54 protein-coding genes and 1 riboswitch (1 of these 55 cut by a window edge) are annotated in these 57,365 nt (G+C 73.0%); of the genes, 27 read left to right on the top strand and 27 right to left on the bottom strand.

Annotated elements, in window-relative coordinates:
• A protein-coding gene (locus tag OG559_RS25100; protein WP_405107814.1) for a PHB depolymerase family esterase crosses the window boundary here: on the top strand, positions 1-142 show its end. The gene continues 1,154 nt to the left of window position 1, outside the view; only the last 142 of its 1,296 coding nucleotides appear in the window; its start codon lies beyond the left edge, outside the window; the stop codon is at positions 140-142.
• A gap of 142 nt (positions 143-284) precedes the next feature.
• Positions 285-1,454: a M20/M25/M40 family metallo-hydrolase gene (locus tag OG559_RS25095; protein WP_405107812.1), complete on the top strand. Its 1,170-nt coding sequence runs from the start codon at positions 285-287 to the stop codon at positions 1,452-1,454.
• Positions 1,455-1,582: 128 nt separating this feature from the next.
• Here the strand turns inward: OG559_RS25095 and OG559_RS25090 are convergent, their stop codons facing one another.
• On the bottom strand, positions 1,583-2,185 hold the full coding sequence (locus OG559_RS25090) for a CGNR zinc finger domain-containing protein (RefSeq protein WP_405107809.1): 603 nt from the start codon (positions 2,183-2,185) through the stop codon (positions 1,583-1,585).
• An 84-nt stretch (positions 2,186-2,269) separates the two neighbouring features.
• On the opposite strand from OG559_RS25090, the gene OG559_RS25085 reads away from it, so the two are divergent.
• The 3 genes from OG559_RS25085 (at position 2,270) to OG559_RS25075 (ending at position 5,716) form a co-directional block, all read left to right on the top strand.
• The gene (locus tag OG559_RS25085) at positions 2,270-2,824 is read left to right on the top strand and encodes a hypothetical protein (protein WP_405107807.1); all 555 of its coding nucleotides are present in this window, start codon (positions 2,270-2,272) and stop codon (positions 2,822-2,824) included.
• Between the two features lie 97 nt (positions 2,825-2,921).
• Positions 2,922-4,934 (top strand): sensor histidine kinase, encoded by a 2,013-nt coding sequence (locus OG559_RS25080; protein ID WP_405107804.1) that lies wholly within the window; start codon positions 2,922-2,924, stop codon positions 4,932-4,934.
• Positions 4,931-5,716, top strand: a complete 786-nt coding sequence (locus OG559_RS25075) for an aminotransferase class IV (protein ID WP_405116945.1) — start codon at positions 4,931-4,933, stop codon at positions 5,714-5,716. Before OG559_RS25080 ends, OG559_RS25075 begins: the two co-directional genes overlap by 4 nt.
• 55 nt (positions 5,717-5,771) lie before the next feature.
• Here OG559_RS25075 and gcvH read toward each other — a convergent pair whose 3' ends face one another.
• The gene (gcvH, locus tag OG559_RS25070; RefSeq protein ID WP_405107801.1) at positions 5,772-6,149 is read right to left on the bottom strand and encodes a glycine cleavage system protein GcvH; all 378 of its coding nucleotides are present in this window, start codon (positions 6,147-6,149) and stop codon (positions 5,772-5,774) included.
• Positions 6,150-6,154: 5 nt separating this feature from the next.
• On the bottom strand, positions 6,155-6,349 hold the full coding sequence (locus tag OG559_RS25065; RefSeq protein ID WP_405107798.1) for a hypothetical protein: 195 nt from the start codon (positions 6,347-6,349) through the stop codon (positions 6,155-6,157).
• A 139-nt stretch (positions 6,350-6,488) separates the two neighbouring features.
• Positions 6,489-6,580, bottom strand: a riboswitch (glycine riboswitch).
• Between the two features lie 434 nt (positions 6,581-7,014).
• Between OG559_RS25065 and OG559_RS25060 the strand changes: the two genes are divergently transcribed.
• Positions 7,015-9,561 (top strand): collagenase, encoded by a 2,547-nt coding sequence (locus OG559_RS25060; RefSeq protein ID WP_405107795.1) that lies wholly within the window; start codon positions 7,015-7,017, stop codon positions 9,559-9,561.
• A 114-nt stretch (positions 9,562-9,675) separates the two neighbouring features.
• Here the strand turns inward: OG559_RS25060 and OG559_RS25055 are convergent, their stop codons facing one another.
• The 10 genes from OG559_RS25055 to OG559_RS25010 form a co-directional block, all read right to left on the bottom strand.
• The gene (locus tag OG559_RS25055; RefSeq protein ID WP_405107792.1) at positions 9,676-11,061 is read right to left on the bottom strand and encodes an FAD-dependent oxidoreductase; all 1,386 of its coding nucleotides are present in this window, start codon (positions 11,059-11,061) and stop codon (positions 9,676-9,678) included.
• Positions 11,058-11,312 (bottom strand): (2Fe-2S)-binding protein, encoded by a 255-nt coding sequence (locus OG559_RS25050; RefSeq protein WP_405095958.1) that lies wholly within the window; start codon positions 11,310-11,312, stop codon positions 11,058-11,060. The genes OG559_RS25055 and OG559_RS25050 overlap by 4 nt, the downstream gene beginning before the upstream one ends.
• Entirely contained in the window at positions 11,299-12,447 is a 1,149-nt protein-coding gene (locus OG559_RS25045; RefSeq protein WP_405107790.1) for an NAD(P)/FAD-dependent oxidoreductase, read from the bottom strand. The genes OG559_RS25050 and OG559_RS25045 overlap by 14 nt, the downstream gene beginning before the upstream one ends.
• On the bottom strand, positions 12,444-13,856 hold the full coding sequence (locus OG559_RS25040; protein ID WP_405107787.1) for an aminopeptidase P family protein: 1,413 nt from the start codon (positions 13,854-13,856) through the stop codon (positions 12,444-12,446). The genes OG559_RS25045 and OG559_RS25040 overlap by 4 nt, the downstream gene beginning before the upstream one ends.
• Before the next feature lie 53 nt (positions 13,857-13,909).
• Positions 13,910-15,304 carry an aldehyde dehydrogenase family protein gene (locus OG559_RS25035; RefSeq protein ID WP_405107783.1) on the bottom strand — a complete coding sequence of 465 codons (1,395 nt, stop codon included), beginning with the start codon at positions 15,302-15,304 and terminating at the stop codon, positions 13,910-13,912.
• Positions 15,301-16,302: a proline racemase family protein gene (locus tag OG559_RS25030; RefSeq protein WP_405107780.1), complete on the bottom strand. Its 1,002-nt coding sequence runs from the start codon at positions 16,300-16,302 to the stop codon at positions 15,301-15,303. The genes OG559_RS25035 and OG559_RS25030 overlap by 4 nt, the downstream gene beginning before the upstream one ends.
• A complete protein-coding gene (locus OG559_RS25025) occupies positions 16,302-17,195 on the bottom strand; it encodes a dihydrodipicolinate synthase family protein (protein WP_405107777.1) in 894 nt (297 codons plus the stop codon). The genes OG559_RS25030 and OG559_RS25025 overlap by 1 nt, the downstream gene beginning before the upstream one ends.
• 163 nt (positions 17,196-17,358) lie before the next feature.
• Positions 17,359-18,069 (bottom strand): GntR family transcriptional regulator, encoded by a 711-nt coding sequence (locus OG559_RS25020; protein ID WP_405107774.1) that lies wholly within the window; start codon positions 18,067-18,069, stop codon positions 17,359-17,361.
• Between the two features lie 252 nt (positions 18,070-18,321).
• A complete protein-coding gene (locus tag OG559_RS25015) occupies positions 18,322-18,963 on the bottom strand; it encodes a response regulator (RefSeq protein ID WP_405107771.1) in 642 nt (213 codons plus the stop codon).
• Positions 18,956-20,164, bottom strand: coding sequence for a sensor histidine kinase (locus OG559_RS25010; RefSeq protein ID WP_405107768.1), 1,209 nt, complete (start codon positions 20,162-20,164; stop codon positions 18,956-18,958). The genes OG559_RS25015 and OG559_RS25010 overlap by 8 nt, the downstream gene beginning before the upstream one ends.
• A gap of 171 nt (positions 20,165-20,335) precedes the next feature.
• Here OG559_RS25010 and OG559_RS25005 point away from each other — a divergent pair, with 171 nt between their 5' ends.
• From OG559_RS25005 to OG559_RS24920, 18 genes are all read left to right on the top strand, one after another.
• Positions 20,336-21,424: an ABC transporter permease gene (locus tag OG559_RS25005; protein ID WP_405107766.1), complete on the top strand. Its 1,089-nt coding sequence runs from the start codon at positions 20,336-20,338 to the stop codon at positions 21,422-21,424.
• Positions 21,421-22,104 carry an ABC transporter ATP-binding protein gene (locus OG559_RS25000; protein WP_405107763.1) on the top strand — a complete coding sequence of 228 codons (684 nt, stop codon included), beginning with the start codon at positions 21,421-21,423 and terminating at the stop codon, positions 22,102-22,104. The genes OG559_RS25005 and OG559_RS25000 overlap by 4 nt, the downstream gene beginning before the upstream one ends.
• A gap of 333 nt (positions 22,105-22,437) precedes the next feature.
• Entirely contained in the window at positions 22,438-22,923 is a 486-nt protein-coding gene (locus OG559_RS24995; RefSeq protein ID WP_405107761.1) for a hypothetical protein, read from the top strand.
• Positions 22,924-23,281: 358 nt separating this feature from the next.
• Entirely contained in the window at positions 23,282-24,283 is a 1,002-nt protein-coding gene (locus OG559_RS24990; protein ID WP_405107758.1) for a LacI family DNA-binding transcriptional regulator, read from the top strand.
• 141 nt (positions 24,284-24,424) lie between these two features.
• Positions 24,425-26,107: an ABC transporter substrate-binding protein gene (locus OG559_RS24985; RefSeq protein WP_405107755.1), complete on the top strand. Its 1,683-nt coding sequence runs from the start codon at positions 24,425-24,427 to the stop codon at positions 26,105-26,107.
• A gap of 88 nt (positions 26,108-26,195) precedes the next feature.
• Positions 26,196-27,278: an ABC transporter ATP-binding protein gene (locus OG559_RS24980; protein WP_405107752.1), complete on the top strand. Its 1,083-nt coding sequence runs from the start codon at positions 26,196-26,198 to the stop codon at positions 27,276-27,278.
• Positions 27,275-28,255: an ABC transporter permease gene (locus OG559_RS24975; RefSeq protein WP_405107750.1), complete on the top strand. Its 981-nt coding sequence runs from the start codon at positions 27,275-27,277 to the stop codon at positions 28,253-28,255. The genes OG559_RS24980 and OG559_RS24975 overlap by 4 nt, the downstream gene beginning before the upstream one ends.
• A gap of 3 nt (positions 28,256-28,258) precedes the next feature.
• Positions 28,259-29,296, top strand: coding sequence for an ABC transporter permease (locus tag OG559_RS24970; RefSeq protein ID WP_405107747.1), 1,038 nt, complete (start codon positions 28,259-28,261; stop codon positions 29,294-29,296).
• Positions 29,293-30,297 (top strand): ABC transporter ATP-binding protein, encoded by a 1,005-nt coding sequence (locus OG559_RS24965; protein ID WP_405107744.1) that lies wholly within the window; start codon positions 29,293-29,295, stop codon positions 30,295-30,297. Before OG559_RS24970 ends, OG559_RS24965 begins: the two co-directional genes overlap by 4 nt.
• A gap of 46 nt (positions 30,298-30,343) precedes the next feature.
• Positions 30,344-31,747, top strand: a complete 1,404-nt coding sequence (locus OG559_RS24960; RefSeq protein ID WP_405107741.1) for a GH1 family beta-glucosidase — start codon at positions 30,344-30,346, stop codon at positions 31,745-31,747.
• A 191-nt stretch (positions 31,748-31,938) separates the two neighbouring features.
• Positions 31,939-33,864 (top strand): ricin-type beta-trefoil lectin domain protein, encoded by a 1,926-nt coding sequence (locus OG559_RS24955; protein WP_405107738.1) that lies wholly within the window; start codon positions 31,939-31,941, stop codon positions 33,862-33,864.
• Positions 33,865-34,165: 301 nt separating this feature from the next.
• Positions 34,166-35,344, top strand: coding sequence for a peptidase M23 (locus tag OG559_RS24950; RefSeq protein ID WP_405107736.1), 1,179 nt, complete (start codon positions 34,166-34,168; stop codon positions 35,342-35,344).
• Positions 35,345-35,493: 149 nt separating this feature from the next.
• Entirely contained in the window at positions 35,494-35,826 is a 333-nt protein-coding gene (locus tag OG559_RS24945) for a cupin domain-containing protein (RefSeq protein ID WP_396679030.1), read from the top strand.
• A 564-nt stretch (positions 35,827-36,390) separates the two neighbouring features.
• Positions 36,391-37,284 (top strand): universal stress protein, encoded by an 894-nt coding sequence (locus tag OG559_RS24940; RefSeq protein ID WP_405107732.1) that lies wholly within the window; start codon positions 36,391-36,393, stop codon positions 37,282-37,284.
• 313 nt (positions 37,285-37,597) lie between these two features.
• Complete coding sequence (locus tag OG559_RS24935; protein WP_091089764.1) at positions 37,598-37,867, top strand: metal-sensitive transcriptional regulator; 270 nt, start codon at positions 37,598-37,600, stop codon at positions 37,865-37,867.
• 144 nt (positions 37,868-38,011) lie between these two features.
• Positions 38,012-39,412 carry a rhodanese-like domain-containing protein gene (locus tag OG559_RS24930; protein ID WP_405107729.1) on the top strand — a complete coding sequence of 467 codons (1,401 nt, stop codon included), beginning with the start codon at positions 38,012-38,014 and terminating at the stop codon, positions 39,410-39,412.
• A 28-nt stretch (positions 39,413-39,440) separates the two neighbouring features.
• Entirely contained in the window at positions 39,441-40,043 is a 603-nt protein-coding gene (locus OG559_RS24925) for a rhodanese-like domain-containing protein (protein WP_405107726.1), read from the top strand.
• Entirely contained in the window at positions 40,040-40,930 is an 891-nt protein-coding gene (locus OG559_RS24920; RefSeq protein ID WP_405107723.1) for a sulfite exporter TauE/SafE family protein, read from the top strand. The genes OG559_RS24925 and OG559_RS24920 overlap by 4 nt, the downstream gene beginning before the upstream one ends.
• A 34-nt stretch (positions 40,931-40,964) precedes the next feature.
• Here the strand turns inward: OG559_RS24920 and OG559_RS24915 are convergent, their stop codons facing one another.
• Entirely contained in the window at positions 40,965-42,218 is a 1,254-nt protein-coding gene (locus OG559_RS24915; RefSeq protein ID WP_405107720.1) for an ROK family protein, read from the bottom strand.
• Positions 42,219-42,442: 224 nt separating this feature from the next.
• Between OG559_RS24915 and OG559_RS24910 the strand changes: the two genes are divergently transcribed.
• Positions 42,443-43,792 (top strand): GH1 family beta-glucosidase, encoded by a 1,350-nt coding sequence (locus OG559_RS24910; protein WP_405107717.1) that lies wholly within the window; start codon positions 42,443-42,445, stop codon positions 43,790-43,792.
• Between the two features lie 81 nt (positions 43,793-43,873).
• On the opposite strand, the gene OG559_RS24905 is transcribed toward OG559_RS24910, so the two are convergent.
• From OG559_RS24905 to OG559_RS24880, 6 genes are all read right to left on the bottom strand, one after another.
• Complete coding sequence (locus tag OG559_RS24905) at positions 43,874-44,863, bottom strand: malate dehydrogenase (RefSeq protein ID WP_405107714.1); 990 nt, start codon at positions 44,861-44,863, stop codon at positions 43,874-43,876.
• Between the two features lie 226 nt (positions 44,864-45,089).
• Positions 45,090-46,043, bottom strand: coding sequence for a twin-arginine translocase subunit TatC (gene tatC / locus OG559_RS24900; RefSeq protein WP_405107712.1), 954 nt, complete (start codon positions 46,041-46,043; stop codon positions 45,090-45,092).
• A gap of 17 nt (positions 46,044-46,060) precedes the next feature.
• Positions 46,061-46,390 carry a Sec-independent protein translocase subunit TatA gene (gene tatA / locus OG559_RS24895; RefSeq protein ID WP_405107709.1) on the bottom strand — a complete coding sequence of 110 codons (330 nt, stop codon included), beginning with the start codon at positions 46,388-46,390 and terminating at the stop codon, positions 46,061-46,063.
• Between the two features lie 218 nt (positions 46,391-46,608).
• Entirely contained in the window at positions 46,609-46,857 is a 249-nt protein-coding gene (locus OG559_RS24890; RefSeq protein ID WP_350883158.1) for a hypothetical protein, read from the bottom strand.
• 10 nt (positions 46,858-46,867) lie between these two features.
• Positions 46,868-47,893: a helix-turn-helix transcriptional regulator gene (locus OG559_RS24885; RefSeq protein ID WP_387018084.1), complete on the bottom strand. Its 1,026-nt coding sequence runs from the start codon at positions 47,891-47,893 to the stop codon at positions 46,868-46,870.
• Positions 47,890-48,888, bottom strand: a complete 999-nt coding sequence (locus OG559_RS24880; protein WP_405107705.1) for a helix-turn-helix transcriptional regulator — start codon at positions 48,886-48,888, stop codon at positions 47,890-47,892. Before OG559_RS24880 ends, OG559_RS24885 begins: the two co-directional genes overlap by 4 nt.
• A 123-nt stretch (positions 48,889-49,011) precedes the next feature.
• Here OG559_RS24880 and OG559_RS24875 point away from each other — a divergent pair, with 123 nt between their 5' ends.
• Both OG559_RS24875 and OG559_RS24870 read left to right on the top strand, forming a co-directional pair.
• Positions 49,012-49,989 carry a cation diffusion facilitator family transporter gene (locus tag OG559_RS24875; protein WP_405107702.1) on the top strand — a complete coding sequence of 326 codons (978 nt, stop codon included), beginning with the start codon at positions 49,012-49,014 and terminating at the stop codon, positions 49,987-49,989.
• A gap of 129 nt (positions 49,990-50,118) precedes the next feature.
• Positions 50,119-51,204 carry a DUF3866 family protein gene (locus OG559_RS24870; protein WP_405107699.1) on the top strand — a complete coding sequence of 362 codons (1,086 nt, stop codon included), beginning with the start codon at positions 50,119-50,121 and terminating at the stop codon, positions 51,202-51,204.
• 99 nt (positions 51,205-51,303) lie between these two features.
• Here OG559_RS24870 and OG559_RS24865 read toward each other — a convergent pair whose 3' ends face one another.
• From OG559_RS24865 to dop, 7 genes are all read right to left on the bottom strand, one after another.
• On the bottom strand, positions 51,304-51,495 hold the full coding sequence (locus OG559_RS24865) for a hypothetical protein (RefSeq protein WP_405107696.1): 192 nt from the start codon (positions 51,493-51,495) through the stop codon (positions 51,304-51,306).
• A 68-nt stretch (positions 51,496-51,563) separates the two neighbouring features.
• Entirely contained in the window at positions 51,564-52,922 is a 1,359-nt protein-coding gene (gene pafA, locus OG559_RS24860) for a Pup--protein ligase (RefSeq protein WP_396672954.1), read from the bottom strand.
• 232 nt (positions 52,923-53,154) lie between these two features.
• Positions 53,155-53,997, bottom strand: coding sequence for a proteasome subunit alpha (gene prcA / locus OG559_RS24855; RefSeq protein WP_405107692.1), 843 nt, complete (start codon positions 53,995-53,997; stop codon positions 53,155-53,157).
• 58 nt (positions 53,998-54,055) lie between these two features.
• Positions 54,056-54,895 carry a proteasome subunit beta gene (gene prcB / locus OG559_RS24850; RefSeq protein WP_387018101.1) on the bottom strand — a complete coding sequence of 280 codons (840 nt, stop codon included), beginning with the start codon at positions 54,893-54,895 and terminating at the stop codon, positions 54,056-54,058.
• Positions 54,814-55,335 (bottom strand): endonuclease VII domain-containing protein, encoded by a 522-nt coding sequence (locus OG559_RS24845; RefSeq protein ID WP_405107689.1) that lies wholly within the window; start codon positions 55,333-55,335, stop codon positions 54,814-54,816. The genes prcB and OG559_RS24845 overlap by 82 nt, the downstream gene beginning before the upstream one ends.
• A gap of 187 nt (positions 55,336-55,522) precedes the next feature.
• A complete protein-coding gene (locus OG559_RS24840; RefSeq protein ID WP_117667512.1) occupies positions 55,523-55,738 on the bottom strand; it encodes a ubiquitin-like protein Pup in 216 nt (71 codons plus the stop codon).
• Positions 55,739-55,845: 107 nt separating this feature from the next.
• Positions 55,846-57,363 carry a depupylase/deamidase Dop gene (gene dop, locus OG559_RS24835; RefSeq protein ID WP_396672956.1) on the bottom strand — a complete coding sequence of 506 codons (1,518 nt, stop codon included), beginning with the start codon at positions 57,361-57,363 and terminating at the stop codon, positions 55,846-55,848.
• Positions 57,364-57,365: the final 2 nt, after the last annotated feature.

Below are 57,365 nucleotides of genomic sequence, written 5' to 3'. Positions count from 1 at the left end.
GGTGACCGCCCGTAACGTCTCCTACAACGGCGCCATCGCGCCGAACGCCTCGGTCGACATAGGCTTCCAGGCGACCCACACCGGCAACACCGCAAAGCCGGCCTCGTTCACCCTCAACGGGGCGGCCTGCGCCGTCGCCTGACCGTCCGCGCGGGCAGCGGTGGGCGTCGAGGACGCCGACGTCCACCGCCACCCCGCCCGCGCGCCGGGGAGGTCGGGTCCCGCGACCGGCTCAGCTCCGGGACATGATTGCCGTCGCGCTTCATCCAGGCAAAGATCCATGGATGCCTACGAGCGTATCCACTGACCGGCTCCACGACCTACGGACCCGCACAGCCGAGATGGTGGGGCAACTCGGCCGTCTGGTCTCGGTCGAGACGCCGTCCAACGACCTGTCGGCCTGCCAGGCCGGGGCGGAGACGGTGTCCGGTATCGCCGAGGAGATCATCGGCGTGCCCGCGGATTCCGTCGAGGTCGACGGACGGACCCACCTGCGGTGGCGCTGGCCCGCCGCGTCGGGCCAGCCGACCGTCGCCCTGATCGGCCACTACGACACCGTCTGGCCGTTGGGCACACTGGAACGCTGGCCGTTCGCCCTCGACGACGCGGCCGGGACCGCCACCGGCCCCGGCTGCTTCGACATGAAGGCCGGGATCGTGCAGCTCTTCCACGCCGTGGCTGCGCTGCCGGATCGCGCCGGGCTGGAGATCCTGCTGACCTGCGACGAGGAGATCGGCTCTCCCACCAGCCGGAAGCTCGTGCAGGAGACGGCCCACCGCTGCGACGCCGCTCTCGTCTTCGAACCGTCCGTCGACGGAGCGGTGAAGACGAGCCGCAAGGGGATCGGCCGGTACCGCTTCGACGTGCACGGACGCGCGGCCCACGCCGGGCTGGACCCGGAGCTCGGCCGCAACGCGCTGACCGTGCTGGGTCGCCTGCTGCTCGACGTCGGGGAGCTCGCCCGGCCCGACCTCGGCACGATCGTCACGCCGACCATGGCCGGTGGCGGCACCGCCGGCAACGTGGTGCCCGCGCACGCCTGGCTGGGGGTCGACGTCCGGGTCGCCGTGGAGAGCGAGGCGGAGCGCGTGGACGGGGAACTACGCTCCCTCAAGCCCATCCTGCCCGACGTGTTCGTCGAACTCGCCGGTGGGGCGAGCCGGCCACCGCTGCCGGCGTCCTCCACCGCGGCCCTGTTCGCGCGGGCGGTGGCCCTCGCGCCGGCGCTGGGCCTCGGTCCGCTGCGAGGCGCCGACGCGGGTGGCGGGTCCGACGGCAACTTCACCGCTGCCGCGGGCTGCCCCACGCTCGACGGTCTCGGCGCCGTGGGGGACGGCGCGCACTCCGAGGGCGAGCACGTCGTCGTCGCGGCCATGCCGGAACGGGCGGCGCTGGTGGCGGAACTGATCGAGGACATCCGCCGGAACCAGAACGGGGGCCCACAGGATCGCTGAAGGGTCTCCGGACGCGGCGGCGGGCCGCTTGCCGCCGCCGGTGTCCTCCCGTCGGTGACCGTCGCCGTGGCGGCCTGCGCCGGTGGGTCGGTCGGCGCGCTGACCGGCACGGTCCCGGTGCCTGTGCGTCAGTGGCGGTCGGCGTACGCCCGGACCTTGGCCCGGTTGCCGCAGACGGCCATGCTGCACCAGCGCCGCCGGCCCCGGGGGTCGAGGAACAGCCACCCGCAGTCGGCCCCGGGGCAGGCGCGGACGTGAGCCCGTGTCGGCGTGCAGAGCAGGTCCGCGGCGGACCGCGCGCACGCGAGCAGCGGCAGGTCGAGGGTGTTGTCCGGAGAGAGGGTCCAGGACGCGACGCCGTCGGCGCCCGCCGTCAGACGTGCGGCGACGGCGGCGCGCCCGGCCTGGGCCGCGACGGCGCGGAACGCCCCGGCGTCGCCCGGGTCGAGAAGGAGGGTACGCAGCGAGGTGCGGAAGGACCGCGCCTCGGCCAGGGCCCGCTCGGCCGTGGCGGGCTCCCGACGCGCGGCGGCGCGCACCCGCCGTACGGTGGGCACGTCGAGCAGCGAGGCGTGCCCGGCCCAGGTGGCGAGGTGGTCGTAGCCGCGCAGCCATTCCCGGTGCGGGTCGGGGGGATGGCCCCAGCCCGCCCAGGTGTTGCAGAGTTCCAGCCCCGGGTGACCGGCGAGCAGCACTGGCATCCGGAGGCCGTCGACATCGGTCCAATGCACGACACCAGTATGCCTTGACCGGCCCTCCACTAACCAGACATTGTCAACACACCGGTTAACCCGATGAGAATGGTTAGGTGAGGCATGTTGCTGTCCAAGGTCGCATCCCCGGGCCTGCGGATCGTGCTGGCGCTAGCCGCAGTGGCGGCGACCGTCCCCGCGCCCGCCGTGGCAGCCGGCACCGAACGGTCACGCCAGCCCGAGCCCTGGCGGCCCTGGACGCAGGAGGAGTGGACCGCTCCGGCCGGCCGGTACTGCGCGTTTCCGCTGCGGGTCCAGGTGGTCTCACAGGACGTCCGGGTCCGGGTGGTCGACCGGTATCCCGACGGGGCCGTCAGGCGAGAGGAGTTCGCCGGTCCGCTCGTGGTCGACTTCGTCGACGTCACCACGGGACGGATGACGCGCCGGGACGCGGGCGGGTCCGGCGCGGCCGACTACCGCCCGGACGGCGGGTGGCTGCGGTACACCATCGTCGGCCCCGCGGGCTTCGGGTTCCGGGCCGGGGACCGCTATCCGCAGGGCTACTACCTGCTCGACGGGCTGCACGTCATCACGTTCGACGCCGCCGGAACCCGCCGGATGGCGGTCGCCGTCGGCAAGCAGGACAACGTCTGCCAGACGCTCGCCGGCCCGGCCTGACCGGCCCGGTCAGGTGGACGGCAAGGTGGTCCCGGCGATCGTGTCGGGCCCGGCAGGGGCTGGTCCGGCGGCCGGGACCGGGCCGCGGTGGCGGGTCGTGGCGTGGGCGGTGTTGACCGGCGCCAGCGCGTTGACCGCCGCCTCCGTGGTGGCCTGGTGCGTGGCGGCGCCACCCTGGCACCCGTGGATGCTCTACACGCTGGTGGACCTCGTGATCGGCGCGGTCTACGGGGTGGTCGCCTGGCTGACCCTGCTGCGCCGCGCCCACCTGGCCGCCTGGATCATGGCTGCGGCGGGCGTCGGTGGGTCGCTGTCGGCGGCGGCGGCCTGCTGGAGCATGGTGGCGTACCGCTGGCCCGACCTGTGGATGACCGGGCAGCTCGCCGGCGTCGCGTACTGGGCCTGGGTTCCCGGCTTCTACGCCCTCGTCGTGTTGCTGCCCTGGCTCCTGCCGGTACGGCCGCTCGACCGGAGCACCCGGGTCGCCGTCGGCGCCGGCGCCGTCCTCATCGTGGTCGCACAGGCGTGCGCCCTCACCCTGCCCGGTGGCCTGCACGCGATCCCGCTCACCGACGACACCCTCCTCGCGGCCCGCGCGGCGGTCGATCCCTGGCTGGAGCCCGCGCTCGTCGTGCTCGGCGTCGCCGCCGCCCTCGGCGTGCTGGCCCGCCGCCGTACCCTGCCTCGGCAGCAGCGGCACGGCCTCGGTTGGCTCGCCATCGGCACCTTGCTGCTGGCGGCGGCCTTCCTGCCGCTCGCGCTGAACCCCGCCTTCCACGTCGCCGTCCCGGTGCCGTTCGCTCCGCTGCTCATGCTCGGTGCCCAGGCTTTCTTCCCCGCCTCCGTGCTGGTCGTGGTGCTGCGTCAGCGGCTGTGGGGCCTGGAGTTGACCATCCGCCGGACACTGGTCTGGGCGTTGATGACCGGGCTGGTGATCGGCGCGTACGTCGTGGGTGTGCTGCTGCTCGGCACGGTCATGCCGACGACCTCGGCGGTGCCCGAGGCCGTGGTGACCGTGCTGCTCGCCGCCGGCTTCCAACCCGCGCGCGCGTGGGTGCAAGGCAGGGTGGACCGGCTGGTGTACGGCGACGACGGGCCACGCCTGATCCGGCAGGTCGCCGACCGGCTGCGCGCTGCGGAGCGCAGCACCCGGATGCTCGACGCGGTGGCGGACGGCATCGCCGACTCGTTGCGGCTGGCCTCGGCCACGATAACCCTGACGGGAGTCACGCCCGTACCGCCGCGCCGCGCCCCGGCCTGGGAAGGGCCGTCGGCGCGCGGGCCGGCCCTGGTGGTGTGCCTGGACGGCGGGAACGGGTCGGTGGGAGAGCTGTGGGCCTGGCCGCGCCCCGGTGAGCGGCTCGACGGGCGGACCGCCGCGCTGCTGCACGACCTGGCGCCGGTCGTCACCGCGCTCGCCCTGCTCGCCCTCACCCAGCGCGACCTGGACCGCTCCCGGGTGCGGCTGGCGCAGAGCAGGGACGAGGAGCGCCGCAAGCTGCGCCGTGACCTGCACGACGACCTGGGGCCGGCGATCAGCGGAGTCGGGCTCGCACTCACCGCGGGCCGCAACATGCTGCGCCCGCACCGCCACCTGTCCGAGATCGCGGCGGCCGACGACCTCCTCGGACGGCTCGTCGCCGAGATGGACCGCCAGGCGGCGGGAGTCCGGGAGATCGCCCGGGACCTCGTGCCGCCACCGCTGGAGGGCGGCGGGCTGCGGCCGGCGCTGTACCGGCTGCGGGAACGCTACGCCGATGCCGGGTTGACGGTGCTGGTGCGGGCGCCCGACGTGGAGCTTCCCGACACCGTGGCGACCGCGGTGTACGGCATCGTGGGCGAGGCCGTGCGCAACGTGCGCCGGCACGCCGGTGTGGACCGGTGCGTCATCGACGTCTCCGTGGGACCGGACAGCCTGGTCGTGTGCGTCACCGACGAGGGGGTGGGCATCCCCGCCCCGCTGGTCGCCGGCGTCGGCACCGCGTCGATGCGGGAACGCGCGGAGGGCATCGGGGCAGCGCTCACCATCGCGCGGGCGGATCCCGCCCACGCCCGGCCCGGCACCACCGTCCAACTCGTGCTGCCCGTCCCGGCGCTCGTGGCCCGCTGATCCATCCCGACGGTGCCAGACTGGCCGCCATGACGGCGGTCAACAACCTGGCGCTGACCAACTACGGGCACTTCACCACGATGCGGGTGCAGGACGGTGCGGTCCGCGGCCTCGGCCTGCACCTCGACAGGTTGGTCACCGACTGCGCCACGGTGTTCGGTGCCGAGCTGTCCGCCCGGTACGTCCGGGAGCGGATCCGCGCGGCGATCGCCGACGCCGACGGCCCGCTGACGGTCCGGGTCACCGTGGCCGACCCCGGCCTGCGGCTCACCCACCCCGCCGCCCCGACCGATCCGCACGTGCTGGTGACCACGCGCGCCGCCACCCCGCAGGGGCAGCCGCCGATGCGGGTGCGCTCCACCACCTACGCGCGCGACGTGCCCTCGGTCAAGCACACCGGGCTGTTCGGCCCGCTGTTCGAGCGCCGCCGCGCCCAGCTCGACGGCTACGACGACGCGCTGTTCACCGACGGCGGCGGGCGGGTCGCCGAGGGGCCGACCTGGAACGTCGGCTTCGTCGACGGCGACACCGTGGTCTGGCCGCTGGCCGACGTGCTGCCCGGCGTGACCATGCGGCTGCTCGCCGCGGCTCACGACGGCCCGCAGCGCACCGAGCCGGTCGAGCTGTCGCGGCTGGCCGGCATGGCGGCCGCCTTCGCCACCAACGCGGCCGGCGCGATCCGGCCGATCGCCGCCGTCGACGGGGTCACGTTCGCGACCGGTCACCCGATCATCGGCCTGCTGCGCCGGCGGTACGCCGAGATCGCACCGGAAGCCGTCTGACCGCGACGGGCGGGCCCGTTCGATCGCGTCGATCATGCCTAGGTCCGCTGCTCCGTCAGTGGGGTTCGGTGAGGTAGGTGCGGTACTCGTCGGCCGTCATCAGCGCCGGCGGTTCAATCACCCGCAGCCGGAACAGCCAGCCGTCCCCGTAGGGGTCGCTGCCGATCAGGCTCGGGTCGGCGACGACCGCCTCGTTGGTCGCGAGGATCCGGCCGGTCACCGGCATGTACAGCTCGGCCACCGACTTGGTGGACTCGACCTCGCCGCAGACCTCCCCGGCTACCAGGTGGGTACCCGGGTCGGGCAGTTCGACGTAGACCACGTCGCCGAGGGCCGAGGCGGCGAAGGCGGTGATGCCGACCGACGCCGGCTCGACGCCGTCGTCGACCCACTCGTGGTTGGCGCTGTAGCGCAGGCGCGCGGGCACATCCATGTCCACTACCTCTTCGGTCCGCGGAGCCCGGTCTGTCCCAGGTGGCCGAGGTCGAACAGGCCGGCCCGTTCTCGTACGGCCCGGTGCGCGGCGGCCTCGCCGTGACGCAGCGGCACGGACCAACCGGCGAACCCGGTGAACCGGGCGCCGAGTGCGGCGTGCAGGGGTGGGCGAGTCAGGGTCGTCGGACTCTGATGCATGGAGGCGCTCCTTCGTCCCGACGCGGTCGCGTCGTACGGTCGGTTGCCTCCCGCTCTGTCATGGACCTGAGAGCTTCACCGCCGGGCGGCGGCTTGCACCGTGGGTGAGACGACGAATCGTCTGCTTTCCAGAGTTCACCTCGCCTGCGCGGTAACGGGGCCTGAGAGTTTCTTGGGAGTTTGCTCCTTCGGCGCCCCGACGATGGCCGGGGTCTCTCCCGCGCGGGTTCGAACGGTGTCTGTGCAGTTGTGGGCCTTGCTGCCCGCGACCCTAGGCGACCGGCCGAACACGTGTCAACGATGGGGCGCCGACCGTCCAACCGCGACCGCAGCGGGCTACCGCCGGCCACGCGGCCGTCAGAGCTGGGCCGTTGCGGCCGACATCCCGGCCTCATGATCGATCATCAACAATTCTTTACACCGATGTGTGATGTGTGCCATTGTACTGGCCACGTCCGGCGCGACATCGACCCAGATCGAAGAGCGTCGACGCGAGCTCCGCCCGCAGAAGCGGCGGAAACCGACCACCACAACCGACCTGACGTGCGTGGAGACACGCAGGGACCCCCGCACCCGACTGAGCCCGCTCCACACCGGACCGACCACATCCCCCATCGACCCGGCCCCGATGCCCCGTCGACACCCCGCCCAGGAGGCGACCCCCGATGATCCGACTGTTACGAAAGCGACGCGCCCGACTGGCCGCCGTGCCCCTGGCGCTGGCGCTGGCGCTGGGAGTGAGCCCGCTGGCCATCCCCGCCACAGCGAGCGCGGCACCGGCGGCGAAGCCCGCCCAGGGCGCCGCCCCGGCCGACGCCGGCACCGGCGACCGGCACGTCCAGCGGAACCCGCTGCCGCTTGACGAACGCGCCCCGCTGCCCGCCGTCCGCGACGAGCTGCGCCGCGACTACGACGAGCCCGACGGCGGGCAACGACGCACCGCCCCGTCCATGCGCGGCCGGGCCGCCCTGGCCGCCGCCCCCTGCGCGACCGGCGACTTCACCAGCCGCACCGGCAGCGCCCTGGTGCAGCAGATCAAGGCGTCCAGCACCGACTGCGTCAACACGCTGTTCAACCTGACCGGCAACGACGCCTACCTGGCGTTCCGCGAGGCGCAGATGACCAGCGTCGCGTACGCGCTGCGGGACGACGCCGCCTCCTACGACGGCACCAACCGCACCGGCACCGCCTCCCTCGTGCTGTACCTGCGGGCCGGCTACTACGTGCACTGGTACTACCCGTCCACGGTCGGCACCTACGGCAGCGGCCTGCGTACCGCGATCCGCGCCGGCCTGGACGCCTTCTTCGCCAACGGCCACTCCGGCGACGTCAGCGACGCCAACGGCGAGATCCTGGCCGAGGCCGTCACCCTCGTCGACAGCGCCGAGGAGAACGCCCGCTACCTGTACGTGGTGAAGCGCCTGCTGACCGGCTACAACAGCTCGTACAACACGTCCTGGTGGATGCTGAACGCGGTCAACAACGTCTACCTCGTGCTGTTCCGGGGCCACCAGGTGCCTGAGTTCGTCACCGCCGTCACCGCGGACCCGAGCGTGGTGGACACGCTGTACGCCTTCGCCTCCGGCCACCGCTCCCTGCTCGGCACCGACCAGGGCTACCTGGTCTCCAACGCCGGACGGGAGCTGGGCCGTTTCCTCCAGCACACCGCGTTGCAGGCCAAGGCGCGGCCACTGGCCCGGGGGCTGCTCGCCCTGAGCGCGATCACCGGCCCCACCGCCGCCCTCTGGGTCGGCGTCGCCGAGATGACCGACTACTACGACCGGTCCAACTGCGCCTACTACGACACCTGCGACCTCCAGGCGCGGCTGGCCGCCGCCGTCCTGCCGATCACCTACACCTGCGGCACCAGCATCCGGCTGCGCGCCCAGCAGATGACCTCTGCCGAACTGGACCGGGCCTGCGCCAGCATGCGCGACCAGGACGCGTACTTCCACTCCGTGGTGGCGGACCCCGGGCCGGTGGCCGACGACCGCAACACCACCCTCGAGGTGGTGGTCTTCGACTCCAGCACCGACTACCAGACGTACGGCGGGCCGATGTTCGGCATCGACACCAACAACGGCGGCATGTACCTCGAGGGCAACCCGGCCGCCACCGGCAACCAGCCGCGCTTCATCGCCTACGAGGCGGAGTGGCTGCGCCCCACCTTCGAGATCTGGAACCTCAACCACGAGTACACCCACTACCTCGACGGCCGGTTCGACATGTACGGCGACTTCACCGCGAACATCTCCACCCCGACGATCTGGTGGATCGAGGGCTTCGCCGAGTACGTGTCGTACTCGTACCGCAAGCAGACCTACCAGGCCGCGATCACCGAGGCCGGGAAGAAGACGTACGCCCTGCGCACCCTCTTCGACACCACCTACGACCACGACAGCACCCGGGTCTACCGCTGGGGCTACCTGGCGGTGCGGTACATGCTCCAGTCGCACCGCGCCGACCTGACCACGTTGCTGGGCCACTACCGCGCCGGCAACTGGAACGCCGCCCGGACGCTGCTGACCAGCACCATCGGCAGCCGCTACGACACCGACTGGTACGCGTGGCTGGACGCCTGCGCGGCCGGCGACTGCGGCGGCGGCACCAACCCGCCCGCCAACCAGGCCCCGGTCGCCGCGTTCACGGCGGTCACCAGCGGCCTGACCGCCACCTTCACCGACCAGTCGACGGACGGCGACGGCAGCATCGCCTCCCGGGCCTGGACCTTCGGCGACGGCAGCACGTCGACGGCGGCCAACCCCACCAGGACCTACCGCGCCGCCGGCACCTACCCGGTCACGCTGACGGTCACCGACGACAAAGGCGCGACCGGCACCACCTCACGCACCGTAACCGTCAGCGGTGGCACCACGCCGTTGCCGGAGTGCACCGGGAGCGACATCCGGACGCTGGGCAAGAACTGCCGGCGCGGCGGCCTCCAGGCCACCGCCGGGAACCTCTACCACCTGTACCTCTACGTCCCGGCCGGCACCACCAGCCTGAAGCTCACGTCGTCCGGGGGCACCGGCGAGGCGGACCTGTACTACAGCTCCACCGGCTGGGCCACCACGACCAGCTACACCCGCCGGTCGGTCAACACCGGCAACGGCGAGACGATCACGGTCAGCAACCCGGCGGCCGGCTACCACTACGTGAGCCTGCACGCCCGGCAGGCGTTCACCGGGGTCACGGTGACCTCGGAGTACTGAGCGCGCCGCAGCGCCGCCGCGCCGTCCTCTCCGGAGCCGGAGGACTCCCGCCCCGGCGGGACCACCGCCTCCGCGAGGGCGGCGCGGTCGTGCGGCGTCGCCGGGCAGGAGCGGTCAGCCGCCGGCGGCGAGGTGGCCGAGCGTGACCGGCTGCGCGACCGGGCGGGTGGCGAACCCGGCCAGGTCCGCCCCGGTGAGGGCACGGCCGGCCGCCCGCGCGGTCAGGCAGGCGGTGGCGTAACCGCACGTCCGCCCCTGGCACCAGCCCATGCCGGCCCGGGTCATCAGCTTCGCGCCCCGCGCGTCGGCGACGGACAACTCCCGCACCGCCTGCCGTACCGCCCCGACCGGCACGTCCTCGCAGCGGCAGATCAGCGTGTCGTCGGCGCACCAGTCCGGCCAGCCGGCCGGCACCGGGTGCACCGCGTGCAGCGCCGAGGCGAACCGGCGCAGCCGGCGCCGGGTCCGCAGCAGCCGGCCGTGCCGCCGGCCCGACCAGGGCAGCGGGCGGCCCAGGGACAGCGCCACGCCGGCACCGGCCAGCTCCCCCTCCACCAGCGCGAGCCCGGCCCCGCCCACCCCGGTCACCTCACCGGCGGCGTACACCCCGGGCACCGAGGTCGCCTGCGCCGCGTCGACGGTGAGCACCAGGCTCCCGTCGCCGTCGAGCCGGGTCGCGCATCCCAGGGCGAGGCCCAGCTCCACCTGCGGGGTGAAGCCGAAGCCCACCGCGAGCCCGTCGCACTCCAGCTCGGACTCGGTGCCGGCCAGCACCGCGCCGCCGGCGTCGACGGAGGCGAGGGTGACCCCGGTCAGCCGGTCGGTGCCGTGCGCGGCCACCACCACGGTCCGACGCCGGTACGGCACCCGGTGCCGCAGCATCCGCCAGCCGTACCGCCCCGCCTCGGCGAGCTTGCCCGCAGCACCGGCGACCGGGCGGAGCTGGCGGGCGTACCCGAGCGGGTCGTTCGCCTCGCAGACGGCGACCACGACGCTGCCGGCGGCGGCCAGGCCGGTCGCGACGGGCAACAGGAACGGGCCGGTGCCGGCCACCACGACCCGGCTTGCGAAGCTCACCCCCTGCCCCTTGAGCAGGGCCTGGGCGCCGCCGGCCGTGACCACTCCGGGCAGGTCCCAGCCTGGGAAGGGCACCACCCGGTCGTGGGCGCCGGTGGCCACGACCAGCCGCCGCCCGTACACCGTCCCGGCCCGGGTGTGCACCGCGAAGCCCGGCTCCCCGGCGATGGTGTCGGCCTCGACGAACCAGACGGCGGCGTCGGCCCGGTAGGTGACCCGGCCGAGCTGTTCGCGCAGCCGGGTGAACGTCCGCCAGTCGTGGTGGCCGGTCCCGTCGGCCCCGGGGCGGTGCCGCCAGAACTGCCCGCCGGGCCGCGCCGCGGCGTCCAGCACCACCACCAGGCAGCCGGCCCGCGCCGCGCCGGCCGCCGCGGCCAGCCCGGCCGGGCCGGCGCCGACCACCACCACGTCGTACCCGGTCATTCCCGCTCCTCGCCCTCGTCCTGGCTGTCGACCACGTCGCCCGGGCGGGCCACCACCAGGCAGGCGCGCTGCGCCGACACCCCGTTGACCCGCACCAGGCAGTCGAAGCAGACCCCGATGCCGCAGAAGACGCCCCGGGGGCGGCCCTCGACCCGGCTGCGCCGCCAGGAGTTGATCCCGACGGCGAGCAGCGCGGCGGCGATGCTCCGCTCCCCGTCGCTGGGCACCGGCCGGCCGTCAAACGTGAACATCGTGGCGCTCCGGGGCGAAGGGTCGGAGGTCCACCTGCGGGGGACGCCCGGTCAGCAGGGCCGCGACGGCGTGCCCCGTCGCCGGGGCGAGCCCGATCCCGGCGCCCTCGTGGCCGCAGGCGTGGAACAGGCCCGGCACCCGGGGGTCGGCCCCGATCATCGGCAGGTGGTCGGGGCTGTACGGCCGGAACCCCCGGTACGCGCGGATCACCGACACCGAGGCGAGGACCGGGAAGAGACGCACCGCCCCGGCCGCGAGCTGGCGCAGGGCCGACAGCGGGACGGTCCGGTCGAAGCCCACCCGCTCCCGGGTGGAGCCGATCAGGACGGTGCCCGCCCGGGTTCCCTCGACCACCGGGGAGACCTCCAGCCCCTCGGAGCCGCGCCCCACGTTGGCGACGTAGCCGGCCGCGTACACCTTGTGCCGGATCAGCGGCGGCAGCGCCTCGGTGACCAGGACGAACCCGCGTCGGGGCAGGACCGGCAGCCCCACCCCGGCCAGACCGGCGACCCCGGCGGCCCAGACCCCGGCGGCGTTGACCACCGCCGGGGTGGGTAGCGATCCCCGGTCGGTGACCACGCCCCGGATCGCGCCGGCCGCGTCGCGCCGCAGGCCGGTCACGGTGGTCCCGGTCAGCACCGGCACCCCGGCCGCGCGCAGCAGGTGCGCGGCGGCCAGCATCGGCTGGACCTGCATGTCCTGCGGGTAGTGCAGACCACCGGCGAGGTCCCGGGCCAGGTGCGGTTCGTGCTCGGGCAGCGCGTCGGCGGGCACCTCCGCCACCTCGACCCCGGCGGCGCGCTGGCCGGCGGCGAACGCCCGCAGCGCGGCGTGCTCCACCGCCGAGGCGGCCACCACCAGCCCGCCCTTGCGTTCCAGCTCGATCCGCTCGCGGCCCAGGGCGTCGCCCAACTCGTGCCAGAGCCGCACGGAGTGCCGGGCCAGCGCCAGCTCCGGCCCGGGCGGCTTGTCCGAGAGCAGGATGTTGCCCTCACCGGCGCCGGTGGTGCCGCCGGCCACCCCGGCCCGGTCGACCACCGTCACCGCCAGCCCGGCCCGCGCCGCGTAGTAGGCGCAGGCCGCGCCGACCATTCCCGCCCCGATGACGACGACATCCGCGCCGGTGGCACTCATGACCCGATCCGGTGCATCCACGCCTCGACGTCGTCGGCCCGGCGGGGCAGGCCGTCGGAGAGCATCCGGTAGCCGTCGTCGGTGATCAGGATGTCCTCCTCGATGCGGAAGCCCAGTCCGCGCAGTTCGACCGGGATCAGCTCGTCGTCCGGCTGGAAGTACAGCCCCGGTTCCACGGTGAGCACCTGCCCGGCGGCGAGCCGACCGTCCAGGTAGGCGTCGGCCCGGGCGGCGGCACAGTCGTGCACGTCCAGACCGAGCATGTGGCCCGACCCGCACAGGGTCCACCGCCGGTACAGGCCGGACTCCTCCGCCAGCGCCTGCTCCGGCGGGCAGGGCAGCATCCCGAGGTCCGCCAGCCCGTACGTCAGCACCGTCATCGCCGCCCGGTGGAACGCCCGGAACTCCACCCCCGGCCGCAGGCAGTCCAGCGCGGCGTCGTTCGCCCGCCGGCACAGCTCGTACAGGTCCCGTTGCAGGGGGCTGAACCGGCCGGAGACCGGCAGCACCCGGGTGATGTCGGCGGTGTAGAGCGACCGCGTCTCCACCCCGGCGTCGAGCAGCAGCAGGTCCCCGTCGCGGACCGGCCCGTCGTTGTCGGTCCAGTGCAGGGTCGCCGCGTGCGCGCCCGCCGCCACGATCGAGTGGTAGCCGACGTCGTTGCCCTCCAGCCGGGCCCGCTGCCAGAACACCCCCTCCAGGTGGCGCTCGGAGGTGCGCATCGCCGTCGGCAGCGCCCGGACCACGTCCTCGAAGCCCCGGGTCGTGATCGCCACCGCCTCCTCCAACTGGGCGATCTCCCACTCGTCCTTGACCAGGCGGAGTTCGGCCAGCACGGAGGCGAACTCCGCGTCGGCGCCCCCGGCTCGGCCGGGCACCAGGGTGTCGACGTGCCCGTCGACGCCGCGCAGCACCCGGGTCGGCGCGGCCACGGCCAGCGCCTCGGCCAGCTCGGCGACGTGCCGGGTCGGCAGCCCCAGCCGCCGGCTGCTCTCCCCCAGCGTCGGGCGTCGACCGGCCCACAGCTCGCCGTAGACCCGGTCCCGGAAGAACTCGCCGTCGGCGCGGCCGGAGCGGGGACGCAGGAATAGCGTCGCCTCCCCGTCCGGCTCGACCACCAGCACCCCGTCGGAGGACTGGTCACCGGTCAGCCAGGCGTAGGCCGAGTGCGGCCGGAACCGGTGGTTCTGGTCGTTGGTGCGCCGCTGGTAGCCACCGGCCGGCACCACCAGCCGCTCGCCGGGGAACATCCGGTGCAGCCGGGCGCGGCGCGCGGCAGCCCAGTCGGCCACCTCGTCGACCGGAAGGTCGCGGTGCTCGGTGTCCGCCCAGCCGGTCAGCATGAACTCCTCGAGCGCGGAGCTGACCGGCAGGTCGTGGCTGCCGGTACGCAGGTCGGTACGGGTCACAGCGACTCCTTCACGGGTCGGGGTGAGGGCTGTCAGACGGGGCGGTGGCCCGGTCAGGGATTCGGCGGGGCCGCGAAGGTGACGGTCCGGGTGGCGGTGTAGAAGTCCAGGGCTGCGGTGCCTTGCTCGCGCGGGCCGTAGCTGGACGCCTTCTCGCCGCCGAAGGGCGCGTGGAAGTCCACCCCGGTGGTCGGCGCGTTGACCCGGACCAGGCCGGTGTCGAGGCCACGTACGGCGTGCAGCAGCGCCCCGACGTCCCGGCCGTGCACCGAGGTGACCAGGCCGTAGCGCACGCCGTTGGCCAGCTCGACGGCGCGGGCCAGGTCCGGCGCGGACAGCACGGTCGCCAGCGGGCCGAAGGTCTCCTCCTGGGCCACCGGATGGGTCGGGTCGACGCGGTCCAGCAGCACCGGTGCGACGAAGAAGCCGTCCCCGGTCCCGGGCCCGCCCCCGGTGAGCACCCGCGCCCCGGCCTCCCGCGCCGCCGTGACGGCGTCGCGCATCCGGGTCCGGGCGGCGGCGCTGATCACCGGACCGGCGGCGACCGCCGGGTCGGCGGGATCACCGACCCGGACCGCCTCGACCGCCGCCACCAGCGCCTCGGTGAACTCCGCGGGGTCACCCACGACCACGATCCGCCGGGTCGCGGTGCACTTCTGCCCGGCGTACCCCATGGCGGCGCCGGCCAGCAGCGCGGCGGTCGGGCCGGGGTCGGCGTCGGGCAGCACCACGGCGGCGTTCTGGCCGCCCATCTCCGCCTGCACCGGCAGGCCGGCGCGGGCGGCGGCGACCACGACCTCCGCGCCGACCGGGGCGGAGCCGGTGAACGAGACGACGTCGCTCGCCGCGACGACCGCCCGCCCGGTCTCCGGCCCACCCTGTACGACCTGCAGCAGCCCGTCCGGCAGCAGCCCGTCGAACAGCCGCTGCACGGCCTCGCCGCAGGCCATCGCGTCCGGGGAGGGCTTGAGCAGCACCGCGTTGCCGGTGGCGAGGGCCGGTGCGGCCTTCCACAGCGGGATGGCCAGGGGGAAGTTCCACGGGGTGAGCAGCCCGGCGACGCCGCGCGGCCGACGTTCGGTGTAGAGCAGGCCGGGCTGGTCCGCCGGCAGGGACGGTGGCAGCAGCTCGCCGGTGGCGGCGAGGCACGCCTGCGCGTAGTAGTCCAGGATCGCCGCGCCCCGGGCCACCTCGGCGCGGGCCTCGCCGACCGGCTTGCCCACCTCGCGGACGATCAGGTCGGCGAGCACGTCGGCCTGCTCCCGCAGCCGGTCGGCGGCGGCCCGCAGGGCGGCGGCGCGGCCGGCCGCCGGCTCCCGGCACCAGCCGGCCTGGGCGGTACGGGCCCGCGCGGCCAGCGCGCGGACCTGGTCCGGGGCGACGGCCGCCCGCTCGGCGACCAGCTCGGTGGGGCGCTGCGGGGAGCAGCTACGGATCAGTTCGCTCACAGCTGGAATCCTGCCGGGAAGGGGTCATCGGGGTCGAGGAAGAACTGTGCCGTGCCGGTCAGCCAGGCCCGCCCGGTCACCGTCGGCACCACCGCCGCAGCGCCCGCGACCGTGGCGGTGTCGACCAACCGGCCGACGAACCGGGTGCCGAGCAGCGACTCGTTGGTGAAGTCCCGCTCCAGCGGGAGCAGCCCTCGGGCGTGCAACTGCGCCATCCGGGCCGAGGTGCCGGTGCCGCAGGGCGACCGGTCGAACCACCCCGGATGGATCACCATGGCGTGCCGGGAGTGCTGCGCGTCGGACCCCTCCCCGGCCAGGTACACGTGGCGGCAGCCGGAGATCTCCGGCTGCTCGGGGTGCACCGGCCGGTCGGCGGCGTTGATCGCCGCCATGATGGCCAGGCCCGCGTCGAGCAGCCGCTGCCTGTCACCCCGGTCCAGCCGCAGTCCCACCTCGGCGAGGTCCACGATGGCGTAGAAGTTGCCACCGTAGGCCAGGTCGTAGCGGACCCGACCCAGGCCGGGCACCTGCACCGAGGCGTCCAGCGCCACCACGAAGGACGGCACGTTGCGGATCGTCACCGCGGTGGCGCGACCGCCGGTCACGGCCACCGACGCCACCACCAGCCCGGACGGGGTGTCCAGCCGTACGGTGGTGACCGGCTCGGTGACCTCGACCATTCCGGTCTCGACCAGCACGGTCGCCACCCCGATCGTGCCGTGGCCGCACATCGGCAGGCAGCCGGACACCTCGATGTAGACCACGCCGACGTCGGCGTCCGGCCGGGTCGGGGGTTGCAGGATCGCCCCCGACATCGCCGAGTGGCCCCGGGGTTCGTACATCAGGAAGGTCCGCAGGTGGTCGAGGTGCGCGATCAGGTGTTCCCGGCGCTGGGCCATGGTGGCGCCCGGGATCACCGGGACGCCGCCGGTCACCACCCGGGTGGGCATCCCCTCGGTGTGCGAGTCGACCACGTGGATCACCCGGCTGCTGCGCATCAGCGGTGACCCGCCGCGAGCAGCCGTTCGGTGGTCTCCCGGATGGCCGTGGCGACCGCCGGAGACAGCGGCTGGCGCGGCTGGCGGGTGGGCCCGCCCGGGCGGCCGGCGACGTCCATGGAGAGCTTGATCGCCTGGACGAAGTCGGGCCGGGAGTCCCAGCGCAGCAGCGGGTGCAGCGTGCGGTAGAGCGGCAGTGCGGTCGCCAGGTCCCCGGCGACGGCGGCCTGGTAGAGGCGGACGCAGCTGGCCGGGACCGCGTTCTGGTAGCCGCCGATCCAGCCGACCGCCCCGCCGAGCAGGAGTTCGAGGGACACGTCGTCGGCGCCGGCCAGCAGGTCGAGGCCGGGGGCGAGCTCGGCCAGCTCGTACGCCCGGCGCACGTCGCCGCTGAACTCCTTGACCGCGACGATCAGGCCCTCGTCGTACAACCGGCGCAGCAGAACCGGGGTGAGGTCGACCCGGGTGTCGAGCGGGTTGTTGTAGGCCACCACCGGCAGGCCCGCCTTGGCCACCTCGCGGTAGTGCGCCACCACGGCGGCGTCGTCCGCCCGGTAGGCGGTGGGTGGCAGCAGCATGACGGCCGGGCAGCCCGCCTCGGCGGCCTGGTCGGCCCAGCGCCGCGCCTCGTCCGCGCCGTACGCCGACACGCCGGGAACCACCGAGAAGCCGGCCGGGGCCGCCGCGATCGCGGTGCGCACGACCTCCGTGCGTTCGGCTGCGGTGAGCGCCTGGTACTCGCCGAGCGAGCCGTTCGGCACGACGCCCTGGCAGCCGTTCTCGGCGAGCCACCTCACGTGCGTAGCGTAGGCCTCGTGGTCGACGCCCAGGTCGGGAAGCCGGAACGGCAGTGCGGTGGCCACCAGGACGCCCCGCCACGGAATCTGTTCCACCGAACCTCCAGTAGTATGTTACATGGCACCGTAGCACGGTCGACGAGGCCGACCAATAGCCATGGATGTCTCCCGACAGGCGCCGCCGCCCCCGATCCGTGGGTGGCGGCTGTGGTGGACGGCGCGGCCGGGGACGAGGGCGGCGCGGAACGCCGCCGCGCCGCTACTGCTCGGGCCGGGCGGCCCAGATTCCCCGTACATGCTGCAGGTGCCGGCGCATCAACGCGACGACCGCCGGCCGGTCCTTCGCCTCCAACAGGTCCACAAGCTGGACGTGCTCGTCCGCCGAGCTGACCAGCTGGCCGCTCTTGACCAGCCCGTCCAGCCCGTACAGCCGGGTGCGGTTACGCAGGTCGGCCACGGTCTCCACCAACCGCAGGTTGCCACCGGCGCGCAGCAGAGCCAGGTGGAACGCGCTGTCCGCCTCGATGTACGCGACGATGTCGCTCCGGCTCGCGGCGGTCACCACGGCCTCCGCCAGGGTCCGCAGTTCCCGGAGCTGCTCCTCGCCGAGCCGGCCCACCTGGTCGGCCACCACCGGGATCTCCAGCAGCTCGCGGATCTCGGTGATCTCGTCGAGCTCCCGGTCGGAGAGGGACTTGATCCGGAAGCCCTTGTTCTTGACGATCGTGATCAGGCCCTCCTTGGCCAGATCGAGAATCGCCTCCCGCACCGGCGTCGGGGAGACGCCGAACTGGGCCGCCAGGGTCGGCGCCGAGTAGATGGTGCCGGGCCGGATCTGGCCGGCCACGATCGCGGCGCGGAGCGCCTGGGCCACCTCCTCGCGCAGGCTCAGCCGGCCCTGCAGGGCCACCAGCGCCAGTCCCGATCCGGCGGCGCCGGCGCCCCCTCCTGCCTGCCAGTCCACTGTCACGACCACTCCCACCCCGGCTCGTCCGCCCGCGTCACGACCCACCACGCCCGACGCCACCGCCGGGTCTCCCGGGGTCGACCGGGCCGGCCGGACGACGATCGGCGACCGGTCCGCCGGCGCGTGCTCACCCGCCGACAGTACGCGCGCTGGAGGATGCAGCTTACCGACCGGCCCGCACCGGGCCAGGTGACCGCCGGCGGCCCACCGGCCGGGACCGGCAGGCAGCACGGGCAGGGCTCGGGCCCCACCGGCTCAGCGGCGGATGAGGCCGAGATCCGTCGCCGCGGCGACGGCGGCGGTACGGGAGTCGACGCCGAGCTTGGCGTAGACATGAGCCAGGTGGGACTTGACGGTGCCCTCGGTGAGGTGCAGCCGCTGGCCGACGGCCTGGTTGGACAGCCCCTCGGCGACCAGGGCGAGAACCTCGATCTCGCGCCTGGTCAGGGCGACCCTGGGGGCGCGCAGCCGGTTCATGAGCCGGTCGGCGACGGTGGGAGCCAGGGTGCTGCGGCCGGCGGCGGCGGTGCGCACGGCGGCGGCCAGGTCCTCGGGCGGGGCGTCCTTGAGGAGATAGCCGGTGGCGCCGGCCTCGATGGCGGGCACGACGTCGGCGTCCGTGCCGTAGGTGGTGACGATCAGGACCCGGGGGGCTCCGGGCCGGGCGGTGATCATGGCGGTGGCCTCGGCCCCGTTCATCCCCTTGCCGAACTGCAGGTCCATCAGGACGACGTCGATGTCACCCTCGGCGGCGCGGGCGACGGCGGCCTCGGCGGTGGCCGCCTCGGCCACGATGGTGAAGCCGGGCTCGGTCTCCAGCACGGCACGCAGCCCGGCCCGCACCACCGGGTGGTCGTCGGCCAGGAGCAGCCGGATGAGCGACTCAGTCTCAGTCACGGGCGGTCCCGGCGGTGGTGAGCGGGAGCTGGGCGGCCAGGGCGGTGCCGCGGCCGGTCGCGGACTCGATGGTGAGGGAGCCACCCAGGGCGTCCACGCGGGCGCGCATGGCGGCCAGACCGAACCCGCCGTGGGGCGGGCCGGCGGTGGGCGGCCGGTCGTGGGAGAAGCCGGCTCCGTCGTCGACGATGTCGACGGCGACGCGGTCGCCGAGATAACTGAGGGTGACCTCGGCGTGGACGGCGCGGGCATGACGGACGGTGTTGGACAGGGCGGACTGGGCGATGCGCAGCAGGGCGACCTCGTGCGCGGTGGGCAGGGGCACGGGATCACCGGTGAGGTGGAAGCGGGCGGTGAGCGGGTGGCGGGTGGAGGTGGTGGCGCACAGGCGTTCCAGGGCGCCGGCCAGGGTCGCGCCCTCCAGGGTGGGCGGGGTGAGCGCCGCGACGAAACGGCGGGCCTCGGCGAGGTTGTCCACGGCTGCCTGACGGGCCTGGTCCACGTGGCGGGCGGCGGCGTCGGGCCTGCCGGGCAGGGCGCGTTCGGCGGCGCGCAGCAGCAGTTGGATGCTGGACAGCCCCTGGGCGAGGGTGTCGTGGATCTCGCGGGCCAGGCGTTCGCGTTCGGCCAGCACACCGGCGGCGTGCTGGGCCTTGGCCAGGTCGGCGCGGGTGGTGGTGAGTTCCTCGATCAGCTTCCGGCGCTGTTCGCTCTCCCGGTACAGCGCCTGGTACCCCCACACCACCGCCACTGCCACGGCCGCCCCGAGGGTCGGGCCTACCGCGATGGCCAGGGTGAAGGCGCCGGCGTGGGCGGCGAAGGCCACGACGGCCGCGGCGGCGGTGGCGGCGACCGCGACCAGGCCGACGCGGCGCGGCAGGAGGTGGAGCTGGAGGAAGTACAGCGGAAAGGCGACCCAGACCCCGACGGGAGACAGCGCCAGCAGCACCAGCCACACCGCGCCGACGGCGGCCAGCCACACCGCGGCGGCGCGACGGTCGACGCGGACGCGCGGCAGCAGTTGGCCGGCCGCGTAGGTGATCCCCATCGCGGCGGCCGTCACGACGACGGCCGTGGACCGGGGTGCCCCGTCGGCCACGGACCGGGCTGCGGCCAGGGCGAGCAGGCCGACGATCAGCAGGTGCAGGCACCACGCGAGTGTGCGGGTGGTGGGGATCGGGGCGGGAGCGGTCGTGTTCACGGTCCTTCCAGCGTAGGAGACGGCGACCCGCCGGCGCGTCGATCGAAAGTTAGAGACCGCCTGCCACCCTCCGATCCGAGAACTGTCCCCCTGCGCCAGATGTCCCGACCGGGGGCCGGCTGCGACGGTGGACGGGTACCGCTTCCACCGAATGAAAGTGCAGGTCATAGCATGTTTGTCGCCTGGAGGGACCTCAGGTTCGCCAAGGGGCGGTTCGCCCTGGTCGGGGCCGTCATCGTGCTGATCACCCTGCTGGTCGGGCTGCTGTCCGGGCTGACCGCCGGACTGGGCCGGCAGAACGTCTCCGCGATCACCGGCCTGCCCGTGGACAAGATCGCCTTCGGGTCGCCGAGCGGCGGGCAGGACCTGTCCTACGCCAACTCCTCGGTTACCGAGGAGCAGTGGCGGCAGTGGGCCGGAGCCCCCGGCGTCACGAGCGCCGAGCCGATCGGAATCACCACGACCAAGGCCACCGCCGGGGACAGCAGCATCGGCGTGTCCGCCTTCGGCGTCCGCCCAGGGGCCGCGCTGGCCCCGGAGAGCGACCGGATCGACGGCGACTCGGCCGTGCTGTCCCGCGACGCCGCCGACGAACTCGGGCTCAGGCCAGGCGACGCTGTCACCATCGCCGGCAATCCACTGACCGTCGCGGCCGTGAGCGGTGACGCCTCCTTCAGCCACACCCCGGTGATCTGGATCAGCCTCGACGCCTGGCAGAAGATCACGCCCAGCACCGGCGCCGACCACGGCCCCAGCGCCACCGTCATCGCCCTGGACACCACCTCCGGCGTCGACGTGCGGGCCACCGACAAGGCCACGGGCACCAGGACGGTCTCCACGAGCGAGTCGCTGTCCGCGATCGGCTCCTACACCTCCGAGAACGGCTCCCTGCAACTGATGCGGGGCTTCCTGTTCGCCATCTCCGCCCTGGTCATCGGCGCCTTCTTCACCGTGTGGACGATCCAGCGCAGCGCCGATGTCGCCGTCCTCAAGGCCCTGGGCGCCTCCACCGCCTACCTGCTACGCGACGCGCTCGGCCAGGCCGTCGTCCTGCTCGTCGGCGGCACCCTCCTCGGCACGGTCGTCGCCGTCGCGCTGGGTGCCCTGCTCGCCGGCACCGCCATACCGTTCCTGCTCACCCCCGCCACCATCCTCGTCCCCGCCGCCGTGATGATCCTGCTCGGCGCGCTCGGGGCCGCCCTGTCCATCCGCCGGATCACCTCCGTCGACCCGCTGACCGCCCTGGGGAGCGCCCGATGAGCCTCGACCTGACCGACGTCACGCTCACCTACCCGGACGGGGACAGCCGCCTGACGGCCCTCGACCACGTCAGCCTGGAGGTCCCCAAGGGCACCCTGACCGCCGTCATCGGCCCCTCCGGCTCCGGGAAATCCAGCCTGCTCGCCGTCGCCGCCACCCTGATCACCCCCGACTCCGGCACCGTCACCGTCGACGGCACCACCACCACCGGCATGACCCGCGGCGAACTCACCGACCTGCGCCGCCACAAGATCGGCATCGTCTTCCAGCAGCCGAACCTGCTGCCCTCCCTCACCGTCGCCGAACAGCTCCAGGTCATCGCCCACCTCGACGGCCGTTCTCCCGGCAAGGCGCGCGGTCGCGCCATGGAACTGCTCGACGCCGTCGGGCTGGCCGCCCAGGCCAACCGCCGCCCCCACCAGCTCTCCGGCGGCCAGCGCCAGCGCGTCAACATCGCCCGCGCCCTGATGAACGACCCCACCGTCCTGCTGGTCGACGAACCCACGAGCGCCCTCGACCACGAACGCGGCGCGGCCGTCATCGACCTGATCACCCGCCTCACCCACCAGCAGGCCACCGCCACCGTCCTGGTCACCCACGACCGCACCCTCCTCACCGCCGTGGAACAGGTCGCCGAGGTGGACGACGGACGCCTGCGGCTGCCCGCCCAAGCCTGCTGAGCACCACACTCGGGGAGTGACCGGGTGTCCTCGGCGACCGGTACTCCGGGTTGTCCTCGCTGGCGGCGTCGAGAGCGATGCCCCAACCACCCGCGCTGCGAGGCGCGGCCCTCCCGCCTGCCCGGCTGCGGACGGGAGCGATGTCGGACAGCTGTCGGCGAGCGGCGCCGTACGGGGGCTTGACGGACGAGGCACAACTCGGCGCCCGACGGCCGGTGGTGTCGGAAAGCCGTTGCGGCGCCGCGCGCAACGATCGACCAATATAGAGGCATGGTGTGGCTGGAACAGGACGATCGCGCAGGGGGCGCCACGGCGGGCGTCAGGGTTCGGGACGTGGTTCGCGATGTCGTCTCGGAAGTCGCCCCGTCCGAGTTGCCGGTCGTGACGGGGCTGGCGACCTTCGACGACGCCGTGGTGGTGCGCCGGTTGGGCCGGAGGTCCCGGCGGCGTGAGCCGCTGGGGTTCGGTCTGGGCGAGATCGTGCCGCTGGTGACGGCGGTGGTGTGGCTGGTGCTGGACCAGGTGGCACAGCAGGCGGCGGGCTCGGTGGCGGACCGCGCGGGCAGGGGCGTGGGCGCCCTCTGGCGCAGGCTGTTCCGCCGCAGGTCCCCGGCCGTGGTCGTCCCCGCGCTGACCCCGGCGCAGCTCGCCGAGGTGCATCAACAGGTGATCGAGGTGGGCGTGCGGCAGGGCCTGGAGCGGGAACGGGCGGCGGCGGTCGCCGACGCGGTGCTCGCCAGGCTGGTGCTGGCGTCGCCTGAGCACGGGGGGCAGGGACGGCTCGGTCCGGGCGACGCGGCCGGCGGCGACCAGGGCTGACGACACCGCCTGGTGCCGCGCGGCCACGGGTCGACGGCGGGTGCTGGTCGCCGGCACGACCGCGCGGTTCGGCCTGCTGATCGTACTGATCACGGCCAGCGGCAGCAGCGAGATGTCGCGGGTCGTCACCACTGGGCTGTCCGACTCCGGCCGGTCGGGGCGATGTCATCGGCGCGACTCGATCGGACGGACACGGCAGGCATCGACGAGCCGCTTCTTTAAGATCTTGAAATTAGCCATGTTTCGTTACCTGTGCGTTATTGACGTGGCCCGCGTCACTCCGGTTGACTGCGACCGGAACCGCTTCCGCAACCGGTTCCGAAACACTCCCCCAACACCTCCGACCCGGGAGCGTCACGTGCCGATCACCATCGCCGACGTCGCCATCCGGGCGGGGGTGAGCAAGACGACCGTCTCTCGGGTCCTCAACGGCAAGGGCGAGCTCGGCCAGGCCACGGCGGCCCGGGTCCGCGCCGTGATCAAGGAACTGGGCTACGTGCCCAGCGACCGCGCCGTCGGGCTGGCCCGGGGCCGGGCCCGGGTGGTCGGCATGCTCGTCCCCTCGCTCACCTGGCCGTGGATGGGCGAGGTGCTCCAGGGAGCGGTCGACGTGGTGGAGAGCGAGGGCTACGGCCTGCTGCTGTTCACCTGCAACCGGGGGGACGAGTCGATGCGGCGGTTCGCCTCCCAGGTCTCCGCGAAGTCCTTCGACGGCCTGCTGGTGGTCGAGCCGGAGGGCACCCTGGACTACATCACCGCGCTGCACGACCGGGGGCTGCCGGTGATCCTCATCGACGACCGGGGGCACCAACCGCAGTTCCCCTCCGTCCGGACCACCAACCGGGCCGGCGCCCTGGCCGCGGCCGAGCACCTGCTCGCCCTCGGCCGGCACCGCCCCCTGGTCGTCACCGGCCTGCACCGGTTCGGCTGCACCAGCGAGCGGCTGGACGGCTTCGCCGAGGGCTACGCCCGGGCCGGCCTGCCGCTGGACCCGAACCTGGTGGTCGAGGGTGACTTCACCCTCGACTGCGGGCGGGCGGCGGCGCAGCGGCTACTGGCGGCCGGTACGCCCTTCGACGCCGTCTTCGCCCACAACGATCTGTCCGCCGCCGGTGCACTCCAGGCGCTGCGCGCCGCCGGCCGCCGCGTCCCCGAGGACGTGGCGGTCGTCGGCTTCGACGACCTGCCCCTGGCGGCGCACACCCATCCTCCGCTGACCTCGGTGCACCAGCCGTTGCGCCAGATGGGCGAGGCCGCCGCCCGCGCCCTCATCGCCCACTTCGACGGCACCCCGCTGCCCGATGCGCCGACCGTCATACCCACCACGTTCACCGTCCGTGGCTCGACCGCCGGGTCCTGAGCCGGCCGCACCACCCGCAACCCGGGAGACACACCATCCACGCCACCGGTCGGGGCTTCGAACCGACCGGGCGCGACACCGCACACCCTTGCCCCACCACCGACCCCGCGCCCGCAGCGGGGAGCATCGAGGGAGACCACCATGAGAAGACGCCAGTTCGTCGCCGTCGCGCTGGCCGGCGCGATCGCCGCCACCGGGACCGCGTGCAGCGAGACCGCGAACACCCGGAACCGGGACAAGGGCGGCAGCAGCGCGACCGTGCTCAACGTCGGCATGCCCAACGGCCCGCAGACGGAGAACCACAACCCGTTCCTGACCACCTCGTCGGCGGCGTCGCTGGGCTACCGGTGGCAGATCTACGAGCCGCTGATGATGTGGAACCCGGTCAAGCCCGCCGATCCGTTCAAGCCGTGGCTGGCCACGAAGGCCGAGTGGACCGCGGACTACCGCTCGGTCACCGTCACCCTCCGGGACAACGCCACCTGGTCCGACGGCAAGCCGGTCACCGCCGCCGACGTCGCGTTCACCTACAACCTGCTCAAGGCCAACGAGGCACTCAACATCGCGGCCACCCCGTACACCTCGATCACCACCGCCGGCAACCAGGTGACCCTCGGCTTCGCCTCGCCGCAGTTCGTCAACCAGCAGAAGATCATCGCCCAGGTGCCGATCGTGCCGCAGCACATCTGGTCGGCGATCAAGGACCCGGGCACCAACGTCAACAAGAACCCGGTGGGCAGCGGCGCGTACACGCTCACGTCGTTCACCCCGCAGACCACCACCCTGACCGTGCGCACCAGCGGCTACTGGCAGGAACTGCCGAAGGTCAAGGAGCTGCGCTACACCTCGTTCACCGACAACAACGCGCAGACCACGGCGCTGGCCAACGGCGAGTCCGAGTGGAGCTTCGTCTTCATCCCCAACGTCAAGACGGTGTTCGTCGGCAAGGACCCGGCCAACCACAAGGTGTGGGCACCGCCGGTGCTCGGCATCCACGGCCTGTACATCAACACCACCCGTAAGCCGTTCGACAACCCCGCCCTGCGCCGGGCGATGAACATGGTGGTCAACCGGGAGGACATCTTCCAGCAGGCCTCGGCCGGGTACTTCCACCCGGTGGTGACCAGTGTGACCGGGCTGCCGAGCCCGGCCGGCGACGCCTACGTCGCCGCCGAGTTCAAGGGCCAGCAGCAGCGGATCGACGTCGACGGCGCGAAGAAGGTGCTCACCGAGGCGGGCTTCCGGTACGCCGGCGAGAAGCTGGTCGACCCGAGCGGCAAGCCGGTCACCCTCACCCTGACCGACCCGTCCGGCTGGTCGGACTACCAGACGAGCCTGGAGATCGTGAAGGACAACCTGTCCACCATCGGCATCACCGCCACCGTGGAGAAGGCCAACCAGGACGCCTGGTTCCGCAACGTCGAGGAGGGCCGGTTCGATGCGACCTTCCGGTGGACCAACGGCGGGGCGACCCCGTACGACATCTACCAGACGGTGATGGACGGCCGGCTGCTCAAGCCGATCGGCAAGGCCTCCCCCGCCGGCAACTTCGGCCGCTTCGACAACCCGCAGGCCACCGCCGCGCTCGCCGCGTACGCCAACGCCACCGACGACGCCGCCCGCACCGCGGCCCTGGCCACGCTCCAGAAGGTCTTCGTCGAGCAGACGCCGATCATCCCGGTCGGCGCGGACAACGTCGGGGCCGCGTACAGCACGAAGAACTGGACCGGCTGGCCGGACGACGCGAACGCCTACGGCGCGGGGCAGCCGACCCAGCCCAACGCGGCGGACGTCGTGCAGCACCTGCGGCCCGCCGGATCCTGAGCCGGGCGCCGGTGGCCCGGGCGGTCCACCCTCCGCCCGGGCCACCGGCGGCCACGCCGCGACCCATCCCTGAGCAGACAGGAAACCGATGACGACGCCCACCCCGTCGGCCCCGGCCGCCGGCGAGGAGGTGCTGGAGGCGATCGGCCTGACCAAGCACTTCCCCGTCCGCAGGCGGCTGCGCGGCCTGTTCTCCCGTACCCGAACGGCCGTGCACGCGGTCGACGACGTGCAGCTGACCCTGCGCCGCGGCCAGGTCACCGCCCTGGTCGGCGAGTCCGGCTCCGGCAAGTCGACCGTCGCCCGGCTGCTCGCGCAGCTCTATCCGCGCACGGCGGGCACCATCGCGCTGCACGGCAAGCCGGTCACCGTCCGCGGCGGGCGGCCGTTCCGGGCGTACGCCCGGCAGGTCCAGCTGATCTTCCAGGACCCGTTCGCGTCGCTGAACCCGGTGCACACCGTGCGCTACCACCTGACCCGGGCGCTGCGCGTGCACGGCAACGCTGGCCGCACCGACGCCGACCTCGACGCCGCGCTGCGGCGGCTGCTCGAACGGGTCCGGCTCACCCCGGCCGAGCGCTACCTGGACTCCTTCCCGCACGAGCTGTCCGGCGGGCAGCGGCAGCGGGTCGCCATCGCCCGCGCGCTCGGCGCCGACCCGGAGGTGCTGCTCGCCGACGAGCCGGTGTCCATGCTCGACGTGTCGATCCGGCTCGGCGTGCTCAACCTGCTGCGCGAGCTCAAGGAGCGGTTCGACCTGGCGATCCTCTACATCACCCACGACATCGCCTCGGCCCGCTACTTCGCCGACGAGACGCTGGTGATGTACGCCGGCCGCCTGGTCGAGGGCGGGGACAGCGAGACGGTCACCCAGCACCCGGCGCACCCGTACACCCGGCTGCTGATCGGCTCGGCGCCCGACCCGGACCGGATCACCGGCGACGGCGGGGCGGACGTGGCCGAGCGCGGCGACGGCGAGCCGCCCAGCCTGATCCGGCCGCCCACCGGCTGCCGGTTCCACCCGCGCTGCCCGGTGGCCCTGCCGCGCTGCGCCGAGGAGCTGCCCCCGAGGCTGACCGTCGGCGACCACGACGGGCACTGGACGGCCTGCTGGCTCTACCACCCCGACGTCACCGGGGCAGCGACGGTAGGCGGGGAGGCCAGCCGATGATCTTCCTGCTGCGGCGCATCGCCTTCTACCTGTTCACCGCCTGGGCGGCGCTGACCATCAACTTCTTCATCCCCCGGATGATCCCCGGTGACCCGGTGAAGTCGCTGGTCTCCCGCTTCCAGGGACAGCTCAGCACCGACGCCATCCACTCGCTGTACGTGCTGTTCGGCCTCGACTCCGACGACAGCCTGTGGGACCAGTACGTCGACTACTGGCGACAGCTCGCCCACGGCGACCTGGGGCTGTCGTTCACGGCGTTCCCGTCGCCGGTGTCGGAGGTCATCGGCGACGCGCTGCCCTGGACCCTCATCCTGGTCGGCGTCACCACCGCGGTCAGCTTCGTGCTCGGCACCGGGCTCGGGGTGCTGGCCGGCTGGCGGCGCGGCTCCTGGGTGGACGGGCTGCTGCCGGTCACCACGTTCCTGTCCTCGGTGCCGTACTTCTGGCTGGGCCTGGTGGCGATCGCGGTGCTGGCCGGTCCGGGCAGTTTCTTCCCGTCCTCCGGCGGCTACGAGCCGGGCCTGGTCCCCGCCCTGGACAGCATCTTCCTGGGCAGCGCGGTCCAGCACAGCCTGCTCCCCGCCGCCACCATCCTGATCTCCTCGATGAGCGGCTGGATCCTCAGCATGCGCAACATGATGGTCACCGTCGCCGCCGAGGACTACATCACGGTGGCGCACGCCAAGGGCCTGCCCGAGCGGCGGGTCGCGATGAGCTACGCGGCGCGCAACGCGCTGCTGCCCAACGTCGCCGGGTTCGCCCTGTCGCTCGGGCTGATCGTCGGCGGCACCCTGCTCGTGGAGATCGTCTTCTCGTACCCCGGGCTCGGGTTCCTGCTCTTCCGGGCCGTCAGCGCCAAGGACTACCCGCTGATGCAGGGCATCTTCCTGGTCATCACGTTGTCGGTGCTGGTGGCCAACCTGCTCGCCGACGTGGTGTACCTGTTCCTCGACCCGCGTACCCGCAAGGAGGGCTGAGCCGTGAGCATTCCCACCTCCAGCGTGGAGCAGGTCATCCCGGAGCAGGGCGCGATGGCCCAGCCCAGCGTCCGGCCGGGCCGCCGCCGTCGGTTGCGGTTCGTCAGCGGCGGCAAGGCCGCCACGGGACTGGCCGTGGTCGCCGGGTACCTGCTGCTCGCGGTGATCGGCCCGTGGATCGCGCCGTACGACCCGGACGCCCGCAGCGCCGACCTGCTCCAGCCGCCGTCGGCGGCACACTGGTTCGGCACCACCCACCTCGGACAGGACGTGTTCAGCCAGATCCTGGTCGGTACCCGCGGGGTGATGCTGGTCGGCCTGACCGCAGGCGTGGTGGCCACCGTGCTGTCCGTCCTGGTCGGGGTGACCGCCGGCTACCTCGGCGGGCTCGCCGACGACGGCCTGTCCGCGCTGTCCAACGTGTTCCTGGTGATCCCGGCGCTGCCGCTGATCATCATCGTCACGTCCACGGTCGAGGGGGCCGGCGACCTGGTCGTCGCCCTGGTCATCGGGCTCACCTCGTGGGCGTGGGGCGCCCGGGTGCTGCGCGCCCAGACGCTGTCGCTACGCCGGCGCGACTACGTGGAGGCCGCGCGGGCCACCGGCGAGCGCACCTGGCGGATCATCGGCTTCGAGATCCTGCCGAACCTCACCGCGATCATCGCCTCGGGCTTCGTCGGCACGGTGATCTTCGCGGTCATGTCGGAGATCACCCTGGCCTTCATCGGCATCTCGTCGGTCTCGTCGTGGAACTGGGGCACCATCCTGTTCTGGGCGCAGAGCCAGCAGGCCCTGGCACAGGGCGCCTGGTGGTGGTTCGTGCCGGCCGGGCTGGCCATCGCGCTGCTCGGCACCGCCCTAGCCCTGATCAACTTCGGCATCGACGAGTTCGTCAGCCCCCGCCTGCGCAGCGCCGGACGGTCCCGGATCCGCACGGCCGACGGGCGCACCGTGCGGATGCGGGTGGGCTTCACCCCGGTGCTGGCGCCCCGGCCGGCGTCGCCGGCCGCGCCCGGACAGCGAAAGGAGGCCGGTCGATGAGCGAACCGGTGCTGGAGATCCGTCGGCTCAGCGTCGACTACGGCCTCGGCGACTCGGCCGTGCGCGCCGTCCGCGAGGTCGACCTCACCCTGCACCGGGGCGAGGTGCTCGGCCTGGCCGGGGAGAGCGGCAGTGGCAAGTCCACCCTGGCGTACGGGCTGACCCGGCTGCTCCCGCCGCCCGGGGTGATCAGCGGCGGCGAGGTGGTCTACCACCCCGTCGACGGCCCGCCGGTCGACGTGCTCACCCTGTCCCCCGCGCAGCTGCGGGCGTTCCGCTGGGCGGAGACGTCGATCGTGTTCCAGGGGGCGATGAACTCCCTCAACCCGGTGCACAAGGTCTCCACCCAGCTCGTCGACGTGATCAGGGCGCACCAGCCGGGGCTGAGCCGCCCGGCCCGGCTGGCCCGGGCCCGGGAGCTGCTGCGGCTGGTCGGCATCTCCGCCGACCGGCTGGACAGCTACCCGCACCAGCTCTCCGGCGGCATGCGGCAGCGGGTGATGATCGGCATGGCGCTGGCCCTGGAGCCGCAGGTCGTCATCATGGACGAGCCGACCACCGCCCTGGACGTGGTGATGCAGCGGCAGATCCTCAGCCAGCTCGCCGAGCTGCGCGAACGGCTCGGCTTCGCGGTGCTGTTCATCACCCACGACCTGTCGCTGCTGGTGGAGTTCTCCGACCGCATCGCCATCATGTACGGCGGCCGGATCGTCGAGCAGGCCCCGGCCGCGCAGCTGTACGGCGCGGCGCTGCACCCGTACACCGACGGGCTGCTGCACTCCTTCCCCGCCCTGCGCGGGCCGCGCCGGGAGCTGACGGGCATCCCCGGCTCCCCGCCGGACCTGCGCGCGATGCCCGACGGGTGCGCGTTCCACCCGCGCTGCCCCCGGGCGGTCGCGCCGTGCGACAGCCGGCTGCCGACGCTCGGCCCGCCGGCCGGCGACCCGGGCCGGGCGGTCGCCTGCTGGCTGCACCAGGCCGACGAGGCGGTCGCCCGGTGACGAGCGCGTTCCCGCGTACCGGCTCAGCGTCGCACCGAGGAGCAGCATGAAGTCCACCGCCGCCGGGTCGGCGACCACCGATCCGATCGACACCCTCCCCACTTCTTTCCGCTGGGGGGTGGCCACGTCGTCGTACCAGATCGAGGGCGCGGTCGCCGAGGACGGGCGGACACCGTCGATCTGGGACACCTTCTGCCGAGTCCCGGGGGCGGTGGCCGGCGGCGACACCGGCGACGTGGCCTGCGACCACTACCACCGGATGTCGCAGGACGTGGCCCTGATCGCGGACCTGGGCGTGGACACGTACCGGTTCTCGACGGCCTGGCCCCGGGTGCAGCCGGGCGGGCGGGGCCCGGCCAACCCGGCGGGCCTGGCCTTCTACGACCGGCTGGTCGACGAGCTGCTCGGCCGGGGCGTCGACCCGTGGGTCACGCTCTACCACTGGGACCTGCCGCAGGAGCTGGAGGACGCCGGCGGCTGGCCGGCGCGGGACACCGCCTACCGGTTCGCCGACTACGCGATGCTGGTCTTCGACGCCCTCGGCGACCGGGTACGGACGTGGACGACGCTCAACGAGCCGTGGTGCTCGGCGATGCTCGGCTACGCGTACGGCGGGCACGCCCCGGGCCGACGCGACCTCGGCGACGCCATCGCGGCGGCGCACCACCTGCTGCTCGGCCATGGGCTGGCGACCCGGCGGATCAGGGCGGCGGCCACCACCCCGGTCGAGGTGGGTATCACGCTGAACCTGGCCACCGCCGACCCGGCCACCGACAGCGCCGCCGACCGCGACGCCGCCCGGGCCTCCGACGGGCTGGGCGCGCGGTTCTACCTGGACCCGCTCGTGCACGGCCGGTACCCCGACGACGTGCTGGCCGACCTGGCGGCCGACGGGGTGACGGTCCCGGTGTACGACGACGACCTGACGGTCATCGCCGCCCCGCTCGACGTGCTCGGGGTCAACTACTACTTCGGGCAGGTCTTCTCCGGGGTGGAGGCCGACGGCCGGGACCGGGACGCCGACGGCCGGCCGGTGCGCCGGGTCGTCCCACGGGGCCGACCGCGCACGGCGATGGACTGGGAGATCGTCCCGGAGTGCTTCACCGACCTGCTGCTGCGGATCAGCCGCGACTACCCCGGCCTGCCGATGGTCATCACCGAGAACGGCGCGGCGTTCGACGACCGCCCGGACGCGCGCGGCTTCGTCGCCGACGACGACCGGGTGGACTACCTCGCCGAGCACCTGCGCGCGGTGGCCCGGGCCCGGCGGGCCGGCGCGGACGTGCGCGGCTACTTCGCCTGGTCGCTGCTGGACAACTTCGAGTGGTCGTACGGCTACGACAAGCGGTTCGGCATCGTCCGGGTCGACTACGACACGCAGGAACGCGTCCCGAAGCGCAGCGCGCTGTGGTTCCGCGACACCATCCGGCGGGTGCGCGGGCGGGGCTGAGCGACCGGGCGGCCGGGGCGCGTGCGGCGCCCCGGCCGACGTTCATTGACATGCATGAGTCCGAGGACTACGGTGCGCCGGGCCACGACGGCGGGGAGGCGGCGACGGTGCCGCCACCCCGCCCCTGTCCGTGCCGGCCCGTCGCTTTTTTCAGTGCTTGACATAAGAGTTACAACAGTGTTTCCTCAGTCATGACCGTCGATTTCTTGCCCCTCGCCCCACCCACCACCCACCGCTCGCCGGCCCGCGCCGCGCTGGCCGGGGCCCTCACACTCTGCCTGACAACCGGCGTCCTGACCCTCGCGGCCTCGACCGCGCAGGCCGCCGGTGAGAGCGTGAACGTCTGGCTCACCACCACCTCCGACGCCGGCGGCCGCGCCGTCACCCGTGGGTTGCAACAGCAGGCTCCGGTGAGCTTCGCGGCGTCCAGCGGCGGAGCCACGCACACCGTCACCGTCGACGAGAACACCCGCTACCAGCCGTTCGAGGGCGCCGGCGCCTCGATCACGGACACCACCGCGTACCTGCTGCGCGGCGGCCCGGTCAGCGCGGCCACCCGCGACGAGGTGATGCGCAAGCTGTTCAGCCCCACCGACGGCATCGGGCTGTCCTTCGTCCGCAACCCGATCGGGGCCTCCGACCTGTCCCGCCCGGGCCACGTCTCCCTCGACGACACCTGCTGCGACCTCACCGACTTCGGCGCAGGCGGCTACGACACCAACGTCGAGCTGCTCACCGCCCAGGCCCGGCAGCTCAACCCCGCCCTGCGGGTCAAGGTCGTGCCGTGGAGCGCGCCCGGCTGGATGAAGGACAACGGCCGGATGGACCAGATGGGCTGGCTGAAGTCCCAGTACTACGCCACCTACGCCCAGTACTTCGTCAAGACCATCCAGGCGTACGCGGCGCGCGGCGTGAGGGTCGACTACCTCTCGGTGCAGAACGAGCCGAACTGCTGCCAGTCGGGCAACCCGACGGCGATGGACTATCCCGGGATGAGCTGGAACTCCTCCGGCCTGGCCGAGCTGACCAAGAACTTCGTCTACCCGGCGTTCCGGGCCGCCGGCATCACCACGAAGGTGCTGGTGCACGACTGGAACTACGGCGACTACGCCACCATGGGCGCCGGGGTGCTCGGCGACGCCGCGGTGCGCACCGACCCGCTCTTCGGCGGGATCGCCTGGCACGGCTACTTCGGTGACCCGGCGGTCGGCGGCCAGGTGCAGGGCCAGTACCCGTCGGTGCCGCAGTTCAGCACCGAGCACTCCGGTGGCACCTGGATCGGCAACCAGCACAACGAGGACATGGCCGACATCGTCAACTACGCCCGGAACTGGAGCCGGAGCATCGTCAAGTGGAGCCTGGCCCTCAACCAGAACATGGGCCCGCACAACGGCGGCTGCGGCACCTGCACCGGCCTGATCACCGTGCAGGAGGGCGGTTCCCGCGCCGGCCAGGTCGACTACACGATCGAGTACTACACCACCGGGCACCTGACCAAGTTCGTCCGGCCCGGGGCGCAACGGATCGCCTCCACCGCCAACGGCACGGTGCAGAACGTCGCCTACCGCAACTCCGACGGCACCAAGGCGCTGCTGGCCCACAACGGCGGCACGTCCGCCCAGTCGGTGAAGGTGGTCTGGGGCGGGCAGTCGTTCACCTACACCCTGCCGGCCCGGACCACCGCCACGTTCACCTGGGCGGGCACCCAGTCCGGGCCCGGGACGCCCACCGGGCCGACCGGGCCGATCACCGGCCTCGGCGGCAAGTGCCTGGACGTCACCGACAACAGCAGCGCCGACGGCGCCGCGGCGCAGATCTGGAGCTGCGCCGGCAGCGCCAACCAGACCTGGACCCGCGCCTCCGACGGGACGCTGCGGTCGCTGGGCAAGTGCCTCGACGTCTCCGGCGGCGGCACCGCCGACGGCACGAAGGTGCAGCTGTGGACCTGCAACGGCAGCGCCGCGCAGCAGTGGACGTGGACTTCCGGACGGGACCTGGTGAACCCGCAGGCGAACAAGTGCCTCGACATCACCGGCAACGTCTCCGCCGACGGCACGAAGACGCAGGTCTGGTCGTGCACCGGCGGGGCCAACCAGAAGTGGAACCTGCCGGCCTGACGGCCCGTACGGTCGGCGGCGCCCGGGACAGGGCGCCGCCGACCGGGGGCGGACAGCGCGGGATGGGAAACTCCCGATTCTGCCCACTCCGGACATCACCTCGCGGGTTCCAGCGTCGACTGCCGGCAGGTCGTTCATCGTGCCGGGCACGGACGGGCTCGACGTTGACCGCAGCCACCGGCCCGACCCGTCATCGAAAGAAAGTTTCGTGGCTGCGGTTGCGGGATGTAGACATTATTCTTGCCGCCGCTTATCGTCACCGCATCACCCATAGGTACAGATCGATTTAAGGAGTGTGTCGATGGGACAGTTGCGGCGGTGGGCTGGCATTCCGATGGCTCTGTTGGCGGCGGGGATCCTGATCGGCGGTGGTCCGGCGAGCGCCGGGGCGGCGCCGAAGCCGGTGCCCCCGACCGTCACCGAGGCCGTGACCAACAAGCTGCTCGGTCAGGCCGAGCGTCTCAGCACGGGTGATGTCGCGACACCGGAAACCCGCGTCACGATCAGCCGGCAGGAGGGGCGGTGGGCGTTCGGCACCGCCGTCGCGGTCGCCCCCCGCAAAAAGGACGCCCACCCGACCGGCTCGGTGTTCATCGCGCGCGCCGACGCGGGGCGGTGGCGGGTCGCGTTCGACGGCGAGGCCGACTTCAGCGAACTGGCCGGCGAGTCGCCCCTCGTGTCGGAGCGGGAACGGCAGGTCTTCAAGACCACGCCGGCCCCCACGTACGCCGGCGGCGACTACCGGACCGGGATGGCCCTGCCGTTCGCGGTCGGCCAGACCTGGACTCTCACCAGCGGCCCGCACGGCTGGGGCGGCAGCGAGTCGCCGTACAGCTCCGTGGACCTCGCCGGCGGCGACCAGGTCGTCCGCGCCGCCCGGGGCGGCACGGCGTACACGATGTGCCAGGGCTGGATCCGGGTGATCCACGACCGGGGCTACTCGACCGACTACTACCACCTGTGGAGCAGCATCTCGGTCAACGGGGCGGCGGTCGGCGCGGGCGCCTACCTGGGCTACACCGGCACCGACGTCACCTGCGGCGGGGCCGCCTACGGCCGGCACGTCCACTTCGGGCTGCGGCAGAACAGCGCGTACGTCCCCATCGCCGGTCACGGCATCGGCAAGTGGGCGTTCGAGAACGGCGCCGCCGCCTACCAGGGTGGCACGCGGCACGGATCGGCCTGGGCCGGGGCCGGCAGCGCCGTCTACAACTACGGCGCGCTCGGCTTCACCCAGGGAGTGGTTGACGCCAACGGCGGTGGGAGCCTCACCCGGCGTGCCGGGCCCGGCACCGGCTACGCCGCGCTCGGATCGGTCGGCGACGGGGCCACCGTCACCATCTCCTGCTCCGCGAACGGAACCTCACACGCCGGGCGGTACGGCACCACGTCGCTCTGGAACCGGCTCAGCGACGGTAGCTGGGTCTCCGACGCGTACCTCTGGACCGGGGTGAACAGCACGATCAACGGCTGGTGCTGATCGCCTGCCCGGCGCGACGGCTCGCCGCCGCGCCGGGCACGGCACGTCTCCCCTGACTGTCCAGCCGCGGGAGCAACGACAAGCCAGGACGGACGCGCTGCATCCAGGCCAGGCGGGGGCGACAACGGCCGGACTGGGACAATGACGGCATGCAGAAGATCTCGCTCGCAGCCCTCGCCCGCCAACAAGTCGATCGCGCAGCCGGCGCCGGTGGCCGGCACACCGCCGATACCGTCTACGGCGGCCACGAGAAGGTGCTACGCCAGACGGTCATCGGCATGAGCGGGGGCGCACGCCTCGCGGAGCATGAGAACCCGGGCGAGGCCACGGTCCAGGTGCTCCACGGCCGGGTCCGCATGATCGCTGGTGAACAGTCGTGGGAGGCGCGCACCGGAGACCTGCTCATCGTGCCCGACGCACGCCACAGTCTCGAGGCGTTGGAGGATTCCGCGATCCTGCTGACGGTTGCCAAGTTGCCCTGATCCGACGGTGCCGGACAGACCACCGGCAGGCGGGCGACGCCCGCCGCCGGTGGCTGTCGGCGATCCGTGCGGGCCGAGGTGGCTCGGATCCACCGAGCGGGGCAGCCCTGCACCCGGCAGTGACACGGTTGGTCAAGGTGGTGATCTCCGCCGCTGGGCGGGACCGGCGGGGGCCTTTCTACAACCGCTGCGCGAAATGCGACTGGCCGTCGTCCAGCACTTCGTTCCCGTGCCACGGTCACGCCCTCCATTTCGGTTGGGCCTTCCACTTGGCGTTGCGAAGACCAAAGAAGAACCTCCATGAATGAGCGATCGGATAAGCAGTCCTGAGTTGATCGCCCGGGCGTTGCGCCGGTACCACGTCGATGCCCCGCTGGTAGCGCGAAGATTGCGGTCGCCATCTGTCGACCTGAACCGCAGGTATGATCATGTTGTGCCTGCTGCCGGGCTTGTCCAATCAACGGGCTGGTCGATGGGCCTCCGCAGGCACCGGAAACGGACAGGCCGCGCCCGTTCCCTTCCAGGGCACGGCGTTCGCGGACATGGTGTTGAGGGGGTTGTGCGATGAACGGCGTAGACGTCAGGCGAGTGGTGGTGGGTTACGACGGGTCTCCGGCCGCGAGCGCTGCAATTGAAGCCGGAGCCCTGCTGTTTCCCGGTGCGCGTGTATGGATCGCGCATCTGTGGACGCCTCCGTTTGCCAGTGCTGAGTTGCGGCGGAGGCTGTGGACGGGTACTCGCAACATCAACGCGTTTGTGGACGCGGTCGAGAAGGAGGGCAGCCGTGAAGCCGATCGCTTGGCGTCGATGGGAGTGATGCTGGCCCGGGCCGCAGGTTGGGATGCCGAGCCTCTGGTACGGCGGAGCTACGGCGGGGAGGGGGTGCAGCTCGCCGAGTTGGCCGACGAGAAGCAGGTCGATGTGCTGCTGCTTGGCTCCCGGGGATTGGGCGGCGCCAGGGCGGTGCTCGGCAGCGTGTCGGACATGGCCGTGCACTACAGCCCACGTCCTGTGCTGGTGGTACCGCATCCGCTGTTGACCGACGAGCATGCGGCGCTTGCGGAGGGACCGGTCTTGGTCGGCTGGGATTCCTCTGCCGGAGCCGAGGCCGCGTTCGGCACCACCCGGCGGCTCTTCCCTGCCCGTGATCTCGTTCTGGTCTCTGTCGACAGCCACAGCCACAGCGACGCCGAGGAGACGCCAGGGGTGGCGGAGGCCGGTGAGCAGTCCGCGACCACGGTGCACGTGCGGGGCGGGGTTGGCACGCCCGGACAGGCGGTGGCCGATGCGCTGGCTGCGGTTGCGGCGGACCGCGGGGCCAGCCTGCTCGTGGTCGGCTCGCGCGGACGTTCCGCTGTGCGGAAGATTCTGCTCGGCAGCGCCGCCATGTCCACGCTGCACCGCGCCCACCGGCCCGTCATGGTGGTTCCCCAGCCCCCTTCCAACGAGGCTGAATAGGGCGCCGGCACGTCCTGTGCCGTCACGAAGTACCGGTTGCGGCCATCCTCCGACGGCTTCGACGGCGATCAGGATGGCGGAGCCGATCTCTCAGCGCGTCCGGCGGGAATGGATACCCTGGGGGGTATGTTGTGAGGGTTGCAGACGGCAATCATGGAAGGCGGGTGGCGTAGGCCCCGATCGACGCGTGGGGCAACGCCTCGCCGCACTGAGGGCGAGGTTCACCGGAAGCGGCCGCGAGCCGGAAGCGGCCGCGAGGTCGACCGGGATACCCCCCGGGGTAGGTGTTACGGTGAGAACGGAGGTAGATGAGATGAAGTTGCGTCCCGAGATGACCGGCGAGGCGCTGACCCGCCTGAAGCGAGCGCGAGGCCAGCTCAACGCGGTCATCGAGATGATGGAGAGCGGTCAGGACTGCCGCGAGGCGCTGACCCAGCTCGCCGCGGTGTCGAAGGCGATCGACCGGGCGGGCTACAAGATCATTGCCTCCGGCATGCGGCACTGCTCCGGCGCCCGCGATCGCGGCGAGCAGCCGGAGATGACCGAGGAGGAGCTGGAGAAGCTGTTCCTGGCCCTGGCGTGATCCGCCGGGACTGATGCCGGCGCCCCGGCGGCGTATTCCCAGCCGGGGCGGGTAAGCACGTGTTCAAGTTCGAGTTCGGCCAAGGGTGATGACTGTCCCCTGCATACCCCCGGGGGTATGCAGGGTGGTGAAAGGAGTAGACGGATGACGGTGCAGGTGTCGGTCATCGCGACCTCGTCCCTGGGGGACCGCAGCTACCTGGCGACGGACGGCCGGGTGGCGGTGGTGGTGGACCCGCAGCGGGACATCGACCGAATCATGTATCTCGCGGGTGAGAAGGGTGTGCGGATCACTCACGTGGTGGAGACGCACACCCACAACGACTACGTCTCCGGCGGCCTGCAACTGGCCCGGCTGACCGGCGCGGAGTACCTGGTCTCCGCCGCCGACGAGACGGGCTTCGACCGGATGCCGGTCACCGACGGCGACGAGGTGCCCGTGTCCGACCTGCTGCGGCTGCGGGTGGTCGGCACTCCCGGGCACACCTTCCACCATCTGTCGTACGTGCTGGACGAGGCCGGCGACGGCGGCTGGTCCCCGGTGGGGGTGTTCACCGGCGGGTCGCTGCTGTTCGGCACGACCGGGCGTACCGACCTGCTCGGCCAGCAGCACGCGCACACCCTGGCCCACCACCAGCACGAATCGGCGCGGAAGCTGGCCGACCTGCTTCCCGACGGCGCCCAGGTGTGGCCCACCCACGGCTTCGGCAGCTTCTGCTCGTCCAGCCAGGCCGACGCCCCGGAGTCGACCATCGGCCGGGAGAAGCAGGCCAACCCGGCGCTGCGGCTGGCCGCCGACCAGTTCGTCACCGAGACCCTCGCCGGACTGGACGCCTACCCCGCCTACTACGCCCACATGGGAGTGGCCAACGCCGCCGGGCCCGCCCCGGTCGACCTCAGCCCGGTGACCCGGGCCGACGCCACCCAGTTGCGGGGGCGGATCGCTGCCGGGGAGTGGGTGGTCGACCTGCGTCACCGCAAGGCGTACGCGGGCTCGCACCTCGCCGGCACCGTCAGCCTCGGCCTCGACGGGCCCATGTCGACGTGGCTCGGCTGGCTGATCACCTGGGGGGTGCCGATCACCCTCCTGGCGGAGACGCCGGAGCAGGTCGCCGACGCCCAGCGGGAACTGGTCCGCATCGGCATCGACCGCCCGGCCGCCCAGTCCACCGGAACCCCCGAGCAGTGGGCGACCGACCCGGCCGACCTGCGGGAGCTGACCGTCGCCGACTTCCCGGCCCTCGCGGCCGCGCAGGCCGGGAACACCCCCGAGGGCCTGCCCGCCCCGCAGGTCGTCCTCGACGTGCGGATGACCAACGAGTGGAAGGCCCGCCACATCGACGGCGCGGTGCACGTGCCGCTGCCCGACCTGCCCACGCGGCTCGGCGACGTGCCGGCCGGCACCGTGTGGGTGCACTGCGGCTCCGGCTACCGCGCCACCGCCGCCGCGTCGCTGCTGGCCAACGCCGGCCGCGAGGTCGTCCTGATCGACGACATGTTCGGCCACGCCGAGCAGGCCGGCGTCCGGATGGCCGCCACCGCCTGACCACACCGACTTTCGACGGAGGAAGAACATGACCACGACCCCGACCACCCCCTCGACGCTCGACGCGGCCACCCTGCGCGAGCTGATCGCCGCCGGGCGGACGCCCCGGCTGCTCGACGTGCGCACGCCCGGCGAGTTCGAGACCTCGCACATCCCCGGTTCCTACAACGTGCCGCTGGACCTGCTCAAGGAGCACCGCGAGGAGCTGCGCCGCCACCTCGACGAGGACGTGGTGCTCATCTGTCGCTCCGGGGTCCGCGCCGCCCAGGCCGAACAGACCCTCGCCGGGGTCGGTCTGCCCAACCTGAAGGTGCTCGACGGCGGCATCATGGCCTGGCAAGCGGCCGACGCGCCGATCAACCAGGGCAACCCCCGCTGGGACCTGGAGCGCCAGGTCCGCCTGGTCGCCGGGTCCATCGTCCTGGCCAGCGTCCTCGGCTCGGTGTTCGTGCCGCAGCTCAAGTGGGTCGCCGGGTTCATCGGCGCCGGTCTCACCTTCGCCGCGGTGACCAACACCTGTGCGATGGGCATGCTGCTCGGCAAGCTCCCCTACAACCGGGGCGCCAGCTGCGACCTGGACAGCGTCGTCGGCCAGTTGCGTGGAGGGCCGGACACCGGCCGGCGGGCATGAACGGCAGCCTCGCGCTGACCATCGGGCTGGCCGTGCTGATCGGGATCAGCCTCGGCCTGCTCGGCGGCGGCGGCTCGGTCCTCGCCGTGCCGCTGCTGGTCTACGTCGCCGACCTGCCGGCCAAGGAGGCCATCGCCACCTCGCTGCTCGTCGTCGGGGTCACCAGCGCGGTCGGTGTGTTGCCGCACGCGCGAGCCGCACGCATCCGGTGGCGCACCGGACTGATCTTCGGCGTGGCCGGTATGACCGGTGCGTACGCAGGCGGCCGTCTCGCCGAGTTCATCCCGGCCGGGGTGCTGCTCACCGGGTTCGCACTGATGATGCTCGCCACCGCCATCGCGATGATCCGCGGCCGACGCGGCGCCGAGCGCCGGCCCGTGCCGCACGAGCTTCCCGTCGGGCGGGTAGTCCTCGACGGTGTCGTGGTCGGCCTGGTCACCGGCCTGGTCGGCGCCGGTGGCGGCTTCCTGGTGGTGCCGGCGCTGGCCCTGCTCGGAGGCCTGCCGATGCCGGTCGCCGTGGGCACCTCACTGGTCGTCATCGCGATGAAGTCCTTCGCCGGCCTGGCCGGCTACCTGTCCAGCGTCAGCATCGACTGGCGCCTGGCCGCCGTGGTGACCGCCGCGGCCGTCGTCGGCAGCCTGCTCGGTGGCCGGCTCACCGACCGGATTCCCGAGGACGTGCTGCGCAAGGCGTTCGGCTGGTTCGTCGTGGTGATGGGCGTCTTCGTCCTCGCCCAGCAGCTTCCCGACTCGGTGCGGACCAACCCGCTGCTGTGGCTCGCGCTCGGCCTGGCCGCCGTGGTGACGGCCGGCGTCACCGTCCGGCGGAACCGCCGGCGGGGCCGGCACACCGCCCGTGAGGCCGTGGTGGCCGGACGGTGGTGACGCGCAGGCAACGTGCCGGGGGCGATCGGGCGGGTCAGCGGGCGCGCGGCCTGCGGGCCGGGCGCGTGGACGCCGCGGGGCGGGCGGCGGCCGATCGGGGCACGCCGCCGTCGCGCAACAGCCGGGCCATCGGCAGCGTGGCCGCGCCCATCGCGACCGCGTCGGGCCCGAGCTGGCACAGCTCGATCGAGGCCTGGGCGTACGGCTGGCGCAGCGCGTGCCGTGCGGTGGCCTCCCGGATCCGGGGCAGGAACCGATCGCCGAGGGCCAGCCCGGCCCACCCGCCGAGCACCACCCGCTCGGGGTTGAACAGGTTGATCAGGGTCGCCACCCCGGCGCCGAGGTAGCCCACGGTCTCGTCGAGCACCGCCTCGGCGGTCTTCGTCGAGGAGCGCAGCAGCTCGCCCAGCGCGCTCTCCTCGTCCCCGCCGGCCGCCGGCCGGCCCCGGTTGGCCTGCCGGTAGCGGTCGAGGATGCCCTCCGCCCCGACGTACGCCTCCAGGCAGCCCAGGTTGCCGCAGCGGCACTGGCGACCGCCGTACGCGATGGTGGTGTGCCCCCACTCGCCGGCGCTGCTGTGCGCGCCCCGGTAGCTCACCCCGTCGGTGATCACGGCGGCGCCCACCCCGGAGCCGACCAGCGCGACGACGGCGTGCCGGGTGCCCCGGCCGGCGCCGAACCACATCTCGGCCTGGCCGAGCGTCTTCGCCCCGTTGTCGACGTGCACGGGAATGTCGGTGCCGGCGCGGAGCATGGCGCCCAGCGGCACTCCCTCCCAGCCGAGCGTCTGGGCGTGCACGACGGCGTCGGCGGTGCGCTCCACCGTCCCGGAGATTGCCACCCCGAGCCCGAGCACCGCGGCGGGGTCGACGCCGGCCTGCTCGGTCACGGCGGTCAGCCCGTGCAGCAGGTGGGCCACCACCGCGCCGGGGTCGGGCTCGGCGGCGGCGATCGGGTACTCCGCCTTGGCCAGGGCGGTCATCGTCAGGTCGAACAGCTCGACCTGGATCCGGGTCTCCCCGACGTCGGCGCCGACCAGATAGCCGTAGCTGGGGGTCACCCGTAGCAGCACCCGGGGGCGGCCGCCGTCGGACTCGACCGAGCCTGCCTCCTCGACCAGCCCCTCGTCGATCACCTCGCCGACCAGGTTGCTCACGCTGGCCAGGCTCAGCGCGGTGGACTGCCCCAGCTCGTGCCGACTCAGCGGGCCGTCCAGCCAGATCCGGGTGAGCAGCACCGCGCGGTTGGCGCGACGCATGTCGCGCACGGTGGTGCGTCTGGCGTCCATCGGTCCGGTCCTCCCCCTGGGGCGCCAACGACCGGCACCCCCACCAGCATGCATCAGCAGCACGATTAATGCCATGAACTAAGGTTTGAAGTATGCTGCGGACCGGCCGGCGCGCCGGCTCTGCCCGGCCGGCGCCCCGCCCGACGCGCGCCGCCGCGACCACCCCGTCCCCACCACCTCCTGCCGTCCCGCGCCACCCCCACCGGAACCCAAGGAGCACGCCCGTGGCCGACCTGACCGCCCTGCCCGCCCACTTCCGCTGGGGCGTGGCGACCTCCGCGTACCAGATCGAGGGCGCCGTCGACGCCGACGGCCGCGCACCCTCCATCTGGGACACCTTCTGCCAAGTGCCCGGAGCGATCGACAACGGCGACACCGGCGACGTCGCCTGCGACCACTACCGGCGCTGGCCCGAGGACGTCGCCCTCATGCGCGGGCTCGGTGTCGACGCGTACCGGTTCTCGGTGGCCTGGCCACGGGTGATGCCCGAGGGCACCGGCCGGGTCAACCAGGCCGGGCTGGCCTTCTACGACCAACTGGTCGACGCCCTGCTGGAGGCCGGCATCCGGCCGTTCGTCACGCTCTACCACTGGGACCTGCCGCAGGCCCTGCAGGACCGGGGCGGCTGGCCGGCCCGGGACACCGCGTACGCCCTGGCCGACTACGCGGCCGTGGTGGCCGGCGCGCTCGGCGACCGGGTCCGCGACTGGACGACGATCAACGAGCCGCTCTGCTCGGCCTGGATCGGCCACCTGGAGGGCCGGATGGCCCCCGGCGACGCCGACCTGGCGCTGGCCGTCCCCGCCGCCCACCACCTGCTGCTCGGACACGGCCTGGCAACCGCGGCGATCCGCGCGAACGCCGCCGAGCCCGCCTCCGTCGGCGTGGTGTGCAACCTCAGCCCGATCGAACCGGCCAGCGACCGCCCCGAGGACGTCGCCGCCGCCGCCCGCGCCGACGGGCACGTCAACCGGTGGTGGCTGGACCCGCTCTTCGGCCGCGGGTACCCCGCCGACATGCTGGAGGTGTACCGCACCGCGCCGCCGGTCCGCCCCGGTGACCTGGAGACGATCGCCACCCCGCTGGAGTTCTTCGGGCTCAACTACTACTTCCGGCAGCGGGTCGTCGCGGACCCGGACGGTCCCCCGCCGTACGCCCGCCAGGTGCCGGTGCCCGGGGCGGTCGAGACGGCGATGGGCTGGGAGACCCACGCGGCGGGCCTGGAGCAGCTGCTGGTGCGCCTCGCCGAGGAGTACGACGCCGGCCCGGTGCATGTCACGGAGAGCGGCTCCGCCTGGCCGGACCGGGTGAACCCGGACGGCACCGTCGACGACCCGGAGCGCACCCGTTACCTGGAGGAGCACCTCGCGGCGTGCGCCGCGGCGGCCCGGCGGGGGGTGGACGTGGCCGGCTACTTCGCCTGGTCGCTGCTGGACAACTTCGAGTGGGCGTACGGCTACGACAAGCGGTTCGGCCTGGTCCACGTCGACTACGCCACCCAGCGGCGCACCGTCAAGGCCAGCGGCCGCCGGTACGCCGACCTGATCCGCGCCCACCGCAGCGTGCTGGCCTGACCGCCGAGCCGGCCGGGACAACGGTGGCCCGCGGAGCACATCGCTCCGCGGGCCACCGTCACGATCGGTACACCGTCAGGGTCAGAGCAGGCCGAGCCCCTGCACGGCCGCGCGCTCCTCCTGGAGCTCGGCCACGGACGCGTCGATGCGCTGCCGGGAGAACTCGTCGACGTCCAGGCCCTGCACGATCTCGAACCGGCCGTCGCGGGCGACCACCGGGAACGACGAGATCAGGCCCGCCGGCACCCCGTAGGAGCCGTCGGAGACGATCGCGGCCGAGGTCCAGTCGCCCTCCGGCGTGCCGTTGATCCAGTCGTGCACGTGGTCGATCGCGGCGGACGCGGCCGACGCGGCCGACGACGCACCCCGTACCTCGATGATCTCGGCACCGCGCTTGGCGACGCGGGGGATGAACTCGTCGGCCAGCCAGGACCGGTCGTCGATCAGCTCGGCCACCGGGCGGCCGTCGACCTCGGCGTGGAAGACGTCCGGGTACTGGGTGGCCGAGTGGTTGCCCCAGATCGCCAGCTTCTTCACCTGCGCGACGGTGACCTGGAGCTTGCGCGCGAGCTGCGCGATCGCCCGGTTGTGGTCCAGCCGGGTCATCGCGGTGAAGCGGTCCGCGGGCACGTCGGGGGCGTGCGCCTGGGCGATGAGGGCGTTGGTGTTGGCCGGGTTGCCCACCACGAGCACCTTGATGTCCGGTGCGGCGCCGGCGTTGATCGCCTCGCCCTGGGGCTTGAAGATGCCGCCGTTGGCCGCCAGCAGGTCCCCGCGCTCCATCCCCTTGGTACGGGGCCGCGCGCCGACGAGCAGCGCCACGTTGGCACCCTCGAACGCCCGCTTCGGGTCGTCGAAGACGTCCACGCCGGCCAGCAGCGGGAACGCGCAGTCGTCCAGCTCCAGGGCGGTGCCCTCGGCCGCGCGCACCGCTGCCGGGATCTCCAGCAGCCGGAGCTTCACCCGCCTCCCGCCACCGAGCAGTTGCCCGGACGCGATCCGGAACAGCAGCGCGTAGCCGATCTGTCCGGCTGCGCCGGTGACGGTAACGGTAAGGGGCGTCTCTGCCATCAGGTGCTTCTCCTGCCGAAGGGACGATCGGTGCCGATCAGGGGGCGCAGTCACCATATCGCGAGTCCCGAAACGCGGGCTCAGCAGCGCCTGGTGGCCCCGGTCACCTCCCCGCCGACCGGTTCGGTGGCCGAGTGGGCAGCGGCGCGCCGACCCCTACGACGCGACGACGGGCCGCCCATGGTGGGGCGACCCGTCGTCGTGGGTCCGGGCGGGTGTACGCCCGTCAGGTCATCTCGTCGTAGCGGCGGTCGATCGGCGTCGGGGCGGCGACCGGTTCCGGCGTGCCGATCGAGTCGGCGGCCTCGACCCGCTGGCCGGGGGCGACCGGATCGTCGTCGAGCTCCAACGGCGACACCTCGTCGTCGTCGATCCCGGCGTACGCCTCCTTGCCCCGCCCACGCCGCCGGTCGTTGAGGAACGCCACGCCGACCGCGCCGAAGTACAGCGCGGTCAGACACAGGGCCAGGGCCGTCATGCCGAACGGGTCCGGCGTCGGGGTGACCACGGCGGAGAAGGCGAAGAACACGAAGACCGCGATCCGCCACCAGCTGAGCAGCCGCTTCGCGCTGGCCAGCCCGACGAAGTTGAGCATCAGCACGATGAGCGGGAACTCGAACGCCACCCCGAAGAGCAGGATCAGGTTGGTGACGAACGAGATGTACCGGGTCACCTCGAGAGTCGTCGCGATGTCGTCGCCGGAGATGTTGAGCAGGAACTCCAGCCCCTTCGTGGTGACGAAGAAGGCCAGCACCGCGCCGGCGGCGAACAGCGGCGCCGCGAGCGACGTGAAGATGTACGCGTACCGGCGCTCGTGCCGGTGCAGGCCCGGGGCGATGAACGCCCACAGCTGGTAGAGCCAGACCGGGGCGGCGATGATCAACCCGACCCAGAGGCCGATCTTCAGGTTGAGCAGGAAGACGTCGGCGACGCCGAGCTGCACGAAGTTGCACTTGCCCGTGTCCGGGTCGATCGACGCCGGAAGGTCGCAGTACGGCTTCGACAGCAGCTTGCGCACCGGCTCCGCCAGCCAGATGCCGAAGCCGAAGCCGACGAGCAGGGCCAGGGACGCCCGGAACAGCCGGTTGCGCAGCTCACGGACGTGCTCGATGAGGGTCATCGAGCCGTCGGAGGCCCGTTCGAAGGTGCTCGGACCACGTTTACGCAGGGCGAAGGCCACGGTGGTGGGCCCTTCGGTCAGTTGTCGCGGACGCGCTGCACCGGGTCGATGACCGGCTGCTGCGGTGCCTGCGACGGGGCGTAGGGCTGCTGCTGCGGCTGGACATGGGGCTGCTGCCCGTACGGCTGCTGCCCGGCGGCCTGCGGCGGCAGCGGCTGGTAGGCGGCCTGGGCGTCGGCCTTCTCCGCCAGGTCACGGTCGTCGTCGTGCAGGCTCTTCGTCTCGGCCTTGATGATCCGCAGCGAGCGGCCCAGCGAACGGGCCGCGTCCGGGAGCCGCTTCGCACCGAACAGCAGGATCAGCACGACCACGAGTACGGCGATGTGCCACGGCTTGAGGGCACCCATGGGAAGCTCCAGTCGCTCTGTGTCGTCTCTGAGGGGTGTACCGGAGCCCATCGTACGTGCGTGAGGGCCCGTTGCCACCCGCCGGGCCGCGGGTGGTCACGGCCGGTCGGTGAAGTCTTGACCAACCCCGCTCGTCCCGTCAACCATCGGCGGCCGACCGTTTCTGCGCGCTATCGCCCCAAACGCGCGGCGATCGCGCACCGGACGACCGCCGCCGGTCAGTGGCCGCGCTTGGCCTTGATCACCGCGACCCGCTGCTGGGTGACGGTGACCTGGCCCTGGAGGGCCTCCGCGCGCTCCTGGAGCGCCTCCGCGCTGACCTGCAAAGCCTCCGCCTCGGCCTGGCGCCTCTGCAACGCCACCGCGGCCCGCCGCAGCCGGGGCAGCCGCGCCACCACCGGCCGCACGGCCAACGCCAGCACCACGAGCGCGAACAGCACCACCGCCACCACGATCCACGTCACCACGGCGGCCAGCCTACCGGGAGCCCACGGACCCCGCCGGGGTGGCGTCGGGAGTGGCGTACGCCTCCAGGGCGGCGACCGCCTGGGCACGGACCTGCTCGGCCAGCTCCCCCGGGGCCACCACGGTGACGTCCGGGCCCAGCCCCAGCACGAACCGCCGGGCCCAGCCGAGGTCGGTCACCCGCAGCGACACCAGCCACTGCTCGCCGTCGCCGGCCTCGACCCGCTCGCACGGGTAGTACTCGGTGATCCACCGCTCGCCCCGGCCGATCCGCAGGGTGATCAGCGGCAGGTCCGGCGAGGGCCGGAACACTCCCTCGGAGAGGTCGTACGGGCGGGCCTGCGGCGGTGCCGCCGCCGGCTCGTCCAATTCGGTCACCGCGTCGATCCGGTCGACCCGGAACAGCCGCACCGCCTCCGCGCGGCGGCACCACGCCTCCGCGTACGCCCGGCCGCCCACCATCAGCATGCGCAGTGGGTCGATCACCCGCTCGGTGGTCTCGTCCCGGGCGGCGGTGTAGTAGGTGATCCGCAACGCCCGGCCCCGCGCTACGGCGGCGCGCAGCTCCTCGACCCGCCGGCTGTCGACGGGGAGGCGCACCTCGACCGGGGCGGCGACCAGGTCACCGGCCGCATCCTCGATCTTGGCGAGGGCCCGCTCCACGGCCTCCCGGTTGGTCACCCCCGGGGTCTCCGCCAGCATCCGCAGCGCCACCACCAGGGCGAGGGCCTCGTCCGGGGTAAGCCGCAGCGGCCGGTCGATCCCGGCGTCGTAGGTGATGGTCACACGGTCGCCGTCGAAAGCCATGTCGATCAGGTCACCCGGGCCGTACCCGGGCAGGCCGCACACCCACAGCAGCTCCAGGTCCTCCCGCAGCTGCCGCTCGGTGACCCCCAGGTCCCCGGCCGCCTCGGCGATCTCGATCCCCGGGCGGGCCAGCAGGTAGGGCACCAGGTTCAGCAGCCGGGCCAGCCGGTCCGCCGAGGCCCGGTTGCCGCCGGGGCGCGCAGCCGCCGAGCGGGCGGCGGGACGGGTCATCGGGCACCTCCGGTCACGGTCAGCTCCTCGTGCCGGGCGGCGATCTCCTTGAGCCGCTGGATGACCGCCTCGCGCACCTCCGGCGGATCCACCACCCGCACGTCCGGGCCGTACCCCACCAGCTGGCGGGCCAGGGACTCCGGATCGGCGTACGGCAGGACGAGCCGGTCGCCGTCCGGCCCGGACGCGGCCTCCACCGCCCAGCGGCGCAGCCCCACCGCGCGCCCCGACGCGACCAGCACGGTCGCCCGCCCGGTGCGTTCCACCGGCCCCGACCAGCGGGCCACGTGGCTGATCAGGTCCACCCCTGCCGGCGGCTGGTAGCCGCCCGGCGCGCCGGCCACCCGGACCGCGCCGACGACCCGGGAGAGCCGGAAGCAGCGGGTCGCCGCCCGGTCCAGGTCGTGGCCCACCACATACCACCGGCCGCGCCAGCAGACCACCCCCCACGGCTGCAACCGGCGGCGGGTCGGGGCGTCCCGGTCGGGCACCCGGTAGTCGAAGCTCACCTCGCGGCGGTCCCGGGCGGCGGCGGTCAGCGGCGCGAACGCCGGGTCGACCGTGACCATCGGCTCCAGGCCCAGAGTGGCCTGCGGGTCCACGTCCACCCCGGCGGCACGCAGCTTCGCCAGCCCGGACGACGCCGCGGCGGCCAGCCCGGCGTGCTGCCACAGCCGCGCGGCGATGCCCACCGCGGCGGCCTCGTCGGGCTCCAGCGGGATGTCCGGCAGCGCGTACTCCCGGTGGGCGATCCGGTAGCCGGGCTCGGCGTCGAAGACGCTCGCCGTGCCGGTCTCCAGCGGCACCCCGAGCTCCCGCAGCTCGGCCTTGTCCCGCTCGAACTTGCGCTGGAACGCTTCGTGATCCTTCGCGTCGTCCGGATCGTGTTCGTAGCCGGGCACGGTCGCGGCGATCTGCGCGGCGGTCAGGAACCGTCGCGTCGACAACAGGCAGATCACCAAGTTGACCAGGCGTTCGGTGCGGGTCCGCGACACGGGGTGAACGCTAGCAGCCCGCGCGGCACGCCCGTGCACCCGCGCAGGCGCGTCGCGGCTACGCCACCGACGGTGACCCTCCGTCTCCGGGCGAGGACCTCGACGCGGCCATATGGTGACCCCATGTCGGAAGCGGACGTCAGGGCCGAGAGTGTCGGCACCGTGGTGGTGGCGGGCGCGGCGAACCTCGCCATCGCCGTGGCGAAGCTGGCGGCCGGCCTGATCTCCGGCTCCGCGGCCATGCTCTCCGAGGCCGCCCACTCGGTCGCCGACACCACCACCGAGGCGCTGCTCTACCTGGCGCTGCGCCGGGGCGCGCGCCCCGCCGACGTCCGGCACCCCTTCGGGTACGGCAAGGAGAGCTACGTCTGGGCCTTCCTCGCCGCGCTGTTCACCTTCGTCGCCGGCGCGGGCTTCGCCATCACCCACGGCGTCACCACCATCCTGGTGCACGAGCACAGCGGCAACTACCTCGTCTCGTACGTCGTGCTGGCGGTCTCGTTCGCCATCGAGTCGATCTCCCTGGCCCGGGCGGTGCGACAGATCCGCCGCGAGTCCCGGCGCTGGCGCACCACCCCCCGGCGGTTCCTGCGGCTCACCGCCGACACCACCGTCAAGGCCGTCTTCCTGGAGGACAGCGCCGCCCTCGTCGGCCTGCTGCTGGCCGCAGCCGGCCTGACCCTGTCGCACTGGACCGGCGACGAGCTCTACGACGGTCTCGCCTCCATCGCCATCGGCGTGCTCCTGCTGGTCGTGGCCGTCACCCTCGCCAAGGCCAACATCTCCCTGCTGGTCGGCCGGGCCATCCCCGAGCGGCTGCGTCTGGAGATCGAGCAGGAGCTCAACGGGCTGCCCGCCGTCGAGCGCATCGACACCCTGCTCACCATGCAGCTCGGCCCGGACGACATCCTGGTCGCCGCGAAGGTCGACTTCCGGGACGAGGCCACCGGCGCCGTCATCGAGGCCGCCGCCGACGAGGCCGAGCGGCGCCTCATCGACCGCTACCCGGAGATCGGCTACGTCTTCCTCGACCCCACCCCCTCCCGCCCCGAGGCCCGGCACCGCCGCGCCCGGCACACCCAGGAGGACCCGCCCCGCTGACCCCGCCGCGCCCGGCACACCCAGGAGGACCCGCCCCGCTGACCCCGCCGCGCCCGGCACACCCAGGAGGACCCGCCCCGCTGACCCCGCCGTGGCGGCACGCACCCGGGGGCCGCTAGCGTGCCGGGCATGGTGCGATGGCGGGCGGGAACCGTGACGGCGCTGCGGCGGGAGTGGACCGGCGCGGTGGAGCTGGACGTCGAGCTGACCGACGGCGGCACCATGCGGGCCCTGGCGTACCCGGAGCTGGTCGGCCGGCCCGTGCCCGGCGACCGGGTGCTGCTCAACGCGGGCGCACTGCTGATGGGCCTCGGCACCGGCGGGTACGCGCTGGTCGTGGCGCTGCCCGACCGGCTGCCGGCGGATCCGGCCGAGGCGGGCGACACCCGCGACGCCGGGCACCTGGTCAAGGCCCGCTACACCCCGCTGCAACCGATCCTGCTCGGCGTCGACGAGGAGGCCAGCCCGCACCGGGCGGCGCTGGAAACCGCCGAGGACGTCGCCGGGCTGCCGGTGGTCACCGCCGACCTGCACTCCGCCCTGCCGGCGATCCTCGCCGGGGTTCGCGCCGACGCCCCCGACGCCCGGGTGGCATACGTGCTCACCGACGGCGGGGCGCTGCCGGCGTGGTTCTCCCGCACCCTCGACGGGCTGCGCGACCAACTTGTCGGCACGGTCAGCGTCGGGCAGGCGTTCGGCGGCGACCTGGAGGCCACCACCGTGCACAGCGGCCTGCTCGCCGCCCGGCACGTCCTCGCCGCCGACGTGGTCATCCTCGCCCAGGGCCCCGGCAACCTCGGCACCGGCACCCGGTGGGGGTACTCGGGGGTGGCCGTCGGCGAGGCGGTCAACGCGATCGCCGCCCTCGGCGGGTGGCCGGTCGGCTCGCTGCGGATCTCCGACGCCGATCCCCGCCCCCGGCACCAGGGGGTGTCCCACCACAGCCTCACCGCGTACGGCAGGGTGGCGCTCGCCCCGGCGGACCTGGTCGTGCCCGACGGCCTGGCCCCGAACCTGGCCCGGGACGTGGATGCCGCGCTGGCCCCGCTCGCCGGGCGGCACCGGATCGTCCGGGTGCCCGCCGAGGGGCTCGACGCCGCGCTGCGCGCCAGCGCCGTGCCACTGTCCACGATGGGCCGCGGCCTGGACGCCGACCACGCCTACTTCCTGGCCGCCGCCGCCGCCGGGCGGCACGCCGCCGCACTCGCCCGCTGAGGCCGCGAGGACAGCAGGGCCGTCAGGGTTGGGCAGGACGGCGGGACCGTCAGGGCGGCGGAGGTGGCAGGGCGGCGGGCCGTCAATCCAGGCGGGCCCTCAGACCAGGAAGATCAGCGCCAGCCAGCCGCCGACGATCACCGCCAGCGCGACCGCCAGCACCCAGGTCGGCACCTTGTAGTCGCCGCGCCGGTTGCGCTCGACCTCGGCCCGGATCTTCTCGCGCCGGCGCTCGACCCAGTTCAGCTTCTCGGCGCCGCGAGCGCGCTCGGGAGGTTCAGACATCGTCATGGCAGGGCCAGCCTACCCGGCGGGCCCCCGCCCGCCGCGGCCAGCGCCGCGGACGGAGGACCGGCCGGTCACATGCTGGCGATCAGGCGTTCCACCCGCTCGTCGTACGCCCGGAACGGGTCCTTGCACAGCACGGTGCGTTGCGCCTGGTCGTTGAGCTTCAGGTGCACCCAGTCGACGGTGAAGTCCCGCCGCTTCTCCTGCGCATGCCGGATGAACTCGCCCCGCAGCCGGGCCCGGGTGGTCTGCGGAGGAGTCTCCTTGGCCTCGAAGATCTCCGGGTCCGTGGCCACCCGGTCCACCTCCCCGCGCCGCTCCAGCAGCCCGTACAGGCCCCGCCCGCGCCGCACGTCGTGGTATGCGAGGTCCATCTGCGCCACCCGGGGGTGCGACAGCGGCAGGTCGTGCTTGCGCTGGTACCGCTCGATCAGCCGCAGCTTCGACACCCAGTCGATCTCCCGGGACACCGGCTCCAGGTCACCGGTCTCCACCGCGCTCAGCACCCGGCCCCACAGCTCCACCACCCGCTTGGCCGTCTGGTCCCCGCCGCGTCGCTCCACGAACTCGGTCGCCTTCGCCAGGTACTCCTGCTGGATCTCCAGGGCGCTGACCTCCTTGCCGGAGGACAGCCGCACCTTACGCCGGCCGGTGATGTCGTGCGACACCTCGCGGATCGCCCGGATCGGGTTCTCCAGCGTCAGGTCCCGCATCACCACCCCCGCCTCGATCATCCGCAGCACGATGTCCGCGGAGCCGACCTTCAGCAGGGTGGTGACCTCGTTCATGTTCGAGTCGCCGACGATGACGTGCAGCCGCCGGTACCGCTCCGCGTCCGCGTGCGGCTCGTCGCGGGTGTTGATGATCGGCCGGCTCCGGGTGGTCGCCGACGACACGCCCTCCCAGATGTGCTCGGCGCGCTGGGACAGGCAGTACACCGCGCCGCGGGGCGTCTGCAGCACCTTGCCCGCGCCGCAGATCAACTGCCGGGTGACCAGGAACGGGATCAGCACGTCCGCCAGCCGGCCGAACTCGCCGTGCCGGGAGACCAGGTAGTTCTCGTGGCAGCCGTAGGAGTTCCCGGCCGAGTCGGTGTTGTTCTTGAACAGGTAGATCTCGCCGGCGATGCCCTCGTCGTGCAGCCGCTTCTCCGCGTCGATGAGCAACCCCTCCAGGATCCGCTCCCCCGCCCGGTCGTGGGCCACCAGGTCCACCACCGAGTCGCACTCCGGGGTCGCGTACTCCGGGTGGGAGCCGACGTCCAGGTAGAGGCGGGCGCCGTTGCGCAGGAACACGTTGCTCGACCTGCCCCACGACACCACCCGACGGAACAGGTATCGCGCGACCTCGTCAGGGGACAGCCGCCGCTGCCCGCGGTAGGTACAGGTGACGCCGTACTCGGTCTCGAGGCCGAAGATTCGCCGCTCCATGATGTGACATTAGCCCTCTCAGGCCCCGAATGGGCAGGGCTGACCGCCCCGGAGCCCGACCGCCCGGCGTGTACGGCGCCGGTCCGCCCGCCATCCGCCGGGGCGTCGGTGGGCGGATGGGTCCCCGCCGACACGTCCGGGCCGCTGGGGTGGTGTCCGGACACACGCGACCGGCCGTCCCCCTGAGGGGACGGCCGGTCGGGTGACGGTGCCGTCGGCCGGGACGGGCGGGCTACGCCTCGGGCGTGTCGTCCGCCCGCTGACCCTCCAGGTCCGCCGAGCCGGCCGAGGTGGTCGGCTTCTTCGCCTCCTCGGTCGGCGTGGCCGGATGCTCCGGGCGCTCCTCGGTCGACGCCGAGTCGTTCGCCGCGTCGGCGTCCGCGTCCAGCAGGGTGGTCAGGGCCGCCCCGGTGATCCGCCGGAACGTCCGGCCCACCCGGCCCCGGTCCAGGACCGCCACCTCAAGCTGGTTGGCCGCGATCGTGCGGGCCGCGCCGCCCTCGCCGCCGACGCTGCTCAGCGCCGCCAGGGCCAGCCGGACCGCCTCGCCGAGCGACATGTCCGGACGGTGCTGCGACTTGAGCGAACCGGAGATCGCGTCGGCCTGCCCGCCCATCGCCATCCGGCCCGGCTCGTCGTTGACCGAACCGTCGTAGGTCAGCCGGTAGAGGGCGTCGTCCTGCGGCGTCGCGCCCACCTCGGCCACGCAGATCTCCACCTCGAACGGCTTCGACTGCTCGGTGAAGATGGCGCCGAGGGTCTGCGCGTACGCGTTGGCCAGCGCCAGGCCGGTGACGTCCCGCCGGTCGTAGCTCAGGCCGTTGAGGTCGGCCATCCGGACCCCGGCACGGCGCAGGTTCTCGAACTCGTTGTACCGGCCGACGGCGGCGAAGCCGATCCGGTCGTAGATCTCGCTGACCTTGTGCAGGGTGCTGGAGAGGTTCTCCGCGACGAAGAGCACCCCGCCGGAGTAGCTCAGCACGACCGCGCTGCGGCCCCTGGCGATGCCCTTGCGGGCCAGCTCGGAGCGGTCGCGCATGATCTGCTCGGGCGAGGCGTAGAACTGCATGGCCACGGCGGCGGTTCTCCTTCTGGGCGCTGTGCTGACGACTGCTGACTGGGCGGGGGCGGGCTCAGCCGCCCGGGTTCTCCATCCGGCCGGCGACCACGGCCTCGGCGACGGCGGCCGTCTCGGCGTCGGTGAGCCGGTGGGTGCCCTCCGCCGTCGCGGTCATCACCACCGGGTAGATCCGACGGGTCAGGTCCGGCCCGCCGGTCGCCGTGTCGTCGTCGGCCGCGTCGTAGAGCGCCTCGACCGCGAGCCGCGCCGCGTCGTCGATCGACAGGCCGGCGCGGAAGCGCTTCTTCAGCGCGGACCGGGCGAAGATCGAGCCGGAGCCGATCGCGTCGTAGCCGGTCTCCTCGTAGGGGCCACCGGTGACGTCGAAGCTGAAGATCCGGCCGGCCCGCGCCGGGTCGCTCGCGGCCAGGTCGAAGCCGGCGAACAGCGGGATGACCGCGAGGCCCTGCATGGCCGCGCCCAGGTTGCCGCGGATCATGGAGGCCAGCCGGTTGGCCTTGCCGTCGAGCGAGAGCATCGCGCCCTCGATCTTCTCGTAGTGCTCAAGCTCCACCTGGAACAGTCGCATCAGCTCGATGCCGATGCCCGCGGTGCCCGCGATGCCGACCAGCGAGTAGGCGTCGGCCGGGTGCACCTTCTCGATGTCGCGCTGGGCGATCAGGTTGCCCATGGTGGCCCGGCGGTCGCCGGCCAGCACCACGCCACCGGCGGCCGAGATGGCCACGATGGTGGTCGCGTGCGGCGCCAGGTCGGCGGCCATGCCCGGGGGCAGCGGCCGGCGGCCGGGCAGCATCTCGGGAGCGGCCCTGCTCAGGAATGTGGTGAAGGAGGACGTCCCCGCGTTGGTGAACACATCTGGTAGACGCCCGGATGGATCAAAGCCCGCTGCCACGTGGTTCCTCTCAGGTACGTGATCGCCCTGGCCAGCCTCGTGGGACTGTCACGGAACTGGCCAAGACCACCGTTGCAGTTGAAGCAGAGTATCCCGCGCACCCATCCGGTGCGATGGTCGTGGTCCAGATGTTGCGGGTCCGCGCCGCCACAGATCGCGCAGACCCCGCCCTGCTCGGCGAGCAGCTCGTCGAACTCCTTCTGCCCGATCCCGTACCGCCTGCGCAGGTGGTACTCCCTCGCGCCGCCGTAGAGCCGCTGCTTCGTCTCTTGGCCTTTGGCGTTGTGGCAAGGCTTGCAGTATCGGCCGTAGCCGGAGCGCGCGGCGCGGTTGCGCGGGAAGTTCTCAAGAACCTTCGTCTCCCCGCATGCCGGGCAGCAGCGGTAGCCCTCTGGCGTCGAGAGCACCGGGCGAACCTCCCGCCCCTGCTGCTCCCTCACTCGTCTGGCGTAGCTCGCCTTCGACCGCAGGTTGAAGCAGGGCTTACAGTAACTGCCACGGCCGTCAGGACGCCGGCTGTTGGCGCAGAACTGGTCGAGCGGTTTCCACTCTCCGCAGTCGCGGCAACGCCGCCGCCCGTCCCGGTCATCCAAGGGAAGCGGCATGTCCGAATTTACCCTCTATGCCCTATTCGCCTCCTTTCTGCACATAGCCCCTGACAAATTCCTCTGCGTTCTCCTCCAGGACGGAGTCGATCTCGTCGAGCAGGTCGTCGACGTCCTCGGTGATCTCGGCGTGCCGCTCGGCGACCTCCGGGTTCGCCTCGGTGGTGACGTCCTCGATCTCCTCGCCCTGCCGGGCCTTGCCCGACTGCGACTGCCCGCCGCTGTCATGAGTGGCCATTGCTGCCTCCTCCACGATCGTCTCCGATGAACTTACCTCGCGGGAATGACGAAAAGCCCGTCGCGCGCCGGCTTCTCCGGCGCGCGACGGGCTTTTGTTCCGGCGGGTCAGCCGCCGGTCAGCGTCTCCAGCAGGTCCTTGGCGCTGACGCACCGGTCGAACAGCGCGCCCACGTGCGCGCGGGTGCCCCGCTCCGGCTCCATCATCGGCACCCGCACCAGCGACTCCCGGCCCACGTCGAAGATGACCGAGTCCCAGCTCGCGGCCACCACCTCCGAGGCGTACTGCGCCAGGCAACGGCCCCGGAAGTAGGCCCGGGTGTCCTCCGGCGGCTCGGTCATCGCGGTACGGGTCTGCTCGTCGGTCAGCAGCGTCTTCATCGAGCCGCGCTGCACCAGCCGGTGGTAGAGCCCCTTCTCCGGCCGCACGTCGGAGTACTGCAGGTCGACCAACTGGAGCTTGTGCGCACCCCAGCCGAGCTTCTCCCGTTCCCGGTAGCCCTCCAGCAGCCGCAGCTTCGCCACCCAGTCCAGCTCGTCGGCGCACAGGAAGGCGTCGCGGCCGAGCCGGTCCAACACGCTCTCCCAGCGGTCCAGCACGTCGTTGGTCTGCGCGTCGGCATCCGCGCCGTACCGGTCGTCCACGAAGGACCGCACCCGCTCGAAGTACGCCCACTGCACGTCCAGGGCGGTCAGCCGGCGCCCGTCGCGCAGCCGCATCCGGTGATTCAGCGACGGGTCGTGGCTGACCGCGCGCAGCTCCGAGACCGGGTCGGCGATGCCCAGGTCCGGCCCGAGCGCCTTCTCCTCGATCATGGTGAGGATCAGGGCCGTGGTGCCGACCTTCAGGTACGTGGAGATCTCCGACAGGTTCGCGTCGCCGATGATGACGTGCAGCCGGCGGTACTTGTCGGCGTCGGCGTGCGGCTCGTCCCGGGTGTTGATGATCGGCCGCTTGAGGGTGGTCTCCAGCCCGACCTCGACCTCGAAGAAGTCGGCGCGCTGGGAGATCTGGAAGCCGCTGGCGCCGCCGTCCTGGCCGATGCCGACCCGGCCCGCACCGCAGACGATCTGCCGGGTGACGAAGAACGGCGTCAGGTACGCCACGATGTCGGAGAACGGCGTCTGCCGGCGCATCAGGTAGTTCTCGTGGGTGCCGTAACTGGCGCCCTTGTTGTCGGTGTTGTTCTTGTACAGGTGAATGGGCTGGGTGCCCGGGATGGTGGCCGCCCGGCGGGACGCCTCGGCCATCACCCGCTCCCCGGCCTTGTCCCACCGCACCACGTCCAGGGGGTTGGTCACCTCCGGTGTGGAGTACTCCGGGTGGGCGTGGTCGACGTAGAGCCGGGCACCGTTGGTGAGTATCACGTTGGCCAGTCCCAGGTCCTCGTCGGCGAGGGCCTCGGCGGGGTCGTACGCGGCACCGGAGTAGGTGAAGCCGCGGGCGTCGCGCAGCGGCGACTCCTCCTCGTAGTCCCAGCGCGCCCGGCCGCCCCGGTTGAGTTCGGGGCGTGCCCCGTAGGCGTTGACCACCTGGGACGAGGTGATCATCGGGTTGGCGCCTGCCTGGCCGGGCACGGAGATGCCGTACTCGACCTCGGTGCCCATGATCCGTCTTACGCTCATCG

The organism is Micromonospora sp. NBC_01405, from assembly GCF_045040155.1.
In the GTDB taxonomy this organism is placed as follows: Bacteria; Actinomycetota; Actinomycetes; order Mycobacteriales; family Micromonosporaceae; genus Micromonospora.
The sequence above is the reverse complement of the archived record's forward strand: the minus strand, read 5'-3'. Positions and strand labels throughout refer to the sequence as shown.

Bases quoted from the DNA above. Each gene is read 5' to 3' on its own strand.
- OG559_RS24955 (WP_405107738.1), top strand. From the start codon at position 31,939: ATGACCGTCGATTTCTTGCCCCTCGCCCCACCCACCACCCACCGCTCG.
- tatA (WP_405107709.1), bottom strand. From the start codon at position 46,390: ATGGGTGCCCTCAAGCCGTGGCACATCGCCGTACTCGTGGTCGTGCTG.
- OG559_RS24865 (WP_405107696.1), bottom strand. From the start codon at position 51,495: ATGACGATGTCTGAACCTCCCGAGCGCGCTCGCGGCGCCGAGAAGCTG.
- OG559_RS24885 (WP_387018084.1), bottom strand. From the start codon at position 47,893: ATGACCCGTCCCGCCGCCCGCTCGGCGGCTGCGCGCCCCGGCGGCAAC.
- OG559_RS25050 (WP_405095958.1), bottom strand. From the start codon at position 11,312: ATGTTCACGTTTGACGGCCGGCCGGTGCCCAGCGACGGGGAGCGGAGC.
- OG559_RS25000 (WP_405107763.1), top strand. From the start codon at position 21,421: ATGAGCCTCGACCTGACCGACGTCACGCTCACCTACCCGGACGGGGAC.
- OG559_RS24840 (WP_117667512.1), bottom strand. From the start codon at position 55,738: ATGGCCACTCATGACAGCGGCGGGCAGTCGCAGTCGGGCAAGGCCCGG.
- OG559_RS24925 (WP_405107726.1), top strand. From the start codon at position 39,441: ATGACCACGACCCCGACCACCCCCTCGACGCTCGACGCGGCCACCCTG.
- OG559_RS24950 (WP_405107736.1), top strand. From the start codon at position 34,166: ATGGGACAGTTGCGGCGGTGGGCTGGCATTCCGATGGCTCTGTTGGCG.
- OG559_RS25065 (WP_405107798.1), bottom strand. From the start codon at position 6,349: ATGCATCAGAGTCCGACGACCCTGACTCGCCCACCCCTGCACGCCGCA.
- OG559_RS25005 (WP_405107766.1), top strand. From the start codon at position 20,336: ATGTTTGTCGCCTGGAGGGACCTCAGGTTCGCCAAGGGGCGGTTCGCC.
- OG559_RS24870 (WP_405107699.1), top strand. From the start codon at position 50,119: ATGGTGCGATGGCGGGCGGGAACCGTGACGGCGCTGCGGCGGGAGTGG.
- OG559_RS25030 (WP_405107780.1), bottom strand. From the start codon at position 16,302: ATGCGCAGCAGCCGGGTGATCCACGTGGTCGACTCGCACACCGAGGGG.
- OG559_RS24935 (WP_091089764.1), top strand. From the start codon at position 37,598: ATGAAGTTGCGTCCCGAGATGACCGGCGAGGCGCTGACCCGCCTGAAG.
- OG559_RS24905 (WP_405107714.1), bottom strand. From the start codon at position 44,863: ATGGCAGAGACGCCCCTTACCGTTACCGTCACCGGCGCAGCCGGACAG.
- OG559_RS24875 (WP_405107702.1), top strand. From the start codon at position 49,012: ATGTCGGAAGCGGACGTCAGGGCCGAGAGTGTCGGCACCGTGGTGGTG.
- OG559_RS25045 (WP_405107790.1), bottom strand. From the start codon at position 12,447: ATGAGTGCCACCGGCGCGGATGTCGTCGTCATCGGGGCGGGAATGGTC.
- OG559_RS24945 (WP_396679030.1), top strand. From the start codon at position 35,494: ATGCAGAAGATCTCGCTCGCAGCCCTCGCCCGCCAACAAGTCGATCGC.
- OG559_RS25095 (WP_405107812.1), top strand. From the start codon at position 285: ATGCCTACGAGCGTATCCACTGACCGGCTCCACGACCTACGGACCCGC.
- pafA (WP_396672954.1), bottom strand. From the start codon at position 52,922: ATGGAGCGGCGAATCTTCGGCCTCGAGACCGAGTACGGCGTCACCTGT.
- OG559_RS25055 (WP_405107792.1), bottom strand. From the start codon at position 11,061: ATGACCGGGTACGACGTGGTGGTGGTCGGCGCCGGCCCGGCCGGGCTG.
- OG559_RS24915 (WP_405107720.1), bottom strand. From the start codon at position 42,218: ATGGACGCCAGACGCACCACCGTGCGCGACATGCGTCGCGCCAACCGC.
- dop (WP_396672956.1), bottom strand. From the start codon at position 57,363: ATGAGCGTAAGACGGATCATGGGCACCGAGGTCGAGTACGGCATCTCC.
- OG559_RS24930 (WP_405107729.1), top strand. From the start codon at position 38,012: ATGACGGTGCAGGTGTCGGTCATCGCGACCTCGTCCCTGGGGGACCGC.
- OG559_RS24940 (WP_405107732.1), top strand. From the start codon at position 36,391: ATGAACGGCGTAGACGTCAGGCGAGTGGTGGTGGGTTACGACGGGTCT.
- OG559_RS24985 (WP_405107755.1), top strand. From the start codon at position 24,425: ATGAGAAGACGCCAGTTCGTCGCCGTCGCGCTGGCCGGCGCGATCGCC.
- gcvH (WP_405107801.1), bottom strand. From the start codon at position 6,149: ATGGATGTGCCCGCGCGCCTGCGCTACAGCGCCAACCACGAGTGGGTC.
- OG559_RS24975 (WP_405107750.1), top strand. From the start codon at position 27,275: ATGATCTTCCTGCTGCGGCGCATCGCCTTCTACCTGTTCACCGCCTGG.
- OG559_RS24965 (WP_405107744.1), top strand. From the start codon at position 29,293: ATGAGCGAACCGGTGCTGGAGATCCGTCGGCTCAGCGTCGACTACGGC.
- OG559_RS24980 (WP_405107752.1), top strand. From the start codon at position 26,196: ATGACGACGCCCACCCCGTCGGCCCCGGCCGCCGGCGAGGAGGTGCTG.
- OG559_RS25085 (WP_405107807.1), top strand. From the start codon at position 2,270: ATGTTGCTGTCCAAGGTCGCATCCCCGGGCCTGCGGATCGTGCTGGCG.
- OG559_RS24920 (WP_405107723.1), top strand. From the start codon at position 40,040: ATGAACGGCAGCCTCGCGCTGACCATCGGGCTGGCCGTGCTGATCGGG.
- OG559_RS25060 (WP_405107795.1), top strand. From the start codon at position 7,015: ATGATCCGACTGTTACGAAAGCGACGCGCCCGACTGGCCGCCGTGCCC.
- OG559_RS24960 (WP_405107741.1), top strand. From the start codon at position 30,344: ATGAAGTCCACCGCCGCCGGGTCGGCGACCACCGATCCGATCGACACC.